This window comes from Pedobacter steynii, from assembly GCF_900103665.1.
Lineage (GTDB): Bacteria > Bacteroidota > Bacteroidia > Sphingobacteriales > Sphingobacteriaceae > Pedobacter > Pedobacter steynii.
Map to the genome: position 1 here is coordinate 173014 of NZ_FNGY01000008.1, position 57671 is coordinate 230684.

Annotated in this window: 45 protein-coding genes and 1 pseudogene (2 of these 46 only partly in view); 20 read left to right on the plus strand and 26 right to left on the minus strand. The window is 42.1% G+C overall.

What is annotated here, in order from left to right; translation table 11 throughout:
• The 13 genes from BLQ87_RS22140 to BLQ87_RS22195 form a co-directional block, all read right to left on the minus strand.
• Nucleotides 1-124 carry the 5' portion of a hybrid sensor histidine kinase/response regulator transcription factor gene (locus BLQ87_RS22140; protein WP_172664941.1) on the minus strand. It extends 3842 nt beyond the left edge of the window, so the window shows 124 of its 3966 coding nt (coding positions 1-124); its start codon is at nucleotides 122-124; its stop codon lies beyond the left edge, outside the window.
• Between the two features lie 242 nt (nucleotides 125-366).
• Complete coding sequence (locus BLQ87_RS22145; RefSeq protein ID WP_074611105.1) at nucleotides 367-1578, minus strand: purple acid phosphatase family protein; 1212 nt, start codon at nucleotides 1576-1578, stop codon at nucleotides 367-369.
• A 507-nt stretch (nucleotides 1579-2085) separates the two neighbouring features.
• Nucleotides 2086-3516 (minus strand): Gfo/Idh/MocA family oxidoreductase, encoded by a 1431-nt coding sequence (locus BLQ87_RS22150; protein ID WP_074611106.1) that lies wholly within the window; start codon nucleotides 3514-3516, stop codon nucleotides 2086-2088.
• A gap of 193 nt (nucleotides 3517-3709) precedes the next feature.
• Entirely contained in the window at nucleotides 3710-5725 is a 2016-nt protein-coding gene (locus BLQ87_RS33240) for a glycoside hydrolase family 2 TIM barrel-domain containing protein (RefSeq protein ID WP_317048290.1), read from the minus strand.
• A gap of 14 nt (nucleotides 5726-5739) precedes the next feature.
• Nucleotides 5740-6657, minus strand: coding sequence for a glycoside hydrolase family 2 protein (locus tag BLQ87_RS33245; protein ID WP_083362002.1), 918 nt, complete (start codon nucleotides 6655-6657; stop codon nucleotides 5740-5742).
• Nucleotides 6658-6752: 95 nt separating this feature from the next.
• On the minus strand, nucleotides 6753-8330 hold the full coding sequence (locus BLQ87_RS22160; protein WP_074611242.1) for a RagB/SusD family nutrient uptake outer membrane protein: 1578 nt from the start codon (nucleotides 8328-8330) through the stop codon (nucleotides 6753-6755).
• A gap of 13 nt (nucleotides 8331-8343) precedes the next feature.
• Nucleotides 8344-11706, minus strand: coding sequence for a SusC/RagA family TonB-linked outer membrane protein (locus BLQ87_RS22165; RefSeq protein ID WP_083362003.1), 3363 nt, complete (start codon nucleotides 11704-11706; stop codon nucleotides 8344-8346).
• A 79-nt stretch (nucleotides 11707-11785) separates the two neighbouring features.
• Complete coding sequence (locus BLQ87_RS22170; RefSeq protein ID WP_074611108.1) at nucleotides 11786-12922, minus strand: FecR family protein; 1137 nt, start codon at nucleotides 12920-12922, stop codon at nucleotides 11786-11788.
• Nucleotides 12923-13036: 114 nt separating this feature from the next.
• Nucleotides 13037-13606 carry an RNA polymerase sigma-70 factor gene (locus BLQ87_RS22175; protein ID WP_074611109.1) on the minus strand — a complete coding sequence of 190 codons (570 nt, stop codon included), beginning with the start codon at nucleotides 13604-13606 and terminating at the stop codon, nucleotides 13037-13039.
• A 216-nt stretch (nucleotides 13607-13822) separates the two neighbouring features.
• On the minus strand, nucleotides 13823-15382 hold the full coding sequence (locus BLQ87_RS22180; RefSeq protein WP_074611110.1) for a glycoside hydrolase family 43 protein: 1560 nt from the start codon (nucleotides 15380-15382) through the stop codon (nucleotides 13823-13825).
• Between the two features lie 86 nt (nucleotides 15383-15468).
• Complete coding sequence (locus tag BLQ87_RS22185) at nucleotides 15469-17619, minus strand: glycosyl hydrolase family 95 catalytic domain-containing protein (protein ID WP_074611111.1); 2151 nt, start codon at nucleotides 17617-17619, stop codon at nucleotides 15469-15471.
• 338 nt (nucleotides 17620-17957) lie between these two features.
• Nucleotides 17958-20285: a glycosyl hydrolase family 95 catalytic domain-containing protein gene (locus BLQ87_RS22190; RefSeq protein WP_074611112.1), complete on the minus strand. Its 2328-nt coding sequence runs from the start codon at nucleotides 20283-20285 to the stop codon at nucleotides 17958-17960.
• 102 nt (nucleotides 20286-20387) lie between these two features.
• A complete protein-coding gene (locus tag BLQ87_RS22195; RefSeq protein ID WP_074611113.1) occupies nucleotides 20388-22292 on the minus strand; it encodes a glycoside hydrolase family 97 protein in 1905 nt (634 codons plus the stop codon).
• 284 nt (nucleotides 22293-22576) lie between these two features.
• On the opposite strand from BLQ87_RS22195, the gene BLQ87_RS22200 reads away from it, so the two are divergent.
• A complete protein-coding gene (locus tag BLQ87_RS22200; protein ID WP_074611114.1) occupies nucleotides 22577-23035 on the plus strand; it encodes a ferritin-like domain-containing protein in 459 nt (152 codons plus the stop codon).
• Between the two features lie 54 nt (nucleotides 23036-23089).
• Here the strand turns inward: BLQ87_RS22200 and BLQ87_RS22205 are convergent, their stop codons facing one another.
• Entirely contained in the window at nucleotides 23090-23383 is a 294-nt protein-coding gene (locus tag BLQ87_RS22205; RefSeq protein ID WP_074611115.1) for a hypothetical protein, read from the minus strand.
• 148 nt (nucleotides 23384-23531) lie between these two features.
• A complete protein-coding gene (locus tag BLQ87_RS22210; RefSeq protein WP_074611116.1) occupies nucleotides 23532-24092 on the minus strand; it encodes a YciE/YciF ferroxidase family protein in 561 nt (186 codons plus the stop codon).
• 271 nt (nucleotides 24093-24363) lie between these two features.
• On the opposite strand from BLQ87_RS22210, the gene BLQ87_RS22220 reads away from it, so the two are divergent.
• The 8 genes from BLQ87_RS22220 to BLQ87_RS22255 all read left to right on the plus strand — a co-directional run bounded on the left by BLQ87_RS22220 (nucleotide 24364) and on the right by BLQ87_RS22255 (nucleotide 36761).
• The gene (locus BLQ87_RS22220) at nucleotides 24364-24864 is read left to right on the plus strand and encodes a CinA family protein (protein WP_074611118.1); all 501 of its coding nucleotides are present in this window, start codon (nucleotides 24364-24366) and stop codon (nucleotides 24862-24864) included.
• Between the two features lie 119 nt (nucleotides 24865-24983).
• Entirely contained in the window at nucleotides 24984-25562 is a 579-nt protein-coding gene (locus BLQ87_RS22225; RefSeq protein ID WP_074611119.1) for an RNA polymerase sigma factor, read from the plus strand.
• A gap of 69 nt (nucleotides 25563-25631) precedes the next feature.
• Nucleotides 25632-26714: a FecR family protein gene (locus BLQ87_RS22230; RefSeq protein WP_143010523.1), complete on the plus strand. Its 1083-nt coding sequence runs from the start codon at nucleotides 25632-25634 to the stop codon at nucleotides 26712-26714.
• A gap of 384 nt (nucleotides 26715-27098) precedes the next feature.
• On the plus strand, nucleotides 27099-30215 hold the full coding sequence (locus tag BLQ87_RS22235) for a SusC/RagA family TonB-linked outer membrane protein (RefSeq protein WP_172664942.1): 3117 nt from the start codon (nucleotides 27099-27101) through the stop codon (nucleotides 30213-30215).
• A 19-nt stretch (nucleotides 30216-30234) separates the two neighbouring features.
• Nucleotides 30235-32124: a RagB/SusD family nutrient uptake outer membrane protein gene (locus BLQ87_RS22240; RefSeq protein ID WP_074611122.1), complete on the plus strand. Its 1890-nt coding sequence runs from the start codon at nucleotides 30235-30237 to the stop codon at nucleotides 32122-32124.
• Between the two features lie 18 nt (nucleotides 32125-32142).
• Nucleotides 32143-32622 (plus strand): DUF5018-related domain-containing protein, encoded by a 480-nt coding sequence (locus tag BLQ87_RS22245; protein ID WP_074611123.1) that lies wholly within the window; start codon nucleotides 32143-32145, stop codon nucleotides 32620-32622.
• 88 nt (nucleotides 32623-32710) lie between these two features.
• Nucleotides 32711-34966, plus strand: a complete 2256-nt coding sequence (locus tag BLQ87_RS22250; protein WP_074611124.1) for a beta-galactosidase — start codon at nucleotides 32711-32713, stop codon at nucleotides 34964-34966.
• A gap of 4 nt (nucleotides 34967-34970) precedes the next feature.
• Nucleotides 34971-36761 carry a right-handed parallel beta-helix repeat-containing protein gene (locus tag BLQ87_RS22255; RefSeq protein ID WP_074611125.1) on the plus strand — a complete coding sequence of 597 codons (1791 nt, stop codon included), beginning with the start codon at nucleotides 34971-34973 and terminating at the stop codon, nucleotides 36759-36761.
• A gap of 47 nt (nucleotides 36762-36808) precedes the next feature.
• Here BLQ87_RS22255 and BLQ87_RS22260 read toward each other — a convergent pair whose 3' ends face one another.
• Both BLQ87_RS22260 and BLQ87_RS22265 read right to left on the minus strand, forming a co-directional pair.
• On the minus strand, nucleotides 36809-37675 hold the full coding sequence (locus tag BLQ87_RS22260) for a DUF808 domain-containing protein (protein ID WP_074611126.1): 867 nt from the start codon (nucleotides 37673-37675) through the stop codon (nucleotides 36809-36811).
• Between the two features lie 85 nt (nucleotides 37676-37760).
• The gene (locus tag BLQ87_RS22265; protein WP_317048289.1) at nucleotides 37761-38129 is read right to left on the minus strand and encodes a DUF6596 domain-containing protein; all 369 of its coding nucleotides are present in this window, start codon (nucleotides 38127-38129) and stop codon (nucleotides 37761-37763) included.
• Between the two features lie 142 nt (nucleotides 38130-38271).
• Between BLQ87_RS22265 and BLQ87_RS22270 the strand changes: the two genes are divergently transcribed.
• Nucleotides 38272-39192, plus strand: coding sequence for a metallophosphoesterase family protein (locus BLQ87_RS22270; RefSeq protein WP_074611128.1), 921 nt, complete (start codon nucleotides 38272-38274; stop codon nucleotides 39190-39192).
• Nucleotides 39193-39346: 154 nt separating this feature from the next.
• Complete coding sequence (locus tag BLQ87_RS22275; protein ID WP_083362006.1) at nucleotides 39347-40255, plus strand: alpha/beta fold hydrolase; 909 nt, start codon at nucleotides 39347-39349, stop codon at nucleotides 40253-40255.
• Nucleotides 40256-40492: 237 nt separating this feature from the next.
• On the opposite strand, the gene BLQ87_RS22280 is transcribed toward BLQ87_RS22275, so the two are convergent.
• Nucleotides 40493-41362 carry a YegJ family protein gene (locus BLQ87_RS22280; protein ID WP_074611129.1) on the minus strand — a complete coding sequence of 290 codons (870 nt, stop codon included), beginning with the start codon at nucleotides 41360-41362 and terminating at the stop codon, nucleotides 40493-40495.
• Nucleotides 41363-41514: 152 nt separating this feature from the next.
• On the opposite strand from BLQ87_RS22280, the gene BLQ87_RS22285 reads away from it, so the two are divergent.
• Nucleotides 41515-43776 (plus strand): beta-N-acetylhexosaminidase, encoded by a 2262-nt coding sequence (locus BLQ87_RS22285; RefSeq protein ID WP_074611130.1) that lies wholly within the window; start codon nucleotides 41515-41517, stop codon nucleotides 43774-43776.
• Nucleotides 43777-43785: 9 nt separating this feature from the next.
• Here BLQ87_RS22285 and BLQ87_RS22290 read toward each other — a convergent pair whose 3' ends face one another.
• Entirely contained in the window at nucleotides 43786-44466 is a 681-nt protein-coding gene (locus tag BLQ87_RS22290; RefSeq protein ID WP_074611131.1) for a response regulator transcription factor, read from the minus strand.
• Nucleotides 44463-45749: a sensor histidine kinase gene (locus tag BLQ87_RS22295; protein WP_074611132.1), complete on the minus strand. Its 1287-nt coding sequence runs from the start codon at nucleotides 45747-45749 to the stop codon at nucleotides 44463-44465. Before BLQ87_RS22295 ends, BLQ87_RS22290 begins: the two co-directional genes overlap by 4 nt.
• Nucleotides 45750-45920: 171 nt before the next feature.
• Between BLQ87_RS22295 and BLQ87_RS22300 the strand changes: the two genes are divergently transcribed.
• A complete protein-coding gene (locus BLQ87_RS22300) occupies nucleotides 45921-47285 on the plus strand; it encodes a DUF4270 family protein (protein ID WP_074611133.1) in 1365 nt (454 codons plus the stop codon).
• Nucleotides 47286-47296: 11 nt separating this feature from the next.
• Entirely contained in the window at nucleotides 47297-48292 is a 996-nt protein-coding gene (locus BLQ87_RS22305; RefSeq protein ID WP_074611244.1) for a Kelch repeat-containing protein, read from the plus strand.
• Between the two features lie 19 nt (nucleotides 48293-48311).
• Here the strand turns inward: BLQ87_RS22305 and BLQ87_RS22310 are convergent, their stop codons facing one another.
• Complete coding sequence (locus BLQ87_RS22310) at nucleotides 48312-48680, minus strand: winged helix-turn-helix transcriptional regulator (RefSeq protein WP_074611134.1); 369 nt, start codon at nucleotides 48678-48680, stop codon at nucleotides 48312-48314.
• Between the two features lie 94 nt (nucleotides 48681-48774).
• Between BLQ87_RS22310 and BLQ87_RS22315 the strand changes: the two genes are divergently transcribed.
• Nucleotides 48775-49515, plus strand: coding sequence for a 3-oxoacyl-ACP reductase family protein (locus BLQ87_RS22315; RefSeq protein ID WP_074611135.1), 741 nt, complete (start codon nucleotides 48775-48777; stop codon nucleotides 49513-49515).
• A gap of 52 nt (nucleotides 49516-49567) precedes the next feature.
• Here BLQ87_RS22315 and bla read toward each other — a convergent pair whose 3' ends face one another.
• Nucleotides 49568-50461, minus strand: coding sequence for a class A beta-lactamase, subclass A2 (gene bla, locus BLQ87_RS22320; protein ID WP_074611136.1), 894 nt, complete (start codon nucleotides 50459-50461; stop codon nucleotides 49568-49570).
• Nucleotides 50462-50626: 165 nt separating this feature from the next.
• Between bla and BLQ87_RS22325 the strand changes: the two genes are divergently transcribed.
• A complete protein-coding gene (locus BLQ87_RS22325) occupies nucleotides 50627-51898 on the plus strand; it encodes a prephenate dehydrogenase (RefSeq protein WP_074611137.1) in 1272 nt (423 codons plus the stop codon).
• Here the strand turns inward: BLQ87_RS22325 and ribB are convergent.
• From ribB to yiaA, 4 genes and pseudogenes are all read right to left on the minus strand, one after another.
• Nucleotides 51898-52515, minus strand: a pseudogene (gene ribB, locus BLQ87_RS22330) (3,4-dihydroxy-2-butanone-4-phosphate synthase); the annotation flags it as partial. The gene BLQ87_RS22325 and the pseudogene ribB sit on opposite strands and share 1 nt — an antisense overlap.
• Nucleotides 52516-52616: 101 nt before the next feature.
• Complete coding sequence (locus tag BLQ87_RS22335; RefSeq protein ID WP_083362010.1) at nucleotides 52617-53483, minus strand: AraC family transcriptional regulator; 867 nt, start codon at nucleotides 53481-53483, stop codon at nucleotides 52617-52619.
• A gap of 20 nt (nucleotides 53484-53503) precedes the next feature.
• A complete protein-coding gene (locus tag BLQ87_RS22340; RefSeq protein WP_074611139.1) occupies nucleotides 53504-54001 on the minus strand; it encodes a hypothetical protein in 498 nt (165 codons plus the stop codon).
• Between the two features lie 23 nt (nucleotides 54002-54024).
• On the minus strand, nucleotides 54025-54447 hold the full coding sequence (gene yiaA, locus BLQ87_RS22345; RefSeq protein ID WP_074611140.1) for an inner membrane protein YiaA: 423 nt from the start codon (nucleotides 54445-54447) through the stop codon (nucleotides 54025-54027).
• A gap of 187 nt (nucleotides 54448-54634) precedes the next feature.
• Between yiaA and BLQ87_RS22350 the strand changes: the two genes are divergently transcribed.
• The 4 genes from BLQ87_RS22350 to BLQ87_RS22365 form a co-directional block, all read left to right on the plus strand.
• On the plus strand, nucleotides 54635-55216 hold the full coding sequence (locus BLQ87_RS22350) for a hypothetical protein (protein ID WP_074611141.1): 582 nt from the start codon (nucleotides 54635-54637) through the stop codon (nucleotides 55214-55216).
• 359 nt (nucleotides 55217-55575) lie between these two features.
• Nucleotides 55576-55887, plus strand: coding sequence for a hypothetical protein (locus BLQ87_RS22355; protein WP_074611142.1), 312 nt, complete (start codon nucleotides 55576-55578; stop codon nucleotides 55885-55887).
• 240 nt (nucleotides 55888-56127) lie between these two features.
• Nucleotides 56128-57249, plus strand: a complete 1122-nt coding sequence (locus BLQ87_RS22360) for an efflux RND transporter periplasmic adaptor subunit (RefSeq protein WP_074611143.1) — start codon at nucleotides 56128-56130, stop codon at nucleotides 57247-57249.
• Nucleotides 57250-57281: 32 nt separating this feature from the next.
• A protein-coding gene (locus BLQ87_RS22365; protein ID WP_074611144.1) for an efflux RND transporter permease subunit crosses the window boundary here: on the plus strand, nucleotides 57282-57671 show its start. 4074 nt of this gene lie beyond the right edge of the window; 390 of the gene's 4464 nt are visible here — the first part of the coding sequence; its start codon is at nucleotides 57282-57284; the stop codon falls past the right edge of the window.

Below are 57671 nucleotides of genomic sequence, written 5' to 3' on the forward strand. Positions count from 1 at the left end.
CAGAATTTTTTGAGAGTCCATCTTTTACGGTTAAATGTTCAAAGTTTAACTTTTGTCCATTTACAATTAAGGCGGAGCTCCATAGCGAGAGCATCAGAATAATCTGAGCGATTGTTCGTTTCAAATGTTCATACATTGGCTCAAAAGTCGGCAAAAAAGGTAGATTTTGTCTGACTTCTGTAAGTCTAATTTACAAAAAATAATCGTTTTAATTTAGATACCCTTAGCTCTTTCCTGAGGAGGAGATCAGGGGATCTGTGGGTGCCTATTGGCTGATAGAAATCGTCTTTAATGCGCTTTGCAGAAGATGCCTGCCCAAACAGGCAGGCATCAGATTTTGCGGTTAGATTAACCCGTAAGAGGGTTTTATTTTTTTGAAATTGAATAGGCACCTACTTCTTTTCCGGAGTCGTCTAACATACTCAGCAGGATTTGTTTATGGTTTGCCTTGATCTTAGTTAATGTCCTGGTCCCTTCCTGAGGTCCCCCTCCGATCACGATGGCATAATTGTTTAAATCTTTAGCCGGTTCATGTATTTTGTACTGGTGAGTATGACCACTTAAAACCAGATCAACCTTTCCACGGTTCATAATCGGTTCAAACAGACTGGTACAATGCGTTGGTCCATGCCAGTCACCTGAATAGCGAGGTGGGATGTGCATCATTACGATACGGAAAGCCGCATTTTTAAATTCCTTACGCTTGATTTCATCTTCAAGCCATTTTGCCTGTTCTTCACGGTATTTATCAAAGTCAACAATACCTGCATATACCGGGTGTGCATCTACTTTGTCTTCCCCCGAATCCAGGATGACAAAACGAACAGGTCCAAGACTGAATGCGGTATACCCTACATGGTCAAAATAGGCCGGGAATTCACGTGCAAATTGGCCTCTGGTTTCATGATTCCCGCGTACATACACAAAAGGTGTATTTTTGGCAAAATTATCTACACAGGGTTGTAACATGTGGTCTATGATCTGTTGTTCATCTGCCTGGTAGTCAAAAATATCCCCATTAAAAAACACGAAATCATGTTTGTTATCTTTATCCAGATTCAGGAGATGTGGAATAGATTTTGGCCGGTCATGAAGGTCGTTCAGCATCACAAAAGAGACTTCCTTTTTTGCAGCATCCGGATTTAAGAAACTTTCTGTTGAACCCGAAACCGTCTCTCCATAAGTAAGTTTGTAAGGCTGAAAATCTTTGATTTCTTTAGAGACTATTTTATAATAGTAAGTCGTTCCTGGCTTTAAGTTTTCAAGTTTGATACAATTTAAGCGGTCTGCAGGTTTGAATCCTAGACTACTTTTACCAAATGCTTTTTGATCAAGTTTATCAGGAGATATTCCATACTCCACCCAGCTGGAGCTATTTTTACTCGTGATCCATAACACAGACATGCTGTTTCCGAAATTCGTCTGCAGGTACGGCCCGGTGATGATCCTGAATTCCTTATCCTGGATTTTTAGTGAGCTGGAGAGTGCCTTTTCAGGGCTAAGTAAAGCCAGTCCGCCGAGGGCGAAACCTCCCTTGAGAAATGCTCTTCGTTTTTCTTTCAATAAACTTTCTTTCATTTGGTCTTTTTACATCAAATTATAATAAACACTATCTTATTTCTGATGACGGATTTTGCAAATTCATTTTGACAAAACCACATCCCCCCTATTTCTTAACAATGCTATCGATAAACAGCCGGCTTAGCAAATGGGCCAAAACACAAACGTTTGCGTAGATCAGTTGAAATCCTGCCTGAGATGCGATCTTATGCAGGAATTTTGGTTAGGATTCCAGCCGAAAATGACATCTTTCCGCAGGTCCGGTATCACTGTGCGTCGTTACTCAGATTTAGTAAACTTCACTTAATCTTTGTTTAATATACCTGTTAAGTTACTAAGACGTTTTAACGATTCATCAATGCTTATATCGTCACCGGAGTGGCTTGTTATGCGTATATGTACATACATTCGTATATACAAACGTTTGCGTAATGTTTGTATAGGCGTTTTGTTGCCGGCAATGGCTCCCGGAAGGACTGCTCATGTTAAAGTAAAAAGCAGTGCCTGTGATGGCACTGCTTTGCATTATACTTTATAATATTGTTCCCAACCTTTACGTGGTGGCGGGCCAATCAGTAAAGCATTGGCCGTTTTATTATTGGTAATTACTTTTCTTTTGCGGTCAAATTCCAGTTTTGTATTTAGTTTTTGAGCGAGCACCCCCAGGCAAAATACCTGGCTCAAAGGCCCCGCTATTGAAAACGGCGACCTTGTTTTTTCTTCTCCCTTACATGCCTGGATAAAATTCCTGAAATGATTTGAAGGACTTGCCGGTACCTCCGGCAGTGTGCCTGCCATGGCCTTTGCTTTTTCTTCCGGAATAATCGATAAGGTACTGCCATGTGAACCACCTTTAAAAGTCAGTTCCTTACTGTAAATGATCTTTCCAGGGTTTAATTTTGCAGCTGCAATTGCTCCTGTACTTGGTGCCGGAATATTCGGGTCTAAACCTGAAACCCCATATCCTTTTGGAATTGGTGGCAGGTTGTTAATGCCATCATACCAGTTGACATCCAGGGCCGGCATAGCTCCCCTCTTTGGGAATTTAAAGGCTATGGTGGAGGATGTTGGGAAAAAGAAATCGTTATGGCCGTCCAGAACCGGATTAATCTGATAAGGTAATCCCAGATCAAGGAATTGGTGAGCAGTATCGAGGATATGCGCGCCCCAATCTCCAAGTGCCCCCATTCCGAAGTCATACCAGCAACGCCATTGTCCGTTCACAAAGTCCTTATTGTAATGGTGTCCTGCGGTGGCCATTTGCCATAAGTCCCAATCCAGGCTATCCGGTAAGGTTTGGGCAGCCGGGAAAGATTTGATGTTGATGTCCCATCCATGCCAACGCCTTGGGGAATTCATATGTGCCGTTATGGAAGTTACATCTTTAATAATACCGGCTTCCGTCCATGCCTTAAATTGAAAATAATTAGCCTCAGAGTGGCCCTGATTACCCATTTGTGTAACCACTTTATTGTGTTTCTCAGCGGCCTTCATCATGAGCGCCACTTCATTAAAAGTACGGGCCATTGGTTTCTCTACATAGACATGTTTTCCTAAGCCCATGGACATCATCGTGATTGGGAAATGTGAAAAATCAGGTACTCCAACGGTAACGGCATCGATCTGGTTACTCATTTTATCAAACATCTTCCTGAAATCCTGGAAACGCGGCACATCAGGAAACTGTTTCAAAATAGCCAGTGTTTGTGGCGCTCCCATGTCCACATCGCATAAGGCGACAATATTAACGAGACCTGTTTTATACAGATCAAGGATAATTTCGCCACCTCTGTTTCCGATACCGATACAAGCCAGGTTCACACGTTCATTAGGACCAGCAAGTCTGATATCTCCTTTGTTCATCCCCATCAGTATTCCGGGGCTAAGTGCGGCTGCAGCAGACAACATCATGGTTTGCTTTAAAAAATGTCGCCTTGAAAATTCTTTTGTTCTCATTTTAATATGTGTTACACATTTATATTTGGTTATGGTCTAGGTTATACAGGGCTTGTTTATTTCGGGAATGCTGATATTGGCATCCGGACGAACCAGTATCTATTAAATCTACATCAGAACAAGCCTGCCATTCAACTGTTATTTATATAAAAAAATATGCTATCTGATCAGTTGTCAGATGAAATGGCGCAATTTAAGGGGTCTTCGTAAATAATAGAATTTCCCTTATAGCCATCCTGCTTTTTTCGGGCCTGATGGATGAAATGGTCAGTTTCAAATACCTGACTTTTGATGACTTCAGTTTTTTAGGTGCATAGTCCTGGCCCGAGATCTCGCTGTTTTGTACTTGGGAAGTCCAGTTCAGGTTGTCTTCAGAAACCATAATGGAATGCTGGTACCAATCGCTATCCTTGCCCCAGAAAATCTGGTAATCTGACAGCTGGTATTCCTGCTTTAAATCGATCAGCAAAACAATCGGTAACGGCATACTTTCCGCCTGCCATACGGTATTCAGATCATCATCTATAATTTGTTTTGTTTGCGCTGAGGGAGAATTTACAGCGGAAATAGTGGCATTTTTAAGGTCCAGTTTCTTTCGGGCGTCAGGCCCCTGAACATCAACATTTATTGGCGTATCAGCAGTATGTTCATGGATACTGTTCCAAACCGGATGGCTGCCGTCCGGCACAAAATTAGCAGGACTGGCTAAGCTGTTAAAACTCAATGTGGCAGGTTTCAGGTTTTTACTCTTTGCTTTGATGGTGATTTTACCTGCCTTTTTAGTGCTGCGAATCAGCGCATAAGCCAATCCTCCTTCCGTAGGCTGTAATTTAACTTCCGGAATTGTTTCTCCAATCAGGCTCCCTTCTCCGGTAACCTCCAGCTCAATATCAAAGGATTCCAAACCCATTTTATTGGCAATAATTGTCCCCTTATGGTCAACTACCTTAATGTAAACAGGAATCATTTCCGAACCATCTGCCAGTATTGGGGTCCCTTCAGCTGCCAGTACAATTTCTAAGTGATCTGGTTTTTCCGGTGTACAAATCTGATGCTGCGTAACCACCTTTCCGTTCATCAGACCCTCGGCTTTGAGTTCTCCTGCCTGATAACTTTCCAGATGAAAAATGTAATAAGGGCTTCCCCCCTTTGAAAAAATATGAGGGGCTGTCCCCGCATTTTCAGCCCTGGTCATTTGCCGGACAAACTGACCGTTACGATACAGCTTTACTGCATCACAATTTGAGAATACCATGATGGAAGAATCCAGGTCTGAGCGGTTGTTATAACTGGCAATAAACACGATGGCCGGATTGCTTTTATTGGGTCTTTCCATGGATTGCATCTGATAATAGCCGAATTTTGCTGAGCGATCAATATCTACTACCCCGCTAAAGGCCGTGATGGCATCAGAGCCACGGGTATAATCATTAAAACTCCATAGAAAATAACCGCCCATTCTGGGATTTGCATCCAGACCTGCATGATCCCAATAACCACCTTTGGCTTCACTCGTTTCCCCATTAAGCGCATTTTGTCTTAGTCTGGCCTGGTTTATCATGCCTTTTTCCGAGTATATCCGGGATGCCCTAAGGCTGTTTTCTTTACTTGCATCAGAAAACCAGGCATCTCCCCATTCCCGGGTAAGCGAAGGACTATCTGGCATAGGATCAGTTCCGTCAGGATTTACCACTTTGTATAAGACATCATAAATACCTTTACTGCGGCTATTCATATCATCTGCTGTGTAAAATTGGTTTCCCGGCATTTCCTGGTGAGCAATCGCCACTGCCTCTTTCATCCATGTTGCAGGAGTTGGAGATTCATTTAACGAGGTTTCCCAAAGAAAAACAGAAGGACGGTTGCGGTCTCTGCGTACCATTTCCCGAATATCCTGAAAAGAACGTTGTACAAAAACCGGGTCCGGATTGTAAAACTGCCATCCCGGCTGGCACTGGATCACCAGCAAACCTATTTCATCACAGGCATCCAGAAATGCAGGTGAAGCCGGATAATGTGCTGCTCTAACCGAGTTAAATCCGCCTGCCTTGATCAGCTTTGCATCTCTATATTGCATCCCGTCACTTGCTGCATCACCTACATATTGATAAGCCTGATGTCTGTTGGCACCTCTCAGATATAATTTCTCTCCGTTGAGATATAAGCCGTCTGCTTTTCCCGCGGCAGATTTAAAGGAAATAGAACGAATTCCGGTATTTGTAACTAACCGGTCCGGTCGGTTAACATTCCCTCCTGATAAACCAGCGTTTCTAAATGATAGAGGTAAGGATGCTCAGGATGCCAAAGCTTAGGGTTTGAAATTTTCAGTTGCTGATGAAAAGTATGCGCTCCATGTGCATTAATATTGTTTTGACCAGTTGCCCTCGCAACTTCTCTATTGTTTTTATCTTTTAATATGCTCAGTAACTTTACCCGGGCAAATTGATCCGATTGGTTCACAATATGGCTTTGAATAGTCAGCGTTGCCCGCCTTTGATCTACCTGAGGGTAACTGATCAGCAGACCACCTCCTGCAACTTTATTGGCCTCCAGTACATCTGATACGTAAATTTTTTCTGTAGCCAGTAAGAAGACATTCCGGTAAATGCCGCCATAGTAGTTGAAATCCAGTTTCTGCATCGGCTTACCCGGTGGCGTTAGCGGGTCGTCGGTGTTGACTACTCTTATCGCGAGTAAATTATCCTGTCCAAATTTTGCCGCTTTGGATATATCTACAGAAAAGCCCATATATCCACCGAAATGGCTGGCGATTTTCTTCCCATTTAAATAAACATCACAATTCATTTGCACCCCTTCGAAATGAATGCTGAGGCGTTTGTTTTTCAGTTCGACCGGGAGTTTGAAATATCTTCTGTACCATCCGGTTCCCTGATAAACAGTACCCCCACCGTTGTGTTTTTTCTCCAGACGCATCACATGGGGAATCGTTACCCCTTCCCAATCTCCATCATTAAATGCCAGTGTTTCCGCATGATTTATTTCTCCCCGGTGAAAGGCCCAGTTCGTGTTAAAATTCAGTTTTTGCCGGGGTTCCTGCAGGCCAAAGGCGAGTATTTTCGTTTGAACCAATAGCAATAAGCTGCAGCAGATTAAAAAAGAATTGCAATGGATTGTACGCATATGTTAACTTTTATAAAAGAAAGATGCTGTATGTTGATTGAGCATCAGCACACAGCATCTTTGTGATAAACCCTATTTTAACTCAAATTAAGGAACTAATAACCCTTATTTTGAGTTAAATTCTTATTAATATCCCGTTCTTTTTGAGGAACAGGCCATAGATAATGTTTGGCAGGATCGAAGTTTCTTTTCTCTACGAAAATCCGGTCTGTAGTCAAAGTCAATGCTCCTGTATTTTCATCTACGGTACCTAAGCGGGCTCCGAAAACATCACCTGATCTTACCTGCGGACCAATTTCCCAACGCTGAATATCGAACCAGCGTAAACCTTCCATTGCAAATTCCACACGGCGTTCACGACGAATCAAAGCTCTCAGTGTGGTTTGAGTGTTATAAACGGCTTGATCTACATCAGGCATTCCTGCACGGTGACGTACTTTATTAACCGCATCATAAACCGTCGCATCGATCTGATTGCTTTCAATTTTAGCTTCAGCATAAGAGAGCAACACCTCTGCATAACGCATTACGATCATATTTAACCCATTGTTCCAGATGTCCTGAAAATCAGATAAGTTGGAAGTGTATTTCTTTACAATATAACCTGTTTTTGAATTATTTTCTCCTAAATAATAATCCGATGCATTTTTATCAATGGAGTTGAAATAGCTTCCATCATACAGCTGACCTGGAAAAATGACGGTAGCTGCCAGACGCGGATCCCGGTTTACATAGGGATTGTTGGCGTCATAACCTGAAGCCGGATCGGAAGTGGTTTTACCATTTATCATTTCATACGCATCCACCAAAGCCTGTGTTGGAGCAATAGAAGAATATCCCCCCATGGATGAAGAAGGCATTACCCCTAAATTGCCATTGGGAAGGTCATTTTCTTTATACTGCACATCAAGAATAACCTCAGTATTGTTTTCGTTCTGGATGCGGAATAAATCCTGATAACTGGGAAACAATTGATAACCAAAATTCATAATTGTCTGGTAATCGGCTATTGCAGTCGCATAATCTTTATTAAATAATTCAATTCTGGCCTTTAAAGTTAGCACAGCAGCACGTGTGATACGTCCGACATCACTCCCTGAATAATTAGTTGGCAGATCCGGAGCAATGGTCTTAAGCTCTTCCAATATGAATTTGGTGATGTCTGCTTTTGGTGTTCTGGCAATCTTATTAGCCTCATCAATGCTGATCATGGTGGTGACCAGAGGTACATCACCATATAACTGGGTTAGAATAAAATACTGATAAGCACGAAGGAAACGGGCTTCAGCTTTAATTCTGCGTTTTAACGTTTCATCCATTGGCGTAGGATCAACATTTGCTAAAAACCAATTGCAACGCTGTATGTTCACATATTTCCAGCGATTGTTGGCATCGGTATCTGTCGCAGAAAGGAAGCCATTTCCAATAGACGTAAATCCTTCCCATACAAACTGGCCATAAGCGTTATCACTGGCACAGTCCAGATACATGACATTATATCCATCTTCCCAATTGTTGTAACATCCATTTAAGACCGCTAAAGCATCAGCGGAAGACTTCCAGAGTGTAGTGGTTGAATATTTATCAAGCGGTTCCTTGTCCAGGAAAGATTTTTTGCAGGCCGACAAAGACATCAGCGCAGCCGCAAAGCATATGATTGTTGTTTTTTTCATTACAATTTGCATTTTAGAAGGTAATATTAAGACCAATTGAATTCACCAATACCTGAGGATAAGTATATCCATTATCACCTCTTGGAGCCTCTGGATCTACCCATTTATAAAAGTTGGTGATTGTAAATAAGTTCTGACCGCTATAGTAAATACGGGCACGGCTTAAGCCAATCCTTTTAACATATTTTTCCGGAAGTGTATAACCCAATTGAAGGTTTTTCATTCGCTGGTAAGAGGCATCTCTGATCCAGTAAGAAGAAGGCATGCCAGACGGATCATTTTGTCTGAAATTAGTCCATAGGCGTGGAAAAGTAGCATCGGTGTTTTCAGGAGTCCAGGAATCCAGCAAAGCTGATGTAGGTTTACCGGTGCTGCTGCTTACCTGGCCCAACATAATTCCCTGCACATAATTTTTCACATCAGCCGCACCTTGTAGAAATACGGTAAGGTCAAAACCTTTCCATGCCGCATTCAGGTTGATACCGAAGGTTGCTTTTGGGAATCTTGAACCTAAATAGGTCCGGTCACTTCCATTGATCACACCATCACCATTGAGGTCACGGTATTTTAAATCTCCAGGAGCAATAGTGCCTCCAGATTGAGTAGCATGTGCATCCACTTCCGCCTTGGTCTGGAAAATGCCATCAGAAATATAACCGTAAAATCCATCAATAGGATAACCAACCTGTCTGAAAGTAGCACCACTAATGATTGGTCCGATGCCATGCAGATCTGTAATTTCATTTTTGATAAATGAAGCATTCAAATTCGCACCATAACTAAAATCTCCTTTTACATCATGGTAAGTTAACATGAATTCCCATCCACTGTTTTTTACTGATCCTGCATTTTGTACTGGCGGAACCAGGCCGTAGACTTCCCCTATAGGTAGCGATAACAGAATATCACCCGTTTTTTTATTAAAATAATCTACGCTAAGGGTAAGTTTGTTATTATAAATCCCGGCATCTAAACCAATTCCGGTTGTAGTGGCACTTTCCCATTTAATCTTCTCATTCGCACCATTTACCACTGCAACGCCTGGTGCAATAGCAGGAGCCGTACCACCGAAAACATAATCCAGCCCTGTATTAATGGTCGAAATGTAAGGATAGTTGGCAATATCAGACTGATTCCCCAATTTACCCCAGGAGCCTCTTAGCTTTAATTCATTTACCCAGCTTTTGACAGGTGCAAAAAACGCTTCCTGTGAAATCCGCCATCCCGCAGAGAAAGAAGGAAATGCTCCCCAACGCTGCAGAGGTGCAAAGCGTGAAGTGGCATCATATCGCAAATTTGCTTCCAGTAAATACCTGCTATCGAAACTATAATTGATGCGGCCAAATCCTGAACGAAGCGCCAGCTCATTGGCATAACCAGCAGTTGTTTGCCCATCAATCGGACCAGCATTTATTTCACTTAAAGAGTTGTTCAGGAATCTTTTGCGATATCCTTCCAGGACATTAACCGAGTTTGATTCCTCTGAATAACCAGCCAAAGCACCAATGGTATGCTTACCAAATGTTTTATCGTATTGCAAAAGTGCCTGTAAAGTAACCACATTTAAAAACTCATTGTAATCTTTCAGAGAGTTTGGTCCCTGATAGAAACTAGGTGCCCCGGTTATCTTGTCGTAATACTGCTGATCCTTAATGAACTTTTTATTCTGATCTATATTGAGCTGGTAACCAACAGTTGGCTTGAAATGCAACCCCTCAATAATGGTCAGGTCTGCACCAACATTACCCAATAGGTTATAGTATTTTTCTCTGTTAAAAGAACCGCCTTCCAGCCAGGCCATTGGATTCCCGTCACTGATGTAACCATAGTTGCCATTTGCATATTTATAAGGTACCATTGGTGAAATGCGGTTGATCTGGCGAATCACCTGAGCAAAATCACCTGTGAAAGGATTTGCCGGCTCCTGCATGGTAGAATTGATAAATCCTAAATTCGCATTGATCTTAATTCCTTTGGTTGCCTGAGTAGTTAAATTGATACGGCTGGTGTATTTATTCGTATTGGTACCTTTTACCAGTCCGTTTTCATCAAAATAACCGAGGGAAACCATATATTGAGTTTTTTCCGTTCCGCCGCTCACATCAAGATAGTGATTTTGCTGAATCCCATTTCCTTTGTAGAAAAGCCCCAGCCAATCCGTGTTCGGATAATTAAACGGATCTGAACCATCTCTGAATTTTTGTATTTCCGCATCGGTATATCTCAAGGGTTTTCCTTCGTTCTTTAAGGCCAGATTATATAAAGCGGCTGCATCCCATGAAGGTAAATAATCCGGTAGATTTGTTGGCTTTTGCTTGCCTAAATAAGCATTGTAATGAATCACAGAAGTACCTGCTTTACCCTTTTTAGTCGTAATCAGGATTACCCCATTGGAGGCTCTCGAACCATAAATGGAAGCGGAAGCTGCATCTTTTAAAACGCTGATGTTGTCGATATCATTTGGATTTACATTGTCCATTGATGAAATTATCCCATCGACGATAACCATTGGATTGGTACCTCCCAATGTCCCGATGCCCCTGATGTTAATTTTTCCAGCGTCTTTACCTGGCTGCCCGTTGCTTTGTGTTACTGTAACTCCGGCCATCGTACCCTGTAAAGCATTACTCACGTTGGTAACTGGTCTGTTTTCAAGTTCTTTTGCCCCTACTGAAGCTACAGAACCTGTTACGTTTACCTTTTTCTGTACACCATAGCCAACCACGATCACGTTCTCTAATCCAATGGACGAAGGGACTAAGGTGATGGTTAATTTTGAAGTTTTATCTGTAACTACAATGGTTTGGCTGATATATCCCAGGCTGGAAAACAGCAATTCATCATTAGGGCTGGCGGCGATTTTAAAAACACCATTTGCGTCAGAGGTGACTACCTTACCTGTTTTTTTGTTCATTACATTTACCCCAGGCAGGGTTTCTTCTTTTTCTCCGAATATGGTCCCCGTAATTTCCATCCTGGAGAAAGCCGATTTTAGATCTGCCGATACAGCAGCTTCTTTCTTCGTCAGGATCACCGTTTTATCCTTAATTGTGAAAACCAGATCCTGTCCGGCAATACACTGGGTCAATACTTCCTCCAGTGGTGCGTTGAGAAACTGTGCGTTAATTTTGACTTTATCATTGAGCACATTCGATTGCCAGAAGACATCAACCCCCGCTTGCTTTCTGATTTCTTTGAATACCCGGCTTATCGTAGCCCCTTTTTGACTATAGGTAATTTGTGCCCTGCTTTTTGCACTAACCTGAATTAAAAACAAGGAGAATACAAGTGCTAAGGAGGCCATACGTCGGATGTTTGTACGCAAATCTGACTGATTACCCGGTTTACTAATTTTTGTAGAATTGTATAACTTCATACTTATTTGGTTTGGTTTAATTGATTGGATTTAGATATCTCCAGGCTTTATCCCGAAGAAAAACATCTGGTGGTATTTTTTATTTTTGTACTGAAATTGTCCTCCCTTCTATTTGAAAATGAACTGCTTTAGTTAGTTCTAACTTTTCCAGGACTTTCGAGACATGATCAAATCTGGAAATGGTACCGGAAAAGGTTTCGTTCTTATTTACCCCTTTTTTATATTCGATCTCGACATCATACCACCTTGCGATTTTTCGCATGATGCTACCTATTTGTTCATCTTTAAATTGGAAATATCCATTCTTCCAGGCGACAGATTCTTCCGCATCTACCGTTTTTACATACAACTGACTGCTGTTTTGTATCGCCTGATCACCGGGGTTCAGGATTTTTGATGCACTGTGTTTCGTTGAGGAGACTTTGACGCGGCCCTTGAGTAAGGTTGTTTTGGTTTGAGGGTCATCGTCATAACTGTTAATGTTAAAATGAGTTCCCAAAACTTCCACATTTTGAAGGCGCGTATGAACAATAAAAGGCCTGTCTTTATTTTCTTTAACTTCGAAATAAGCTTCACCATCCAGGCTAACCGTTCTTTCTGCCTGGAGAAAGGAAACCGGGTATTTTAAGCTGGAAGCTGCATTTAACCAGACTTTCGTTCCATCAGGGAGTATCAGCCGGTATTGTCCGCCTTTTGGGGTTTCCAGGGTATTGTAGATTGGCCTGTGGTCAAGGCTTATCGCATTCATCCCATACCTCAGTTCCCCTTGATTCGTTTTAGTGATGATAATTCCATTCTGCTCTGCGATGGTCCCTTCAGTGGCTTTAACCAAGACGATCTTTTTCCCGCTGCTTAAAGTAAGTATGGCTTTATCCTGTCCCGGCGGCAGGTCATTGTGATAAGCATATGCGCGGGATGATTTATCAGGTAGCTTTACCTCTTTATTTGTGTAAAATACCAGACCGGCAGCTGCTACAAGAATGATTGTTGCCGCAATACCAATTGTTTTCCAGCGTTTGAAAGGTGTTTTCTCTACAAGTTGTAATTGTAAAAGGGACCAGCTTTCCAACTCATCTGCTTTGATTTGCTCCGGATCAATGTCCTGAATTTTATCTTCAAATTTAAGGTACCAGCTTTCTACCCAGGCGATTTCTTCTTCGCTTGCAGTTCCGTTATTATATTTAAAAAGTAGCGCTTCGGCTGATTTATTTTTCATTTTAATACTCAATTTGTTCAGTTCAGTGCATCAATTTTTGACAGACCTATGCTAAACCTGATAACCTAAGGACAGCTCTAAAAGCAGGTGGGAGTATTGAGAAGGAAATTATTTTTAAAAAAACAGGAAAAATACATTTGCGCCTAACTTCTCTCTGAGAATTTTAAGGGTATTGTGTATTTGTTTTTTAACGGTAAGTGGACTGGTATTCAACATTTCACCAATCTCCTGATAAGTCATGTGGGCGTTCCTGCTGAGTTCAAAAACCTTCCTCATTTGCGGCGGCAAAGAAGCGACTTCCTTTTCTACCAAAATGGTCAGTTCTTTTACCCGGATGGCCCAATCCGTAATGTTTTCTCCCTGATCGAGAAATCCCTGCAAAGAATCCGCATATTCATCTCTGATTTTTTGCCGGTTAAATACATTGATCACACGATTTCTGGTCGCCACATACAGATAGGACGCCAGGCCGGAACTGAGAACCAAGGTGTTTCTATTGTTCCAAATGAAGGCAAACAATTCCTGCAAAATATCCTTTACCTCTTCCCGATGAGGTAAACGTTTGTAGGCATGACGGTAAAGAAGACTATAGTAACGTTTATGAATTTCGTTAAATGCGGCGTGATTACCTTCTGTTAAAAGACGACAAAGTTCCACATCACTAAATTCCCTATAATCATTCATAAACTAGCAATCGCCTTTAAAAGGGCATAAAGATAAGCCTATTGTCTCCGTTCACACAGAAATAATGTCAAAAATATCCGTTATACAATCCCGACTCTTATGATCCCCCACCATAAAGAGACTTTATAAATAAAGAGCTTTTCCTTTACTCCGGACGATAATATCGTTTTGGAACAGAAAAAACTCTTTATACTTTTTTTAGTTCAGACACTGAACTTATTTATCATCAAAGCGAAACCAATTAAAATCCGCATATCCACCTATACCAGAATCCCCGGTGCTATAATTAAATAAGGCGAAACGGTTGGCAGTCCAATCCAATCCCAGCGCCATATTTAAGGTATTGCCAATGGTCTGATATTTTTTTCCATCTGTACTGTAGGCAAAAGAAGCCGTGTATCCGATATGGGTAACATTTGCCTTAACCCAGAGCTTATTACCCGTAAAGGGAACGGTTGTAACCAGACTGTCGGCATTCATCATGACTATGGATTTTTGCCCGGCTTTTTGTTGAACTGCTACAAAAGCATAGGGAAACTGAAAAATACCAAAACCTGCTACATTTCCATCCTTTAAAGCGGTAACGTCTATTTCGACAGTACCACTTGATTGTGGTCCCTGCACTCTTTGTGTTAGGGTATTTCTGGCCTCAGAAAGTTTTGTTGCCTTGCCGGCTTTCAAACGTAAATAACCCTTACGCTCGTTAAGAGACCATTTTTGATCATCCGGATTGTGGTTCCATTGCCATTGTAAGCCAAGTTTTGCCGCACTAAATTCGTCGGATGTTGCCGGAACTGTGATTGGGTATGTTTTTCCTACATCAGGTTTTTTAAACGTTTCTACCCCTTTTCCTTTATCTCCCAACATAGGCCAGCCATCTACCCAGGTAACCGGTTCCAGATTAGGCACGCGGCCTATAGGACCACGATCCTGCATAATGATAAACCACCAGCTCCCATCTTTCAACTGGACCATCCCACCCTGATGCAAACCATTGCCGGGATAAGTATGGTCATCATTGATGATCTCTTTTGCCTCATAAGGCCCGTAGATATCGTCTGCCCTCAAGCAAATTTGCCGGCCTGTTGTACCTCCGGTAGAGCCCAGAAGATAATACTTGCCATTAATCTTATAAGTATGAGAACCTTCCAGGTAAGGAAATTTGCGGTTATTATAAATTTCTTTCTGAGGGGTTTTCACTGATAAGGCATCTGCATTTAATTCAGTGATAAACAGTTTTTCCTGTCCGTGGGCAACATATACCTTCCCGTCATCATCAAAAAACAATCCCGGATCGTATAAATATTCTTTAAAAATAGTTCTCGTCCAGGGGCCTTTCGGGTCTTTGGCAGTACATATTGAAAAATTTCCCGGGTCGGTAGCTGAACTGCGAGGGGTACAAAAGCCGACATAAAAGGTGCCATTATGGTAACGGATTGTGTTTGCCCATGAGCCTTTCAGATAAGCATTTCCGCCTTTCATGTCATAGCGCGGGTCTTCCTCATATTTTGGCACTGCATAACCGGCCATTTCCCAGTTTACCAAATCCCTGGACCTCGCTACCGGGCTCCCCGGAACATAATGCATGCTGGTGGATACAAAGTAAAAATAATCGTCCACCCGAATGATATCCGGATCAGGCCAATCTCCCCACATCAGCGGGTTGGTAAATGTCCCGTTTCCATTATCAGGGGTATAAACTGATGGGGTCTTTTTTTGGGCAACCAATACCTGGGAACCGATCAGTAATAAAAAAAGTAAAAAGTGTTTCTTCATTTAAATTTAGTTGTAAAATTGAACTGCTATAGCTAAGGACAGTTCAAAAGGCCGTTGGGAGTATTGAACTATTTTTTGATCAGCATTTACAATGCCTGTAATTCAATTGTTTCCTGTTTTGCTGTGTTAAAAGAAAGTCTGTTTCCGGATAAGGTCTCCGCTTTTTTTCCATTCCTAAGGAGGAGTACCCGCTGATTTTGCCATGGATTGATCAAGCTGCAAGGCCTTCCCTTCTCGCTTTTGATTTTTACGCCGGAAATTACGCCGTTATCCAGGCTCGCGGAAACCAGAAAAGCACCCCAGGTACGAATATTTTTGAAGCTTGCATTTTCGTTTTTTGGGATATTGAAGAGTCTGATGACATTGCCGGCACTCATGCACAACATTTCAGTCAGCGCATTTTGTACAGTACAGCTGTTTTCTATGCCATGTGGATTGTTCAATTGAAAACCATTTGGATAGGTTCTTAAGGCATATTTATGTAGTTCATTGCTGATCATTACCGGATCATATCCAACCCGGATTGCCGCCATAAAAAAGCTGTTACTTGTGTTTGAATCGTGCCATCTTTGCATCGCAGAAATGGTGTTTCGCGAAACCGACAACAATTCCTCCTTACTATCCAGGGTAATTACACTGGCAGGATAGATGTGCTGGATTCCCAGACCATTATCAGGCCACCAATCCACTCCTTCTTCTGTATAGCGAAAGACCTGTTGTCCATTTCTGGTTTGGGTTGAATAACCACTAAGGTGATCCAAAATATGCTTCCATTTCTCTTGTCTGCCGGCATCCCGTTTTAGAGATGAACTTAAATCCATGATCAGGTCAAAGGCATTTCGGATCAGTCCAATAGATAAGATCGGATTTTTGTCCTTACCCGAGCCCTCGTGAATGGCATCCCCGTAAATGACATATCTGCCATTTTCAAATTTCAAATAATCCTCCCAAAAGTTCGCAACTGCAAGTGCATAGGGATAGATTTTCTTCCCGTATTCCTCATCATAAGTACAGCGCCAGTATTGGGCCATATTCAGTAAGCCATAAGCAGCGTTCGACCGCTGTCCAAAGAATAAGCCACCCTGCTCAAAATTCTGACTGTTCTTATACTGCGCAAAATCCTTTGTCACCTCGATCCCCAGTGGACCAATCCCTACCGGGTATAATATCCCTCTGGTATGGGTTATATTTTTTGCATACCATTCTCCTCTGGAGATAAAATCAAGAAGTGGGGCATCATGAGGCGCTGCCTGGAGCAAACGGTTGGCCGAAACCAGCCCGTAAAAAGGAGCCTGGAAATTATAATTCAGGTGATAGTCGCCATTCCAGTTTGGCGAGTCTGTGGTGGTCCAGCCAAATATTCCCGGCGGAAATTTCGGGTCTCTGCTGCAAGCCGCCATGGTGTATAACCCCTGATAATAAGCTTTCATTAGTACACTGTCCTGAACAGTCAGAGAAGATTTATCCCAATATGCCCTCCACCAGTTGTTGTGTTGTTTTTCAAATTTAGCAACCGAACTTCCATTGAGCTGTTTGATTTGATTCAGCACCGATTTCAGTGGGGCCTCCTGCTTGAAATTACTTTGTATCGCCATTGCAATGGTTATCGGTTTCCCTGGATGAACCAGTAGTGTTGTATTGCTGGTGTTCAACACCTTTAATGCCACTGCAACGGTTGTTGGAATGTCTACACTGTCCACAAAGGCACGTTCCAGCCAATCAATTTTTCCGGATTTTCCAGTTTTTAACCTGGCCATGCTATGGTTTGGCGCACGCAGTCCAATGGAGATCTTCAATGCTTCCTGTACCGCTTTCAGTTCTATAAAAATCAGGTTATTTGCAGCGGAGACCCATGATTTTAGTGCGAGTTGCTGATTCCCTTTCTTTAGGAAAGTTCTGGTTATCCCGTTACTCAGCAATTGTTCCGCAGTAAAATCAGCATCTTTCAAACCTTCGATATTTATATCTAATACCGCTGCAACACGTGGTCCTGATAAACCATCGGCTTTTGAACGCAACCGCCAAAAGTCATTTTTAGCCACGTAAAAAGAAAGGCTGTTTCCTTTGTAGCCGATACTCATCGTCAAGTCACCATTTCCCATTAACGGGGCGTCTATAGCCACATTGGCAGGAGTTTTAACAGGAGCTTTAGTCCAGCTGTTTTTATAAGCCGGCGATTGGGCAAAGGCTGCGAAAGACAGCAATTGCGCAAAAATAATTGCGAAAAAAATCTTCATATCTTACTTATTTAAGGCGTTAAGCCTCATTGTTGGTGATTACTTTTCTTTTACGGTCAGATTCTAGTTTTGTATTTAATCCTTTGTTCATCCCCATAAGTATTCCGGGGCAAAGCACTGCGGAGCCAACCTACCTAATTCCATCCCAACGGTTCAACTGTTATTGATTGAAAAAAATACGCTATCTGATCAAATCGCCTTTTTTTGCGTCAAAATAACAGTTGAAGAGCATCATCAGGGTCGGATCAATCTGCCCGCATTAGCGGGTTGGTAAATGTCCCGTTTCTATTATCGGGGATATCAGCTGATGTTTTTTTTTTTGCAACCAATCGTCAGTGTTAGTTGAAAGAAGCTACCAGCTTTTGCCCTTTATTCAGGGTCACTTCATAAACATCACCTGCTTTTGTGATCCCCTTCAGGTTCCATTTTGGTGCCCTTCCATCAAAGTTATCCTTGATGCGCAACTTTCCGGATTTAGCGGCGCTAATGCTGAAGCTTGTTGTTTTATTGTTTTTTCTTACTGCTGAAACCATAAAACCACCTTCGGCTCTCAAATTAGTAAATGACGCATCAGCCCATTTTTTAGGCATCGCAGGGAAAACACGGATTACTCCCGTATGAACGTCTCCAGGTGTAGCGCTCCAGCTTTGCAATAACATTTCATGTACTGCCTGTGAGGCAAGGAAGTTTCCTTCTAATGTAAAGGGCCTATAGGTAAAACCCGAGTAACCGCTTTTCGTCTGATCGCCGTTTACATGAAAGCCATTGCGCAAAACAAAGGCTTTGACGAAGATGTCCAGGTTTTTAACAGCAGCTTCCCCATCTCCTACTCTCGCCCTCAGGCAACTCATCCAGGAAAAGGTGTAACCTACCCAACTGCGGGTGCCTAATTTATCCCAGCTTTTAGTGCTGGCTTCTATCATTTGCTGATCTTTTTTATTTCCTTCGCTGGTAATCAGGTTAAAGGGATAGATTCCGATTATGTTAGATAAGTGACGGTGACTGCTGGTCAGTTCGTACTTCGCATCCAAAAGCAGTGTGCCATCCGCTTTGGTGTGAAAATCACCCAGGGCCAATGCAGCAGCTGCCCATTTCTTTGCATCTGCAGGCTTACCCATTTCCTCAGCCATTTCCTTTAAAGAGAGGAACAACATTTTTATACTCATCAAATCATAATTGCTATTGGGCTGCAGCCAGGCTTTCGGACTATCGTCGAAAATTTCCGGAGAAGAAGAAAGTGGGAGTTTAAGCAGGCCATTGCTGTCTTTTTTGAGTAAACCCAACATGCATTCTCCAACATCGGAACTCCATGGGTAAGCTTTTTCCTTCAGGAAAGCATCATCAGCGGTATACAACCAATGCAGGTAGAATAAATGCGCACTCCAGGCACTCATGGATGGCGACATGCTGTATTGCCCCCAGCCTCCTAAAGGCTGACCAGAATAAGACATCACACCGGGACAAGCCAGGCCGGAAGTACCATAAAAATCCCTGGCGAAATCCTGGAAGAAAGTACGGCGCTCCCAAAGGAAATTCAGGTAAGATGCACCTTCATCGTATCTGCCGGATTGCTGATAAGCGATATAGGTCATTTGTGTATTCAGGTCGTTGTGGTAATCTCCTTTCCAGGGAGGTAAAGTACCGTTATCAGCAGTCCAGACCCCTTGAAGTGGCATCGGCGGTGCTTTTAAACGGGAGGCGGCACCATAAAAATATTGTACCAGGTTGTATTGTTTCTGAACTGCTGTATCAGGGACGCTTACACTTGATTTTTCCCAGAATTCCTTCCACCATTTTACATGTGGTTTACGCATGGCCTGATATCCTTTATTCAATGCTGCAGTACATCGCTGACGGGCAAGGGCCAAAGGATCTTTACTGTCTGTTGTAGAAGTTATCGTCAGCGCAATCAGTGTTTCATTACCATTTTTCTTTGTATCAATATACACGCAATATTTAAGTCCGTCTGCGGCTTCCTGGATGTACCATTCTGCATTGGCCGACTTCCCTTTTATCGCCTCAGGATAACCGAGTTTGCTAACCGATCCTCCGCTGCTTGGTCCGCCATCTCCTTTTGTGTTTTTACGAAACACATCCATTGGGCTAAACAACTGCACGGCATCCGGGACTGTTCCTTTAATCGATAGTAAGGCCACCGGATCAGTGGCGCTGTAAAAAGTATTCAAGACCGCTCCGGAGTTGAATCTTGCAATTCCTTCGGCAGTTGCCTCCATCAATTCAAAATCCTTTACCAGTTCCTTAACAGGGAATTTTAGCTCGATCCGCCCGCCTGGCAGTTTAGTCGGACTTACGCCATGATAAGCCTCATCCCACCAGGAGCCTACAGTTTTAAATTCCCCTTTGGCAATCATGTCTGCTCCTTTTTGATAGGTATATTTTTTCCACCATTCTTTTTCTCCATGGGTACGCTCATCCCATAAATCTCCTCTGTCTAAAGATAGTCTGATGGTATTTTGTTCGCCCCATAACAGACCGCCCATTAAGCCATTGCCTAAAGGAAGTGCTTCGTCCCAGGTGCTGACAGGCGCCTTAAGGATGAGATTATAGGCGGATTCGGGTAGTTTAGGTTGTTGGGCATTGACAGATAAGCTTCCACAGATATTTAAAATAAGGAAGCTGGTTTTTAAAACAGTAGTTCTGTACATTGTAGTTTGGTCTCAGGTTGGTTGGTCGTGTGTGTTGCAGTTGTGGTTAACAAACAAAGCTAACCGGGTCTATTCAATCCATAAATAGACTAATGCATTATTTTACTGGATTATCCGACGGACAAGGGGCTTAATAATAATTGCCTGCCCATTTTTGGTCAATAATTTTATATTTAGAATAGTAGAAGCATCGACTTCTATTCTTCTAATGGCAACTTTTGTAGCCGTCTGTAACGAAGCATCGTCGGCATAAACAGTTGCTTCATATTTCTTGTTTTTATTTAGAAATCCGAGTGGCAGGTTAAAGCTTCGTTCTTTATCCGTTATCGATCCGATATACCAATTGTTGCCATTTCTTCTGGCTATTGTTCCATATTCTCCGATTTTTCCTGCTATCACTTTGGTGTCATCCCAGACGGTGGGCAGCTCATCGTAAAAGCTAAGGTCCGGTATTTCGGCTATAACGGAGGCCGCAGACCCCGCTCCTCCTTTATTTATTGGCGAACCAGGAGGGCGGTCATACCAGTATACAAATTGCCATGGGCTATAGATACAAATTGCTTTTGCCATCTGAGTGGCATGCGAACCCATTTTGTCGACCCTGGGAGCAAAATAGCAATTGGTCATATCAGCTGCGCCAGCCAGCATTCTGGTAAACATGGTCGTTAATATTTGTTTGCTATCCGGACTTTCTTCATCACCCCGTACCCCTTCCTGCGTCATTAAATTGGGATAAGTTCTGGAATAACCTGTCGGACGGTATTCATCATGAATATCCAGCATCATTTGATGATCGGCTGCTTTTCTAACCGCCTGATGCAGCCATGAAATATGCGGTTGTGAACCTACATTTACAAAGCCATATTTTATTCCTTTTACGCCCCATGACTGGTACAAAGGAAGGAGCATGTCAAGTTCTTTCGATAATGCCTTTTGATTCACATAGAGGATGACTCCAATACCTTTTTGCTTTCCATAAGCTATAATTTCCTGCATATCCAATGGCCCCGGAGATCTGGATGGGTCTACGTTTACAGCCAATGCGCTGGATGCATCATCATATTCATGACCATACCAACCTGCATCGAGTTCTATATATTGCAAATGATGTCTGGCTGCAAAATCTATACACGCTTTACTACCCGTTGTGGTCAGCGTTACTTCACGAATTACCTTGCCTGGTTTGATCCAGGATACCTCATTGAGCGCAGAGGGATGGTTTAGGTTTAAAATGAAATGGTTATTTTCCAGTAATTTACCCGCTGATGCTGCAACCATAATATACCTCCATGGAGTTGAGAAATCGTGATTAAATACTGCTTTGCTTCCCAAAGCTGCAAGGAGCAATAAACTGTCTTTTGGGGAGCGGCTAAATTTCATTTGTGGGTAGTCTGTCAAGGCCGCTTCGCCCAGGGCGATAAAACGACTTTGATCCATTTCAATCACATAGGGACGTTCAGTCCCATTGGCTGTTTTACTGATGCTGCCCCTCGTATAATTTGACTGTGCCAGTCCTGCGATCCAGGAGGTATGATCTTTGGTAAACTTAAAACCGGTAAGTTCAGCCGTAATGGTCAGCTGTTTCTTTGTGTTAATCGTATACTTAAATGCGACACCTTCATTGTAAACCCTGGCCGTAATGGAAAAGGAACGGAAAGGTGTTTTCAATTCTTTGAGTTGAATGATGGCTTCTTTATAATGATTAAGATATCGATTCTTTTCGCCATAAACAGGTTTCCAGGTTTCATTGACTAGCTTTTGTTTCACAGAAATGAAGTCGAGATTATCCGACAAAGCGTTTTCATTTTCAAACTCAAGTCCCAGTGCTGAAGCCGCGATGATTAGGTTGTCCTGATACAGGACGGAATAGTTTAAAGCAGGTTCGTTCTTTAAACCGGTGCTGACCTTGAGTACTATTTTTTTATCTGGACTTAGTATTTTGATCTCTTTTGCCTGTACCCATAAGCTGAGGCAGCTGAAGAATAAGATTGATGTTAATTTAGTCATGTGTTTGGTTTGATACGCTATCGTGTTGCATGGAAACAATTTTTGAATCCCTGCGCACAAAATAGACAACCCATAAAATTGGTTTTATTTTTTTAACATAAAAATAGAATTAACAATGAAAATGATGGATAATATTACGGTTATAAGAGGGCGCTCTGTGTTCGACCTGGCCGCCCAACAAGGAAATGAGCAGGCAATCGAAATACTGGAGCAGTATTAATTAAAAAAAACTTAAACCTTTCTTTTGAGCATCGTGTTAATTAAATACATCAACACTTATTACCATGGAAAATAACAGAATAAACATCGAAATCCTTAACGACCTCATTGAAATTAATAACGACAGGATAGTTGGTTATCAGAAGGCATCCGAAGAATTGCAGCCGGAAGACAATGATCTTAAGCCCTTGTTTGCAGAAATGATCGTACTCAGTCAGAACAATAAATCGGCCTTAACTAAAGAAGTTCAGGTTTTGGGTGCGGAACCCGAAGCAGGAACCACCAATTCCGGTAAAATTTACCGTGCCTGGATGGATATTAAAGCTGTTTTTGCCGGTCATGATCGTGAAACAGTATTGGCAAATTGTGAATTTGGAGAGGACGCCGCTAAACGTGCTTACAAAATGGCGCTTGAAACCGAGGGCTTATCCAGTCATCTGGTATCACTGATCTCCAGTCAGCAAGCAGCTCAAAAAGCAGCCCATGATCAAATTAAAGCAATTAGAGATCAGGTAGTCAGATAATGAATTTTATCCATACAAAAATCCGGATCACAAGTTGTGATCCGGATTTTTTATTTAAGCTTCTGATTCGTCATTACTGCCGCTGGCGCGTTCAGTGATTTCCCAGGCCTTATAACTGTCAATTTGCTCCCCTATCTGATCTATCAGTTCCCTTGCAATTGCACCCTCAGCACACCAGATTGTATTGGTGTCTTTTTGTTCAGTCCATACCGTTCCGACGGAAGTATGATCATCAAAAACCTCATACTTTGGTTCCTCCCGATCGGGAACAACCAGGAATTTCTCTTTATTTCCCTCAATGGTAATCCATATTTCAAATGGTTCCCATGGTTCTGCTATTTTTCCCATAACATCAGATTAATGGTTGTTTTATACCCTCAATTTAAGCGGGAATCTTATCCCATTTCCCGCGTTCCCAAAACTAAGGTTGAGATCAAATAGGTGTACGTGGGAAAAAAAGCCCGGACAAATCATCCGGGCCCCTGGTTACTAGAAATTATTCTGTTGCTGCTGCTTCATTAATGGAAGCTACCGCAACTTCTGTCAGAGCGACATCGGTCGCTTTCTCATTATCCAGCGTTTGCTGAAGCAAGTCCATTACCTCTGTATGTCCCATACATTCGGCAAATGTCCGTAGTGTTCCATAAGTGCCAATTTCGTAATGTTCTACTTTTTGGGCAGCAAGAATCAACCCGGCATCTCTCACCATGGTTCCGTCTTCGGTATCTTCGATCACACCGTTGGCCTCTTCCAATAAGCCAACCATTGCATCACATTTCTTTGCGGCAGGCTTTTCGTCCAGTAAAGCAAAGACTTTTTCCAGTGTTTCAATATGAGTCTGAGTTTCTCCGGTATGTTTTTCAAATGCAGCCGCGAGCTCAGGACTGGTGGAGGCTTTCTGCATTTTAGGGAGTGCTTTTACAAGGTGTTTTTCTGCCCAATAAATGTCTTTCAATTCGTCAACAAAAAATTCATGAAAATCAGAATCTTTCATTTTTCCAGTCATTCCTGAAGCGTTTGATTTCTTCCTGTTTTGTGTTTTTGCTGTGGTTTCCATAGTTCTGTTTTTTATAGAGAATTGTGAGCAATAAGAACCCTTTAAAAACAGGTTTGTTTAAAAAATAAAATCTTTTATTTTTTCAAACCAATTCTGTATATACTTGTTCTGCAGTATTTTGTTAAACAAAAAAATATGATTATGTGTTTTTTGTTTAAGTCGTCTCCACAAAATGATTTTTAAAAACCATTTCGCTTCTTGCCTGTTTTTCCTACACTTATAGGCGGTAATTTTTAAAGAAAACAGCATCTTTTAATTACGATGTAATCCTATGAAAGCACTCTTAACCATACTTGGAAAGCTACTCGTTGAAAAGAAACTGACCATTGCTTTCGCAGAAAGTGCCACTGGTGGCCGTCTGGCCTCAGAATTCTCAATGATTGACAATGCTGGAAAATTTTTTAAAGGAGGCCTGGTTTGCTATGATGCGAAGTTAAAAGAAACATTACTTGAGGTTCCACATCAGATGATTGAAGCTTGTACTCCGGAATCTATGGAGGTGACCTCTGCGATTACTGCAGGTTTGTCCCGGTTAATTCCTGCTGACCTGTATGCCGGTATAACCGGACTTCCTGCTCCCGGAGGAAGCGAAACTGAAGAAAAGCCAGTCGGAACGATGTTCATTCACTGCAAATACCTGGGTAAACCCTTATTTTCAAACAGAGTTGTCTTTAAAGGAAGTCCCGAAGAGGTGATCACACAAACCGTAGCGGAATTTGCCAGACTTCTTCATATGGAACTCAGCCGGCTGTTTGAAAAGGAATGCAGATAATATCCTTATTTTACTGGATTATCCGATGGATGATATCCGATTGTTGGGGGAAAGCATATTTCTTGTGCAAATTTTTATATTATTGCATAACCAACCACCATAAACCAAACTTAACGAAGATGAGCAAAAAGCAACTTTTGGAAGAGAAGATCATTTCTCTTCATAGCTTGTGGTGGGAAGCAATGCGTTTGGGGGATAAAGAAGCTTTTCTGGACATCTATAAAAGCCTGTATCGAAGTTTGGGTGGTTTTGGTCTGAGGATATATAGTGATCCTGATGTCGTAACCGATTCCTTAAATCAGGTATTTCTGGACATTTGGGAGAAGCATGAATTTCTGCCAAGAGTAGAAAATGTCGAGGCCTATCTGCGCCGGACTCTAAAAAATAAAATTCTGAAAAACATCGCGCGCCAGCAAAAAATGGACAATGCTATTGCCATGATCAGTCAGGACGACGAACTGCTGGATATGCCTTATGAAGAGTTAGTGGTTAAAATTGAATCCGATGAACTCGTTAAAAGACAGCTGGATATTGCGCTAAAAAAATTAACTCCTCAACAGCGCAAACTCATACAGCTGCGTTTTTATGAGGGCCTGAGTTATGAAAATGTGGCTGAAAATAGTGGACTTACGGTTCGTACGGCATACAACACCATTTATTCGGCTTTAAAATCTCTTAGAGAGCATCTTCGGTTTTAGCTACAATTTTTTGATGTTTTCTATTGGTTTTGAAAAAAAATAAAAAAAAACCGGTAAAAGTTCAAGGTTTTGGGATCAGGTAATAAAGGAGCTTATTTAATGATCGACCAATATACCGAACCCGAAGACTTTTTAATGGATGATACCTTTAAGCAATACTGTGAAGGCAGCAATCAAAAATGTATCCTGTTCTGGGAAGGATGGCTGGCAAAAAATCCTGAAAAACAGAAAACGGCGGCCACAGCAAAAAGATTGCATCAGATTTTAAGCGGCAATTTAAAACCGGTCCTTGAGCAGCTGGAATTCCTTAAAAACGAGATTTCAACAGAAACGGTCATCAGAAAAACCAATTTCCAGGCCTATGGAATTGCAGCCTCCTTCTTTATCATTCTGCTGGCAGGGCTGTTTTACTATTATTTTCAAAATCCTGCTAAACCGATTGTTTATACAGAAACTTATATCGCTCAGAAAGGAGAAAAAAAGAAAATCATTCTTGCGGATGGAACATTGGTTCACCTGAATTCCGACAGTAAAATCGAACTTGGAGAGGGTTTCAATAAGAAATCAAGGAATGTAAGGCTTACAGGTGAAGCGTTTTTCGATGTGACCCAGGATGCAAACAGACCGTTTAAAGTACTCACCAAATGGTTTAAAATTACCGTATTGGGGACTTCCTTTAATGTGAAAAGTTATGCTGCCGAGAAAAAATCTGAAGCGACATTGGTCAAAGGGGTAATTCAGCTGGAAGACAACCAGGTGAAAGGTAACTCTCTGATCATCAAACGCGGTCAGAAAATCATTTATACTCCCCCATTTGTGCTACATGAAAGCAGTCGTGATCCCCATGCTGCTGCAGTTCCGGCACTGCCAAAACTGGAAGTAATGAACCTCACCACCTTCGATAATACAGTGGTAGAATCCGCATGGGTAGACAACGAGATGATTTTTTCCAACAACACATTTTTAGAGATCAAACCCTTGATTGAAAGGTGGTTTGACATCGAAATTGTATTCAATGATAAAGATGTTGAAAAATACACCTATACCGCAAGGTTTAAAAATGAAGACTTAACTACGGTATTGCTCAAACTTCAACAGGTAAAACATTTCAATTATAAGAAGAAAGGAGGCCGGATCATTATTTACAAATAAATTTTTAGGATTGGAAAATAAAAAAGGGAAAGTGCGCTAACACTTTCCCGGATAATTTTTTGATTCTCATTTGAATAAGGGTTTTACACTTCGAAATCTAAGACCCAAATATCAGCTAACCAAAAAACCAAAAGTATGAATAAAATTTACTTCACCCAAGGGTGGCCCGGCATAAGGTCGCTCTCAAAACTCATTGTCATAATGAAGATTGCATTTTTCATAGTACTAGTTACATGTTTAAATGTCTCTGCCAAGGTTTTTTCGCAAGAAAAACTCTCAATTGATGTTAAAAATATACAACTACAAAGGGCACTTCAAATCATTGAAAGAAAAAGCTCATATCGATTTGTTTACAGCCCAACCGAAGGACCATTTGATAAACTGGTGAGCATACAAACCAGTCGCGCGCCAATTGCAGAAGTGCTTAATGCGCTGTTTAGCGGAACCTCTCTGGACTTTTCCCTGGAGAATAACCTGATCACGATTGTCAAAAGAGGAAACAGGTTGCCGGATTTTATTGTTACAGGAACGGTAACCGACAGCCTTGGTGTCGCTTTGCCTGGTGTTACGGTAACGGTGAAAGGCATCAAAGGCATTGGTACTTCGACGGATGTGAGTGGTAAATTCAGCCTGAAAGTTCCCGAGAATTCCATCCTGTCTTTTTCTCTGTTAGGTTTCGGGCAACTGGAAATGCAGGCCGTTCCCGGATCTCCAATGAAGGTGGTGCTTAGAACTGCCAACAATAACCTGGACGAAGTAGTGATTCAGGCCTACGGCACGACGACCAAGCGTAAAACCACTTCGGCGATCAGCACACTCGATATGAAAAATGTGGCATCTTTGCCGGTGCAATCGATTAACGATGCTGTTGCAGGAAGGTTGCCAGGGGTAATCGTAACCGCCAGTAGCGGAGCTCCCGGTTCTAAAAGCAGCATCTCCATACGTGGTGGTGGTACCCCTTTATTTGTGATTGACGATGTGATCCGCTCTGCAAATGATTTTGCCAATATCAATCCAAATGACATTCAGGAATACTCCATCCTAAAAGATGCAGCGGCAACGGCACTTTATGGTGTTTCTGCGGCCAATGGCGTCGTAATCGTAACGACCAAACGTGGTAAAGAAGGTCAGACGAGCATCAACTATTCCTACAATCAGGTATTTTCAAGGCCAGCGATTTTCCCTGAGAAAATCAGTGCTTATGAACAGGCGGTAGCGCTCAACAGACTCTATGCGGATGAGGGTAAAAGTCCCTTCAGATCGCCGGCAGATTTGGAAAAAGTGCGTACAGGATCAGATCCTTTGAATTTCCCGAATACCGATTGGCAGAAATTAACGATGAAAAATTTCGCACCCGAAATGCGCCATGATTTATCACTCACCTCGGGCACAAAACAGCTCACCTATTATGCCTCTCTTTCGCATTTTGATCAGGGCACGATCTTAAAAACCGATAACAACTATAATAAACGAACCACTTTCCGTTTAAATGCGACCAGTGAGCTGGATCAACTGCACCTCAAGGTGACCGCTGGTATTGATGGTTTTATAGAAAAGAATTCTGTTCCTATTGCGGGTTACAGTGGTGTGTATAGTCATATTCAGAACCGGGCCGCTTCTCAACTGGCTGTAAATGAATTTGGTCTTCCCTCGCCTCAACCGGACAATCCGGTAAGAGAGTTGGACCCACTTTCAGGATACAACAGGGTCACCGCCAAAGTTTTCAACTCCAACCTGGGCCTGGAATACAGCGCCCCGTTTTTGGAAGGTTTAAAGATCAAAGCAAACGGTGCCTATACCACCTATAATAATTTCAGAAAAATCTGGAACTACCTGGCCCCGGCTTATGGAATCGGAAGTAAAACACCGATAAACTCGGCGCCCCCATCTTTAACAAATGAACAGGGACAAGGTGCAACACTAACTTTACAGGGTTATCTAACCTATAATAAGACATTTGGCGACCATTCGATTGATTTTACCAGTGTTTTTGAACGCCAGATCGACGACTACTCGATCGTTTCGGGAACGCGGAAAAACTATCAGATCATCTATGATCAGATTATAGCCGGTCCAACCGTGGATGCCAGTACAGGTGGCGGCGAGGGAGAGAAAAGACGTGCGGCAGTTCTGGCCCGTTTAAAATACAGTTACAAATCAAAATACACGGTAGAAGGTTCCATCAGAAGAGATGGTGATTACCTTTTCCCTCCGGGAAATCAATGGGGAACTTTTTATGCGGCCTCGGCAAACTACCTCATTTCTGAAGAAAGTTTTATGCAATCTTTAAAGGAAAGACATATCATTGACTTCCTTAAGCTGAGGGGGTCTTATGGACAGTTGGGGGACAAAAAAGACATTGCCAATAACAATGATGAAATTGCGCCTTTTCAATATGTGCCCGCTTACGGATTAAATGCCAATGCCTGGGTAATTAACGGAAATCTTGTTCAGGGAAGTTCAGAACCAGGTACTTTACCAAGAAACCAATACTCCTGGCAAACCATTGGCAGCCGGAACTTAGGTCTGGAGTTGGGTACGCTGAACGACAGGTTAACCGCAGGCTTTGATTATTTCTATACCCGAAGAAAAGGTTTTGTGGCCAGTGATCCCCGCTTTTCTTCTACTTTAGGGATCGGATTGCCATTGGTAAACGTTGCCGGAGCAGCCTACCGCACAGAAGGTTATGACTTTAGTGTAAGCTGGGCAAGCACCTTAAGGCGTTTAACCTACAAAATCGGCTTTAATTTTACACGCTCGAACACCCTTTGGGAAAGACATCCTCTTGATAGCGATGCAGCTATAAAAAACCCTTATACCAGAAGGACAAATACCGCTGGCGACTTCTTTGATAACGGTTTGCACAGCCTGGGTTATTATACCGATAACAGTCAGCTGTTGACTGGTGCCCGTTTTGATGCGTCCAATGTAGCAGCGGGAGATCTGCGGTATTTTGATGCCAATGGCGATGGCCGGATTACTGCCGATGATTACCGGCAGATTGGCGATAGCTCATTCCCACGCACCAATTACGGCGTTACATTTGATTTGGGCTATAAAGGATTTTCGTTTAACATGGTGGTTCAGGGTTCAGGTAACAGAGACCGGTATATCGGTAATGCGGTACAGGGGTCCGATTTACAAAACCAGTTTTTCTATGATTTTCAAACCGATTACTGGCGACCGGACAATACCGATGCCCGTTTTCCAAGAGCAGTTTCGGGCACAAGTGTGAATGGAAATAACAATTTTCAGCGGACAGATGCCTGGCTGATCAAGTCGAAATATATCCGCTTAAAATATGTACAGCTGGGTTACGATTTTAAGCAAAGCCTGCTTAAAAATGGACCTTTCCAGCAACTGCGTTTATTTGTGTCGGGTACTAACCTGCTCACTTCTTCGAAGAGCCAGGATTATTTCCTCGATCCGGAATCGAACACTAATAATTATGATTATCCTATTCAGCGCACTTTCGCGATAGGTTTAACTGCAGGTTTTTAATCATTTTATTTAAAGAATCATGAAAAGAATTACAACCACTATAGGAATATTAACTTGTTTACTGACATTAAATTCCTGCAAGAAAGTACTCGATACCTTACCTTCCGACCGGATCAGTCCGGATATTATATGGAGCAGTAAAGCCAATGCCGAAACCTTTATATTCAGCACTTATGGCATTATGAACAATTACCAAAGTGGCCCTGGCACGGATACGTATACCACCAATATACTCGCTCAGGAAGGCATCGCCAATGGCGCAAATCCGGTTTTCGGGGAAACCTTAACCAACAGAAGTGATTTTGGGACATTTAACAACTGGGCTGCCGTGCGCCGTTGCAATGTGATCATTAAAAACGTAGGCGAGTCAACGGGGATCAGCGATGCGGATAAAAAACCATTAATTGCTGAAGCTAAGTTTTTAAGGGCGATGTCTTATTACAGCGTTGCCCGCAGTGTTGGCCGGATCGTATGGATTGACCAGGTCTTAAACGAGAATGACGAGTTTAAACTGCCTACAACCGCCAATCCTACCGAAAGTTACAACTACATCATTAAAGATCTTGAAGATGCAGTGGCGGATTTACCCACAACCAAAGTATCGGGCAGAACCAACAAATATGTGGCAGCAGCTTTCTTAACTGAGGTTTGTTTGCAGGCCCTGGCTTATAAAAATTATCCTGCAGCTCCGAATGTTGTGGCCAATGATCCACTGCTGGATAAAATTATAACGAACGCACAACTGGTCATCAGTGGTGGTTATACATTGGAAACGGATTATGAAGGAATGTTCAATGAGGTTAAAAGTACTTCGCCGGAAATCATTTACGCCATTTACAGGAAAGCGATAAATACGACCGTGCAGAATACCCCGATGCAAAATGCAATGCCAAACATTACGGCAGATAAAATCAATAAATTTCAAGGCTCCCCATTGTTCAGCAAATCGGTTCCTTTTGAATGCTGGCCGGAAAATTTCCCTGCGCAAAATTTAACGGATGAGTACCTGACCGTGGATAAGAACGATCCTGGGAAAGCCCTTCCATGGAACCAGACTTCACAGTATATCAATGCCGTAGACGAAACCGTGAACGTGATTGCCCCTTTTACCAGATTGGGCTTTCCACATGATAAAGTGGCCAAACTGAACGATGAAAACCTATTGAAAATGGGACGCATCAAGGCGGGAAGTACAGAAACGTTCTGGACCTTAACCAATGAAAACCGGGATGCCAGATGGAAAGCATCGATCATCAGCGACTCGACCCGCTTTTACGGTGAATTATTTACGACTGGTTTAAGAGGAAACGCGGGACGGTTCCTGGGGGTCATCAATGGTGGAGATTATGCCTTTACTTTAAGCAACATGTACTGGCGCAAAGGGATCTACACCAATGTTTCGCCTTCCTATTTAAACAGCGTAAGTACCGACTATCATTTTGTATGCATGCGTTTAGGCAGGGTCTACTTAAACCTGGCCGAAGCCTATCTGTTAAAAGGTGATTTGGGTAATGCCCTGACCAATTTCAACAAGACGCGTACGCTGCATGGTCAGCTGCCAGCTTCTAACGCAGGTAATTTGGCAGATGCCTGGACAGATTATAAAAGAGAACGCCGCGTAGAACTGACCGAAGAAAATGACCACTACTACAGTCTGTTGCGCTGGGGCAGATTTGGAGGTGATGCAAACGGAGGAACTGCAGCCGGAGGAACAATCAAGGAGTTAACCGAGCCAATCAGGGTGATGGACGTCTCTAAAGACCGCAAATCTTTTTCTATAGTTACCGGGCCTTTCAGAAACATCTATAATGACCGTAAGTTTCAACCCGGAAGAAGGTACCTCTTCCCTATCCCGCAAGGCTTTATAGACAACAACTCAAAATTTGCGCCTCAAAACCCCAACTGGTAAAACCTAAAACACCTGATCATGAAAAGAAAAATTAGATACATATCAACGCTGCTGATGTTACTGGTGGTCACTTTAACCTCCTCCTGTTTAAAAAAGAACCTGGATGATTATCCTTTGTTCGATGCGGCAGAAATTACCCTGGTCAATGCAGAATACCGCTTTAATGGTAGTCAGATGATGAATGGTCAGCCGGTAGTGGCTTACCAAAAGTTAAACCTTAGCCAGACTGTCGACAATAATACCTCAACAATTAATGTGACCATAACTGTTCCGGCAGCAAACGGACAGTTCACTACGACGGAAAAAGCGAAGGTTAGTCAGAATAAATTATGGTTCTATATGAACATTTCTACTGCAGCAACTATTGCCCCAATTGGCGACACACCTAAATTGGGCGATCCAACAGATGCAACGAAACCTTTAAAGTATACCGTTACAGCAGCAAATGGGACTACCAGGACATGGACCATTAATGTGAGTTCATTTACAAATAATTAATACCCCTGGGTCGCTTATATGGACCTTGGAGGAATGGTGGGGATACTCAAACCCACCATTCTTCAAACTATGTTTAAATATCTGAAATATGTTCAAAAGAAATCTGATTATGCTGATTTACAGTCTCCTTTCTGTAACTCAGCTCAATGCCCAGGTCTATAAAATAGACCTTAAGGATAAGACAGAAAAGCCATTGGAAAAGATCCCAACGATGGCAGGTACTGTAAATGGAACCACATTTTCCGTCAACAACCGGTATTTTGAAAAGGATGGAAAACCCTGGTTTCCAATTATGGGCGAGATGCATTATAACCGCGTAGCTCCGCAAAATTGGGAACAGGAAATCATTAAGATGAAAAATGCAGGCATTTCAATTGTTGCGACTTATGTATTCTGGAATGAGCATGAAACCGCAAAAGGCGTATGGGATTGGAAAAACAACCGTGATTTAAGGCAGTTCATCCAACTTTGTGCCCGGCAAAAAATGATGGTTTGGTTGCGCATTGGCCCCTGGAGTCATGGCGAACAGCTTCATGGAGGATTTCCAGATTGGATCCAGCAAATAAAAGCGCACAGGAGCAATGACCCTGATTATCTTGCAGCGTCGAAGCAATTGTTTCATCAGATTGCCGGGCAGACTAAGGGTTTATACTTTAAAGATTCCGGGCCGATCATAGGAATACAGCTGGAAAATGAATACGCCTCCGGACAGGCCGAACACATTTCTGAACTCAAAAAAATGGCCTTGTCGGCCAATATCAGTCCCGTTTATTGGAGCGTAACTGCAAACACCGTTTTCGACGACCGCAAAATGGAGGTCATCCCGTTGCAAGGCTCCTACCCTTACCGCGGATGGGAAAAAGCAGGTGGTGGCGCCACCAAAGATTTTTTATATGGGAACGATCAATGGATCATGACCGATGCTTTAGGAAAAGTGTTTTACGACGTCCACAAATTTCCAAAAGGCTTATGCGAACAAGGTTGTGGAAGTCAAATGACTTATAACAATCGCTTTGTGGTAGAACCTCATGTGGTTGAAGCCCATTTACAAAACCAGATTGGCCGTGGGATGAACCTGGTTGGTTACTATATGTTTCATGGCGGTACGCAAACACCTGGATTGAAAGAACCTGGTCTTCCGGAAAGTTATGATTTTCAATCTCCTCTTAGTGAGTTTGGCTTATTGAGACCTTCCTATAGAAGCCTTAAAACTCTTCATTCTTTCGTCAATGATTTCGGATCAGATTTAGCGAAAATGAAGATCTTTGAGCCAGAAAATCCGGTTAGAGATGAAATGGATACTAAAAACCTGAGGTATATTGCCCGTGCAAATGGTAACAGTGGGTTTCTGTTTCTGGGAAATACTCAGGTAAGGGTAAATATGCCCGACAAAACGGTAAGCATGCAGGTCAACTTGCCGACTGAGCAGATCAGTTTTCCTTCATTAACGCTTAAAGGCCAAACAACGGCTATACTCCCATTTAATTTAAAAGCGGGTACTGCACTGATCAAATATGTAACGGCGCAACCTTTTGCCCGATTGGTTAACGGTAAACACATCAGTTTGTTCTTTCAGGAATTGCCGGGTGTAAAACCTCAGCTGGCCATCGACGCAAAAACGATCCTCGTTAAAAAATTCAAAGGTTGGCAGACGATAGCATTGAAAAATCAGCTCCTGCTAAAGTCTGAAGGCCGAAAAGACCTGAGTTTTTCCGATAAGGAAGGAAATAGGGTTACCCTGATTTTTTTAAGCAGGACACAGACAGAAAACGCCTGGCGGGTCAAGCTAAAAAAACAGGATGCATTGCTGATTACTTCAGCAGATGTTTTAGCGGAAGACCACAAAATAACATTGCAGGAAATCAACAACAAAGAATTCAAATGGCAGGTCTATCCGAAGTCGTTAAATGCATTCAGTCAACACACAGCGATACCTGAAAAAGAAACCTTTTTGTTTGACACTTACCTGCTTAAAACCGATCCTTATATCCCCGAAGTTGCGGTTAACTATCCAAAAGAACAAAATGCACTGATCACCTTGCCTTTATCTTTTCCGAAAAATGTGTCAAATGTGATCTTAAAAATAGATTATCTTGGGGGGCTTGCGCAGTTGCTTCAAAAAGGAAAATTGATCACAGATAATTTGTTTAATGGGACCAGCTGGCAGGTCGGATTAAATGACTTTTTGAAAAATGGGGAGCTTCAGGTTGATATTCAGGACCTGGATGATCAGGTGACCGGCCTTCCGGCAGATTTGCTCAATGAAATCAAAACAAAAGGAACGAGATTTAAAGAAATAAAGGCATTGCCTCAATATCAGGAGATATTATCACTAAACAATTAAGGAAATGAAGTACTATTTTTTATGCCTGGTATTATTTGGCAGCATCAGTTTAAAAGCCCAGACCATTGACGTGACTAAATTTGGGGCCCGGCCAAATAGTTTTGCTGATGCGACAGAAAGTGTAAGAAAAGCCATTGAAGCGAGCAAAGCGCAAGAACAGACGGTTTTGAATTTCCCTAAGGGAAGGTATGATTTCTGGCCGGATCAGGCTACAGAAACACATTATTACATTTCCAATAGTTCTTCAGAAGCGGAATTCCCGGTTAAAAAGCAAAAGGTAGGTTTATACCTGAAGGGATTGAAAAACGTCACTATTGAAGGCAACGGATCGGTATTTATTTTCCATGGAAAAATGATCACCTGGGTATTGGACGATTGTGCGCAAATCAGCATAAAAAATTTAGCGGTCAATTACGAACGTCCCGGCATGTCTGAAATGACTTTAAAGGAAGTCTCTGATACTGCAGTGGTTGCCGATATTCATCCAGATTCCAGGTTTTCCATTGTCGATGGTCATCTGGAATGGTACGGAGAGCAATGGATCGCCAAAAACCACCATGCCGTACTGGTACGCCCGGAAAAAGGCATGCTGTTGTACAGCAGCTGGGATCCTTTTTTTAAAAGCAAGGCTGAAAAGATGGAAGGTCTTAGGGTGAAATTCAAGGGCGATTTCTCTAAGTTTAAGGGAAAACCTTCTGAAGTGCTTAGCGTCAGGGACCGCTACCGGGATTATGTGGGTGCTTTCATCAACCGTTCAAAAAATATCCGCCTGAGAAACCTGTACATGAACTCAATGCATGGCCTGGGTATTGTTGCTCAGTTTTCTGAAAATCTGGACTACGATAGTGTCTTTGTAGAACCCGAAAAAGGAAGTGGAAGAGTGATTGCCTCCTCTGCAGATGGCATGCATTTTTCTGGCTGTAAAGGGCAAATTACGATCAATAACTGCAGGTTTAATGGTTTGCACGATGATCCTGTAAATGTTCATGGAACGCATTTGAAAATAGCGGAAATCGTGTCGCCAACAACCCTGAAGTTGAGATTTATGCACCATCAATCCTATGGTTTCGAGGCTTTTATTCCAGGAGATACCGTGGCTTATCTGCACAGTGCTTCACTACAGATTTTTGAGCAAGGCATTGTTAAAACGGCGAAACTAATTTCCGAAAGGGAAATGCTGGTAGAGCTACAAAAGCCATTTTCCGCAGGGCTTAAAGTTGGGGATGCACTGGAAAATATGACCTGGACACCTTCTGTGACCATTAAAAATTCCAGATTTGAAGGCACGATATCCAGAGGAACGCTAATTACTACAAGGAGAAAAGTGATCATCGAAAACAATGTCTATTACCGGACGGGGATGCATGCCATTTTAATTGAAAATGATGCCTCCGGATGGTATGAATCAGGCGCTGTAACCGACTTGACCATTCGTAATAACCATTTTATAGAATGTGGCTTTAATTCGGCTCCGGATAATTATGTCATTAACATCAACCCGCAAAATCATGAGGTTGTACCCGGATATTATGTACACAGGAACATCAATATTACCAATAATACATTTAAGGTTTATGATGCCCCTCTGTTAACGGCAAGGAGCACCAGGGGTTTGGTTTTCGCGGATAACAAAATAGAAAAATCAGATTTTCTACCCGCAAATAAGACTAAGCCTGCTTTCACTTTTACAGGCTGTACGCAGGTGAAAGTAAGCGGCAATCATTTTTATAATGATGCACCGAGGGAAATTAAAATAAGCGGAATGAGCAGTAGTGATATTAAGCAATTGAAGTGATGATATAGTAGCGGAGGTTTATCGCCTCCGCTATCTGAAAAAGCACGTTATCGCTTAAATAAGGAAATGATCTTTTTAGTCCCTATTGTCAATGCGACGATAATTAAACCAGCCACAAATCCAATCAGCGATTCTTTAATTATCGATGGCAGTTCCGGAAACAAATGGTGTAAAAAGTCAATGTTGTGAACAAAGATTCCGCCGGAAACCAAGATTAAAGCAATCGTTCCAACAACGCTAAGAATCCTAATGATGACAGGTAGTGATTTAACCAGCAGACGCCCCAGGATTGCCAAAACACCTTTATCATTGGAAGTTTTGATTAATTTGTGGCCAGCATCATCCATTCTTACAATAATTGCGACGATGCCATAAACCCCAATTGTAGCCAATAGTGCAACAACAGAAACAGTTAGAATCTGTATCGTTAAACTTTTTTCTAAAACAGTCCCCAATGCAATAATTACGATCTCTACAGATAGAATGAAATCGGTCGTTACCGCAGATTTAATCTTCGCTTTTTCTGCATCATTGCCATCCTCTTTAATCTCTGCAATTACTTCATGACCTTCCTTTGGACGGTGAAACAAGTATTCGACGATCTTTTCTACTCCCTCGTAAGCGAGATAAAATCCTCCTAAAACCAGGATGACTTTAATTGCGATTGGGAAAAATGCACTTAGCAGTAAGGCGATCGGAACAATAATAACCTTGTTAATTAAAGAGCCCTTGGTAATTGCCCAAAGCACCGGTAGTTCGCGTGAAGAGAGAAAACCTGTGGCTTTTTCTGCATTCACCGCTAAATCATCACCCAAAATACCAGCAGTTTTTGAGGTTGCTACTTTTGTAGTAACCGCAACATCATCCATTAAAGCAGCAATATCATCTAAAATCGCAAAAAAACCTGAAGCCATATTTATTTTTTTAATAAGGCCGCAAAATATAAATACGATTTCGAATTACAACAAAAACAGTTGTATATATTATTAAAGACTGATTTTATATGTGTGCGATGATCCCTGTCAACTTTCCGATATTTTTAGTGATGGCGACTTTATCGGCGGCCGAGTTTGCGAGCATCAATGCTTTTTGAAAATGTTTGAGCGCCTTTTCATTGTAGAGCTGCAAAATAGCTACCCACTTATGGCCTGTCTCCACTATTTGTGTATGATGAAACGCAATTTGTGCTTCCAGATGATATTTTGTCAAATTGCCTTTGGCGTATGCCCTGTCTAAAAAATATGCTCCTTTCTTAATCAGTTCCTGGTCCCAAAGGTTGGTATCCTGGTCATCGTATAAAATAATTGCTCCGGTTTGATCCGTTCTCGCTTCAAACCTGGAGGCATGGAAACACATTAGCGACAACAAAGCATTGGCATTTTTTTAATTATTATTTGTCTTTCCTGGCTTTAATGCTTTTAATTGAATGAATGTTCAATCTATTTATTAATTTCAGCCTAACCTATTCCTAACATAGGCAACCGAACTTAGCAATCACACAAATTAAACAATGAAACTAAACAGAAGATCTTTATTAAAAGCGGGGGGGCTTGCCACAGGCGTCGTGGTAAGCGGAGGACTCCCTGCGCTGGCTTCCGTAAATGAACCGGAAAACAGAAAAGGAAAAAAATTAGCACTGAAGGTCGCACACATTACCGATGTGCACATCAGAGAAGGAGAAAATGCACCCGAAAGGTTTAAGCAATGCTTAAAGCAGATCATTGCTAAACACAAACCTGATTTCTTTTTAAACGGTGGGGATTCCATTAATGATGCTTCGTATGACAATGTAACTTACGAACAGATGATCAAACAATGGAGCATCTGGGATGAATGCACCGCATTGCTGAATAAATATGAGTTACACAGTTGTATCGGTAACCATGATCCATGGTGGAAAGCCCCTTCAAAAGAGGATGCGATGTACGGAAAAAACTATGTGGTTAAGCGACTAAAAATTCCGCACCGCTATTATAGCTTCCGTAAAAAGAACTGGCATTTTATAGTGCTGGATGGCAATAATAAAAATATCTCTTTGGATCAGGAGCAGTTTGACTGGTTAAAAAAAGAGCTGGAACAGCTTCCGGCATCAACACCTACCCTGCTCATGTCGCATTATCCAATCCTGGGCACGACACAAGTGTTGGTAGGCGGCGGCCATTCTGATTGTAAGCAGTTAAAAGATTTATTCTACAAACACCGCGATAAGGTCAGAGTTTGTTTAAGCGGGCATAACCATTTATCCGATCAAACCCGTTACAACGATGTGTTATACTGCTGTAATGGTGCAATGAGTGGTTTTTGGTGGGGCAAGGGCGATGCGGAATCAGCCGGGCCCGGTTATTATCTGGAAACCCCTCCGGGTTATGCAATGCTCAATTTATACGAGGATGGAACGGTTGAAAATGAATATTTTCCCCATACTTATTAGTCAGCTATTTTAATCTAGTATCCGTTGCTGTTGATCCATAACAGCAGCGGATCTGTCTTCAGTTTTAATGACGTATTCGCCCCCTTATATTGTCGTTTTTGCTACGTCTTGAACTGCATTTTGCAGCGTAGGTTTGTGTATAAATATAAATCATATGAAAAAAAACGTAAAAAAGAACCGGCTTTATACATTTTGTAAGCTGGTTACCATCACTGGCATTTTGGGCATCGTAACAATTAGTGTCTGCCTGGCTCAGGCACCGTTAAAAAAGGGTTATGCACCCCTGAATGAGCTTCGGCTATACTATGAGATTCATGGTCAGGGAAAACCATTGGTACTGATACACGGCGGTCTCGGTTGTATAGAATTGTTTGATCCCATTCTGAAGAATCTTGCAGCAACAAGACAAGTAATTGCAGTAGATCTGCAGGCACATGGTCGTACCGCTGACATCAACCGCCCGTTGAGCTATGAAGCGATGGCTGATGACATCGCGGGATTGCTGGAATACCTCCGTATTCCAACAGCAGACCTGATGGGATTTTCGGTAGGTGGTGGCGTGGTACAACAGGTTGCCATCCGCCATCCACAGATGGTGAATAAGCTCGTGGTTCTTTCTGCACCATATAGACACGCGGGCTGGTATCCGGAAATTCGGCAAGGCCAGGCTCAAATGGCGCAAGCTGCTGAAGCATTAAAATCAACCCCACTCTATGGCCTTTATGCATCTCTCGCGCCGAGGAAGGAAGACTGGACAGTGCTCTGTACTAAATTGGCCGAGTTTTTAAAGAAAGATTACGATTGGAGTAAAGCGGTTGCAGCAATCAGGAAACCTGTACTATTGATTGCAGGTGATGCAGATGCAATCCCTCCTGCTCATCTGACAGAATTCTTTGGTTTACTTGGGGGTGGTAAGCAAGACGGAGGATGGGATGGTGCTGGTGTGCCTGTTTCCTCATTGGCTCTCCTTCCCGGGGCGACTCATTATAATGTCATCAGCTCCCCAACACTGGTGCCAATAGTAACCGCATTCCTGGATAAGCAAGCGGGACAAAGGAAATAGATACCCTATGAAATCTTTGTTAAGATGAAAAGAATGTCTACCTTCATCAGATATTTCAAAGTATAAACATTAAAAGCATATGTCAACATTATTTTCTTTACTTACTCTTGTCGTTATTATCATGGCTTCTGCCTTTTATCTTTCTTTCATTAAAAAGACAAAAGAGTCAAACGGTCATCATTAAAATATTCTTTTTCGCTTCTTTCTGATCAGTTTAAACAATTGGAAAGAAGCGTTTTAACTCGTTACCCCCAAGACCCTCCATCCCTGGGCAGTTTTATAGGTCTGTAATTTTTGTACAGATATTCCTCCATCCGGATACGTGCAGACTTCCGTAATGATCCAATAGTTTTCATCTACCTTATCGCGCTGTGTAAATGCCCTGTTGATATTTTTGAAGTCAGGCATCCCCTCTTTTTCAATATAACTGACGAAAGAAAGTGCTAAAGCTTCGGAAGTACTAACGATCATCTCCTCCTCTATTGGAAAGTCCATTGCGGAAAGCATCAGCTTTGCTTCCTGATAAAAATCTTTGCAGGAAAGTGCTTTGTCTATGTCGTTTTTCTGATAAGCTTCCTCCAACGACAGTATTGCTCCTTCGGGCGTATCAAAGTCTGGTTTAAAATAATCACTGCCGGCATCTACCAGCAGGCCGATAGACTCGTCAAACGCCTGTCTTTCGGCTTCGGGGAGACCTTCACGGATGGCTCTGATGGTATAACCGCCAACTAACCGGCCTTTTTCAACGATCATCCAATCGGAAATCAAAGACCTCATTACACCAATTTTCTGCCCCAGTTTAACCGTTTTTATCTGGACAGGTTCATTGCCCACCTCTCCAAACAAGTTTCCCTCTTCGTCAAAATCCGGTGAGGTTAGCCAGATGTGTTCCACCTTTCCTGAGTCTTCAATCATCACTTTAATGGAAAAATATTCCTGTCCGGAAACAGGACTTTTGAGGCTCTTTTCAAAATGCCATAAAGTAAGCCCTGCCTTTTCAATGGCCCACTTCATGCGCTCATCTTCATTGGGTATATAGACCAAATCAGGCTCAGACTCTCTTTCTACAACTTTGTTTTTTCCAAAAAAACGTGATAATAAACTCATGATTGCGTAATTTGTGATTTTTTAAATATAATAATTCTTCTATATTTAAAAAAGTCTCTCCTCCTACTTATTAATGTTCAAATGCCAATAATAGGTTTACTTTGTCAATAGAAAATGTAAATTTGGTTTACACAAATCAGAACCAAACCTTAATGAACACCATGAAACGGGCGATTGCCTCCTCCTTCAGTTTACTATTTTGTTTATTTTCAAACATTTCTTTTGCCCAGGATTCTTTAGCTATTATTCCAAAGCCGTTGCAGCAAATTTCAAGGCCCGGGTATTATAGCTATGCTCCGGAGACGGAAGTGTATTCCAGTACTTCTTTTCTGGAAGCAGCTGATCTTCTTCGGGAGCATCCTTACCTGAAATTCAATAAGATAAAAAAATTGCGTCCGGGAAAGAAAGCTCCGCTTAAAGGGATCATTCTTCTGGAAGCCGGAAAGGGCGATACCCTTGCCATAAATGCCTACCGTTTAGAAATCAGTACCGATCGGATTCTAATCACTGCACATCAGCCCGAAGCCATCCTGAATGGCATAGCAACGCTTCGTCAGCTGGCACTCACCAGAAAAGACAGCAGGTTACCTGCGGTATGGATTCAGGACCAGCCAGCTTTTGGCTACCGGGGCCTCATGCTGGACGTATCCCGTCATTTCTTTCCTATTCCTTTCCTGAAAAAATACATAGACCTGATGTCCTTGTATAAACTGAATACCTTCCACTGGCACCTCACAGATGGCGCCGGCTGGAGATTAGAAATCAAAAAATATCCCGAGCTGACCAGCAAAGCGGCATGGCGGACCAATGCCAACTGGAAATACTGGTGGAACAACGGGCGCCAATATTCAGAAATGGGCAGCCCGAATGCTTTTGGCGGGTATTATACTGCGGAGGAAGCAAAAGACCTGGTAAAATATGCGGCAAAACGCGGGATTACTGTGATCCCTGAAATTGAAATGCCGGCACATACGGAGGAGGTCCTGGCGGCGTATCCTAATTTGTCCTGTTATGGTTTACCTTATAAAAATTCAGAATTCTGTATCGGTAATGAAGATACTTTTCGCTTTCTTCAGGATGTGCTTGATGAGGTGATTGAAATCTTTCCTTCTAAATATATTCATATCGGTGGTGATGAAGCCGATAAATCGGCCTGGAAACAATGTCCGAAATGCCAGAAAGTGATTAAAGATTTTGATTTAAAAGACGAACATGGTTTGCAGAGTTATGCCGTTAAAAGAATGGAAACTTATTTGAAAAGTAAAGGAAGAAAGCTGATCGGATGGGATGAAATTCTGGAAGGCGGACTGGCCCCTGAAGCGACGGTAATGAGCTGGCGCGGGGAAAAAGGAGGTATTGAAGCCGCAAACTCCGGTCACGATGTGATCATGACACCTGGCTCCCATCTTTATCTGGATGCCTATCAGACCAATCCAATCGGACAGCCGGAAGCCATTGGTGGATATCTGCCTTTAAAGAAGGTATATGGTTATCAGCCAATCCCTGCGGAAATCAATGCCGACAAAAGAAAACATGTACTTGGAATTCAGGCCAATGTGTGGACAGAATATATGCCGACAACGAGTCAGGTAGAATATATGGTTTTTCCAAGAGCAATGGCTATGGCAGAGGCGGCATGGACGGCAGAGGGGCAAAAGAACTGGAGTGATTTTCAAACACGCCTGCAAAAACATTATCTGCTGTTACAGCGTCTGAATGTGAATTACTACCCGCCATCAAATGAACTGAGCATCCTCTCTAAATTCGATATTGCAGAAAAAAAAGCGGTGGTGACGATCAGCTCAGAGCAGTTTAAACCGGAAATAAGGTACACTACGGATGGCACTAACCCAATTGCAAGCTCGCCTTTGTACCAGGATGGCATTTCACTAAATGCGACGGCAAAGGTAAAGGCGGTCATCTTTAAAAATCAACAACCTTTAGGCAAAATTCAGGAACTGGAACTGGATGTCCATAAGGCCATTGGTAAAAAGGTCATCTACAATAATAAGTGGAGCAGCAGTTATCCCGCGCAAAAGGAACTGACCCTGGTAAACGGACAAACCGGGGACCTCACTTATGGCGACGGACAATGGCAGGGTTTTCTCGGCGATTTTGATGTCACTATTGATTTGGAGAACCCCATCCCCTTAACGCAGTTGAAAATTCGTTTTATGCAATTAACCGGCCCTGGTGTATACATGCCAGCAAATGTTACTGTGGCGGTTTCTGAAGATGGAGTTGTTTTCAAAAACATTCAGAAAGTAGAAAACGATGTTCCGTATACGGATGCATCACTGAGGTTTAAAACTTTTATGTTCGACCTCAAAGGAAACAATGCCCGTTACCTCAGGGTAACCGGTAAAAACGAGAAAAAAGGATTTATGTTCAGTGACGAAGTGGTGGTTTATTAAGACATCGCTTTAGCGTTTATCCCTGATTTCTAAGATATAGCCTATATTTCTTACGGTAAGAATCCTGATTCTGGGATCTTCCCGTAAGAATTTCCTTAACCTGCTAATGAAGACAGCCAGGCTTCTGCCAGTGAAGAAATTGTTTTGGTCCCACAATTCTTCCAGTAATTCCTTTTTTGTGACTACACCGTTTTTATGCTCAATCAACTTTTTTAACAGCTCCGACTCCCGGTAAGAAAGACTGCTGCTGACCCCGTTAATGCACAGTTCATGCATTCTTGAATCAAAAGCATAATTGCCAACACTATATTTCGGATAGTCTATTTTATTTGTCTTTTTTAAATGACTATGCATCCTCGCAATCAGCTCTTTAATGCTATAGGGTTTTTTCATGTAATCACTGGCCCCTATTTCGAAACCTTTTAATACATCTTTAATCTGTATTCTGGCAGTGGCAAATATAATTGGAACATGATCATCCATCTCGCGAATTTTCTCTGCCAGATGGAAGCCGTTTAACTCTGGAGTGATGATGTCAAGAATAATAATGTCAGGTCTGAATAACTTAAAGCTTTCAAATGCCTCGCGTCCATTGAGGTAATGACGAACCCAAAATCCTTCAAATTTAAGGCTCTCTACCACAATCTCAGCCATTCCCGCTTCATCTTCCAGAAATAATACATCTATCATAATTTAAAAGGGATTGAAATCAAAAAAGTACTTCCTATGCTTAATTTACTTTCAAGACCGATGCTGCCTTCATGAAGCTCTACCACCTTTTTGACATAAGAAAGGCCAAGTCCAAAGCTTCCTGTCGCATCGTGATCAGAAGAAACCCTAAAAAAGCGTTCAAAAATATCATCATGATATTTTTCAGGAATACCAATCCCGGTATCACTGATGGAAAGTCGCCAGATCCCGTTTTCAAAAGCACTGGTGATCCTGATGATGACCTCATCGCTGGCATATTTTATCGCATTATCTATAATGTTGCGAAGTGAATTACTCAGGTGAAGCGGATCGATCAACAGTGCCGGGATTTCATGACTGCAGTCCAGCCTGATGTCAACAGCTTTAGCGTTTTTGATGGAATAGTTTTCAAGAATCTGATGAATGAGTGCATTGACGTCCGTACTTTCTTTATGCAACACCATCTTATCGTTGTCAAAGATAGATTCCTGTAAAATTAACTCGATTAATTTGGACAGGTGATTGATCTCATTCGTGGAGATTTCCAGATAACGTTCTGTTTTGTTTTTATCCAGCAAGGTGCCATAACGTTTTATGGCTTCTACGGCCACGGAGATCGTTGCCAAAGGTGTTTTTAACTCATGCGCCATACTGTTGATGAAATCGTTTTTTACGAGTGACATTCTTTGTTGCCGGAATATGGTGACCAGCATATAAGCCAGGCTACAAGTCGTCAGTACGATCAATAGCACAGATACGCCGAACTGCCATTTCATCTTATTGAAGATATAAGATGCCGGTGCTTTGTAAGCAGTAGTTCTGGCGAATTCAACAGGCATAGCTCTGCCTTGTTGTATTCCAGACTGGATCCGATCTGTGTACCTGAGTGTGTCTCCGAACGGTACTTCCGTTTGGCCGGATTTAAAAGCAAGTGGGGAGGCAGGATATATCCGGCTGCTAAACATTGAGGTATCTTCGGATAGTGTTGCAGATTTTGAAAAATCAATAGCCATAGGCAATGCCGGTATCGTCTGTACGGGCACCGTCTGTAAAGGCATCATCGCAGAAACTGTACCCGACGGATAGGCAATAATTGTATTTGCTCCTATTTGATTTCCATCAATAACCATTGTTTTTGCACTGGCAACGCTTAGAACAGCATGGGTAGCAGGAAGAAAAAAATCATAGTCAGAGGAGAAAAAAGGCTGACTCTTATAATACCTGTAGTCTCTGTAAAGCCAGAATCCCTGCGCCAGGATAACACCTAAGATACATAAGGTCATTAAACATAAAATGTACTTTATCCGATGTAACATAGTTCGTTTGTTTTCATAGACCAAATGTAACCGCCCCTACTTCATTAAAAGTTTCTCTTAACGATTTTTAACAAATCGTAACATTCGTTAACATTCACTCAGTACATCTTTGTCAGCATCAATTATTTATAACGAACTATGAATTCCATTATTAAGATTTCGCCAAATCAATTGCTGCTCTGTTTCTCTTTTGCAGTCCTTTTTGTTTCAGGTTGTAGAAAAGGCGACAATATTGGTTTGCCTAAAGATCAAAATCCAATCTCTATGGAGATGACTGATACGGTTACCGTTATTGCCTCCACTTATCTGCTGGACTCCTTACCCACTTCCAACAGCGGTTCGATACTGCTGGGACAAGTCGATGATCCCCATTTCGGAAAAACAAGATTATCTTCCTATCTCCAGATTGGGATCCCGGTATGGAATAATGGAACTATACCCGATGATGCCCTCTTTGATTCATTGAACCTGGTATTGAAATACAATAAGTATGTGTATGGTGATACCAATGAAATACAACGGTTTTCTGCGCATCAGCTGACTAAAAGAATAAAGCTTATAAAAGTCGAGCAGGCAGCTGAACCGGAAGAACAACCCATCTTTGTTAAAGAAGAGGCCTTGTACAGTACCAGTAAATTTGAATATGATCCTGTGCCATTGGGCGAGATCAGCTTGTTACCAAAACCTTTTTCCAGTGATAGCATCACTATTCCCTTAAAAAAGTCTTTGGGACAGGAGCTGCTTAAAATGCTGATCGAAAAAGACAGCAGGTTAAACAATATTGAAGATTTTCTTAATTATTTCAAGGGGCTTGCCCTCAGTACCGGAAGCAGTGGTAAAAGCATTGTTGGCTTTGATGCTGAAAAGCTAAAGATCGTATTGTACTATAATTATAAAGGATCTGATGGTTTTCCGAGAAAGGGAACCGTTCAGTTCAATTTAAATGATAAACAGTATCAGTTTAACCATATCGATGCAGATCGGAATAAAACCAGGCTACAGGCTTTAAATTATCATTCCAGAGAATTAAATGCTGAAGCCACAAACAAGGAACTGTTCGTTCAGGCCGGAACAGGCATCGTCACCAAGCTCTCTCTGCCCGGTTTAACGAGCTTTCTTCAGCAACCAGGAATTGGTGTTAATACTGCAGAACTGGTGATAGAAACCGAATCATCGTCGTACAAAGTTTTTAAAGCACCTCAGGAGCTTAATTTATTTATCTCGAATTCTTCGAACACGCCTACTCAGGTGCTGACAAACGCTGATGGCAAGTCTATCCAGATGGCAAAGTTCCAGCCGGGAAATGATGCTGGTTCAAAAGCAAAATATGTTTTTCAGCTTGGAGGATATATCGATGCCATCAAAAAAGGTAAATATAAAAAGACTGCGCTGATGCTTAGCCTTCCTTTCGATCCTTTAACAAAAACAGTTAACAGGCTGCATATTGCCAATGGGGAGTCCATACGCTCCATAAAAGTCAAGATTTTTTATACTAAATTTTAAAATATATGATCATGTTGAAAAACCTGCTAAAAGTGTCCTTATTAGCAATTGTATTGATGGCCTCTGCCTGCAAAAAAAAAGAAAACGAAGACCCTAAGGAATGGGTTCGTGGATCTGACTTTGAAGGGATCCGCCGGAGTGGGGCAACCAGTTTTGTCATTAACGGAAAAGTATACATTACGGGAGGCTTTGATGGCGAGAAAAGATTAAATGACTTATGGACCTATAATGAAGAAAAATCAAATTGGATCAGGGTTAAAAACGACAAAGCCGAAGATGTGGTTTTCCCGGGGAAGGCAAGAAATTATGCCGTTGCTTTTACCGTTAATGGAAAGGCTTACGTTGGATCCGGTTTTGACGGTAAAGATGCGCTTTCCGATTTTTATGAGTATGACCCAGTCCCGAAAACATGGAAAAAGGTTGCGGCTGACTTTCCTGGGGAAGCCAGATATGGAGGTGTTGCTTTCGCGGCTAACGGTTTGGGAGTTGTGGGTACAGGAACAAATAAGGCCGGAGATCTCGTTGATTTTTATACCTATAATCCTCAGACCGATCAATGGAAGAAAGTAAGTAGCCTACCCAGTTCTAAAAGATCAAATGCATTTACTTTCACGATTGGAGAAACTGTTTATATTGGTGGCGGCCTTAATAATGGGAGTTATTTGTCTGATTTCTGGAGGTATTCTGTTAAAGAAGATGCCTGGGTACGGTTAAATGATTTGAATCGTCCTAAAAAGCCATATGAGTATAACCTGAGCCGACAGTTTGCTTCTACATTTGTGATAGGAAATAATGGATACCTTATTGGGGGAAGCTCCGGTCAGCTTTTAAGCTCCGTGTGGAAATACAGGGCTGATACCGATGATTGGAAACAATACGGAGATTTTAAAGGTGCTGCAAGAGAAGCTGCTATTGGCTTTTCTATAGGGAATCAGGGATTTATTACAACAGGAAGAAACGGATCAACACTGTTTGATGATACCTGGATATTTACACCCAGTAAATAATTAATGAGGGGCCTGTTTATTAAACAAGCTCCTCTTTTTGATATTTGGCCTTATGGTTATTTCCCCACTCCGACATCTTGCTGAGCATGGGTTGCATACACAATCCATCTTCAGTAAGCTCGTACTCTACTTTCGGCGGAACCTGAGGATGCACAATCCTGATCAGGATGCCATCTTTTTCCAGTTCCCGGAGTTGTTGCACGAGCATTCGCTCTGAAACCCCGATGATGGAGTCCCGAAGGTCACTATACCTGACTTTCCCATCCATTAACCTGCAAATGATGGTAGGCTTCCAGCGGCCACCAATGATGGACAGTGCGTAGGACGTTCCGCACAATTCCCTTAGCCTTTTTTCGTTGATATTGTTTGTGGAACTTTCTTTTCTCATTTCTTACTTTTTTGTAAGTACCTAACAATTTAATGTGTACCCTTAAATACAAATATCTATATATAATTTTGATAGAAATAAATATCCTTTCAATATGACAAATTTAAAAGACAAAGTTGCCCTGGTAACCGGCGGAAGCAGAGGTATCGGTGCGGCGATTGTAAAAAGACTAAGTGCTGAAGGTGCTAAAGTAGCCTTCACTTATGCCAGTTCTGCAGCAGCCTCGGAAGATCTGGTTAAAGAAATTGAAAATAACGGAGCCCAGGCAATTGCGATTAAAGCAGATAGTGGCAACTATGAAGAAGTGACAGCAGCAGTAGATAAAGCAGGAGCACATTTTGGTAAAATAGATATTCTGGTAAACAATGCCGGTGTTGCAGATGGTAAAGCTTTTGAAGCCTATACACAGGAAGATTTTGACAGAATGTTTGATGTGAACGTAAAAGGCGTGTTTTTTGCTACGCAGGCAGCCCTGAAGTTTGTCCCTGATGGTGGAAGAATCATCACCATAGGCAGCTGTCTGGCTGAAATTGTGACGGTTCCTAATCTTACTTTGTATTCCATGAGTAAATCAGCATTGGTTAGCTTTAACAAAGGACTTGCACGTGATCTTGGTGATCGAAGAATTACGGCTAACCTCGTAAATCCTGGACCAACAGAAACGGATATGAATCCGGCTACTGGTGCGTCTGCAGATGCAGCAAGGGAGAGAATGGCGATTAAAGAATATGGAACTGCCGAAGGAATTGCTTCACTGGTTGCATGGGTTGCCGGTGAGGAGTCGAAGTACATGACGGGTACTTCATTAACGATGGATAGCGGAACAAATATTTAAGTAAACAGCGCGTGTTACCGGGAACAATACTCCAGGTAACACGCGCCGTTTTTTATTTCAACCCTTCTTCAAAGGCAGCTTTGGCTAGTTCTGCGATGATCTTATCGTTTTCTTTATCATTTTCTTTTGACATCGATACAAAAGTAGAAATGAGCATTTTTTTTCCGTTAGGAAGCGTCACGATTCCGATATCATTAGATGCTGCAGTAATCCCTTCTTTATTTACTCCGGAATTTCCAGTTTTATGGGCAACAAGTGTTCCCTGAGGTAATAACCCCTTGATCTTTCCCGGGCCTGTTACGGTCTCTTCCATAATTTTCATTAAGAAATCTCCGGTTGTCTTTTTAAGTACTTTACCTTCCTGGAATTTTTTAAGCAGATCGTTGGCCGCTTTTGGCGTAGTCCAGTTGCGAAACTGAACCTGATCGTCTTTGTGCATTTCTTCTTCTGTTCCGACGATGGATATCTCTTTAATCCCTTGTTTTTTGATGAACTGGTGTGCTTTGCTGGTGCCTCCGATGAGTCTGAATAAAATATCACAACCGTTGTTGTCGCTTTCTGAAACGGTATATTTCAGAATCTCCGATAAGGGCACTTCTACATTTCCATTGGGATATTTTTCGCGTAAGGGGCTCCAGGTATCCGGAAGCAAGTCGCTTTTTTTAATAAGGACCTTTTGATCGAGCTTAAATTTTCCCTGATCTACCTGATTCAATACGGCCAGGGCCAGGTGAAATTTATAGACACTTTGCATGGGATAGTGCTTATCTCCGTTAACGGAAACGATGCGCTGATCTGATAGGTACAATACGGATACACCCACATCAGCTTTTTTGCTGTTGATGATGCTGTCCATTTTTATCTGGAGTGCGTTGGTTTGTGCAAATACTGCTGAGGAAAAAAAGGATGCCGTCAGCGTTAAAAAAATACGGGAATTTCGTTTCATGTTGTAAATTACGTTTTTCTGTTACGCTTCCTTTTAACGTATGCAGATTGAAAATATTCTGGGAAGACGAAAATTTAATTGTAACAATTTGAAGCCTGTTTTGTGACCCTGATCATTTCCTGTTCAGGGGAATTTTGCCTTATTTGCAGGTATTAACAGGTGATTATGAATGTAGGCATTATTGGTCTTGGTGATATGGGTAAAATGTATGCTGTAGGTTTTTCTAAAGCAGGTTATACCGTTTATGGCTCAGACCTTCCGGAACGAAGGGAAGAACTTAGCGAAGCATTAAATCCTTATGGGATTATCATTTTGCAAGATGGAAAGGAAGTTTCCCGGATTTGTGACGTGATTTTTTATGCCGTAGAATCGGAAAAGATTGAACAAGTGCTGGCAATGTATGGCAGCTCAACCAAATATGGGGCAATTGTAGCCGGGCAGACTTCGGTAAAACATCCGGAGATCGTTGCCTTTGAAAAATACCTGCCTAAGGACATTCATATCATCACCTGCCATTCTTTACACGGCCCGGGTTTTGATCCTGCAGGTCAGAAAATGATTGTGATTCCACACCGCACCAGCGATGAGGCTTATCAGCGTATGACTGACCTCCTCTCCTGCCTGGGCTCCGAACTGGTGGAGATGAAAGACTACCGGGATCATGACCGGATTGTTGCGGATACACAGGCTGCGACACATGTGGGTTTTGAAAGTATGGGCACTGCCTGGGCTTCAGCAGGCTTCTTTCCCTGGGAAAATGCCTCTTACCTGGGCGGTATCGACAATGTGAAGATCCTGACTACCCTTAGGATCTTTAGTTATAAAGCACATATTTATGCCGGCCTGGCCATTTTAAACCCTTTTGCCCGCCAACAGGTGAAACGTTATGCGCAGTCGGAATCAGAGCTTTTTAAGATGATGATCATGGAAGAAGAAAAATCCTTCCGGGAGCGTCTTTATAAGGTCAGGGATTTTGTGTTCCATGAAAGCAGGAAACCTTTACTTCTGGACGATCAGGTGATGCAGGAGTTCTCCCTTTCTTCAAATCCGGGAGTGCGAAAGGCCAACTCTCACCTGAGCCTGCTCAGCATGGCTGATGCCTGGTATCATTTACAGATCAATCCTTATGACAACCTGATTTGCCAGACTCCTCCCTTCCGACTAAGACTAGGGATTGTAGAATACCTTTTTCGAAATGAGGATCTACTGGAAGAATCCATCCATGCGGCGCTGTTCGACAAGAGTATCCGTGCCGACGATCTTGAGTTTCATTCGGCAGTCCGGGAATGGACTTCTATCATCGGATATGGAGATATGGAGGGGTATAAGCAGCATTTTGACCAGACTAAACTGTTTTTCAAAGACAGGCTGGAGCATGGCCGTGAACAGAGCTCAGCGATGATCAAAAGGCTGACAGATCAAACGTTTCTTTCTTAGTTTTCTTTTTTAAGATAGCTGATCAGGTCTTCAATCGAAATGATTTTCAACTGATGTCTGGCTGCGATTTCCATTAAATCAGGTAAGCGGGCCATTTCTCCATTGTCTTTAAGGATTTCTACAAGGACTCCTGCGGGTTCCATGCCTGCTAAGCGGGCAAGATCGATGGTCGCTTCGGTATGTCCGGGTCTGGTTAACACCCCGCCATCTTTAGCACGTAGCGGAAAGATATGACCGGGTCTGCCAAGGTCAAAGCCTTTTATTTTAGGATCAATCAGCGATTTAACGGTTTTGGAGCGGTCGGAGGCCGAAATCCCGGTGGTACAGCCGCTGCCGAGCAAATCAATAGAAACGGTAAAACTGGTTTCATAGGCGGCAGTGTTATCGCTCACCATTTGGTGGAGATTCAGCTCATCGCACCTTTCTGCAGTTAAGGGGGCGCAAACCAGGCCTTTTCCATGACTCACCATAAAGTTAATTACCTCCGGACTTGCATTTTGAGCAGCGGTAATAAAATCTCCCTCATTCTCCCGGTTTTCATCGTCTACTACAATAATTACTTTACCTGCCCTGATCTCTTCAATGGCTTCGGCAATGCTGTTCAATTTAATCTGCATGATGCGGTATTGGCTCTAATGTTTAAAACGCAAAGGTATCCAGGCTGGATTTTCGAATGTTAGGACTAAGAAGCGCTTTATTGGTACTTTTGATGAAATGATCAGGAAGGCGTACTTGTTTTACGGAATTCAGCGGGTGTTAATCCCTCCTGCTTTTTAAAATGCCTGGAGAAATAAGAGAAATCTTTAAATCCAAGTTCTGAAGCAATCTGTCCTACGGTCCAATGTCCATGGATCAACATTCTTTTTGCTTCGAGTAAAACCCTTTCCCTGATCAGTTCCCCGGCTGTTTTACCGGTGATCTTTTTAACGATCTCGTTTAAATGGGCATTGGTCATAAACAGTTGCGCAGAGAAAAAAGACAATTTCGTTTCTTTTTTATAATGTTCTTCAATCAGCTTTTTGAATTTTTTGAGGCTCAGGACCTGGATGTTATCCGGCCCGGAAATTGCATCACCTGCCATCATTCTCTGGATCTGGAAGAGCAGTGCCAGCAAGAGGTGTCTGATGATACTGGCCGAACGGTCCTCGCGTCCGGATTCTTTCAGCAGCAGGTTGATGATGCTGGCAAGCTCTTTACTTTGCTGAGGGATTAAACTCAGCGATGGCTGGGAATAGCTGTTTTCCAAAAATGACAAACCGGAAAGCATTTCAGGATTGGCATGACTGAGGGAAAGAAACTCTTCTGTAAACATAATGCTATACCCTTTTACGTTTTCCGAATGGCCGAGTTCATGAATCTGACCGGGGGCAATAAAGAATAAAGTATCGGAATCGAGATCGAAAATATGCTGATCGATCAGGTGTTGCGCATTTCCTTTTTCAATCCACAGCACTTCATAAAAGCTATGTTTATGAGGCCATACCATATCAGCAGGTTTTCCGATATCTTCAAAGCGATCCATCATGAACTGTCCGGGGAGAGAGAATGGAGCGCTAAAATCGTCGAGATGGTAGCTGATGATCATGACCTGTACTTGTTATCTGTTTAATACTTCATTGCCGTCCAATGGATGAGCTTGCCACTGAAATCGCCGCTAAAATAAGACAATAATTCTTCCGCAGAAGGAAAACCATCATTTATAGCGAGCTTATTGAGTTGCTCATCATCCAGCGGATTACCATCTACGCTAACGGTATAACTTTCCTCTGCAGACTGTCTGATTTCAATTTTCTGAATACCAATGCAATGAAGCATTGGGGCGAACTGAAATTCGTCGCTGGTGTCTTTATAGATCACCATAGCGATTTCTGTACCCGGATGCCAGAAACCATCAGGATCTTTTCTGATGGTATGGAATTTTGGTTCAAGAAATTCGGTATAGGTATCTCCGTCCCAGTTCCTGTCGAACTTCTGGATATGTCGTTCCTGATATCTGTAGTGCTCATTGTCCAGATGTGAAGAAAGGGCCATGAGGCCCTTCCAGATCTTTTCAATGAAGTAATTCGGCTGATCATTAATGACCGTTCCAAATGATAATTTCATTCTTTAATGTTGTTATTCGTAGCTTAATTGTCTTCGTTACGGCCGATGTGACTACCACCACCATCTGGTTTATTGTCCCTTGTGTTTTTCTGCACTGCGATAGCGCCAAACATAGCGAGGAGGAAAGCAAAGGCATAAAATCCTTTTTCACTTGGCAATAATGTCGCATTCCAAAGTCCAATGGTCAATAAGACAATAGACAAAAGTGTGGCAAACCAGCTTAATCCATAATAGATGTCTGTTACAGGAATTCCTTCCAATCTATCCCTTACACTTTTTTGAACGGATACTACGGCAAACAGACCAAACATCATGATGGTGAAATAATATCCTTTTTCATTGAGTTGCATTTCTGCTCTCGCTAAACCGACGAAATAGCCGATCATACCCGCGCCAAGGGCGATCCAGGATACAGCGACGAAAGCGTTAGATGTTTTTTGATTCATAGTTTGTGTTTTTGTAACTGTAATTATAATGAATAATCAGATATAATTATTCATTATGCAAAATATATTTACGGTAATAATTAAGGTACAATAGGCAAAATACTTGGATTGCAGCATCTGAGCAGAATAAATTTTCAAAAACAAAACTTATATAGGTTTGTTAAAGAAATACATTTAAACATATCTTATGAAAAAATTATTCTTAACAGCGAGTCTATGTGCCGGACTTTTATTTGGAGCAAAAGCACAAATACAAAAAGGCAATGTATTTGTAGGTGCCTCCCTTTCAGATATCAGTTTTGGTCTGGATAAACCCAATACATTCAGTTTCAATGTCAATCCTAAAGCAGCCTGGTTTGTACAGGACGGGCTTGCAATTGGTGGTGAAGTCGATTTTGGTTTGACTACTCAAAAGGGTGGCGGAACAGGTATCAACTATGGCATCGGTGCTTTGGGTAGATACTTTGGCGCAACAGGAGCAAATGAAGTGGTGAAAAACTCAAGATTCTTTGGTGAGGCGACTGTGGGTATTAATGGGATTAATCCTGCTGGTCCTGTTGGAAATACCAATGGACTAGGTTTTAGTTTTGGTCCGGGTTTTACGTATTTTGTAACCCCATCTATCGGATTGGAAGGATTGCTAAAGTACAACGGTGTTGTTGGATTTGGCAGCAGTGCTTATGCTCATAAATTAACACTTGGTGTTGGTTTTAGCATCTATCTTCCCGGAAAAGGTACCGCCAGAAAAGTACAAAAAGATATGAACTAACGTATACTATCTTTTTTATTGCCGTATACAAGGGGCAGGCGCTTTCAAAAGAAAGCTTTGCCCCTTTTGTTTTGAATCTCATTTTATGCTCTTTTTTGTGATGCTGCCACCCTCCTTTTTTATGAGCGTATGTATTTTGTCCGACTGCAGCACGTCAGGCCTTCCTTAAAGTATACCGGCTTCGCCGATAATCCGATTCCTAATCCCCCAAATTGTAGCATAATTCTACAATAAAAATATACCTCTTAATTATTAACTATCTAAAAATCAGCTATGTGCCAAAAATGGATTTTTGCGGCATCATTATTAAACCTAGCCTAAACGTAATTAACAAGAATATTAACTGAAATACAAAGAATATGAAAAAGATCATTTTATCAGCAGCATTTTTAGCTTTCGCAGGATTCACAGCAGCAAACGCAACAGAAGTAAAAGAACCGGTAGCAATTACCGCTAAACAAGACAGCACTACAAAAGTGCCGGTGGAACTGAAAGATTTACCTGAACCAGTTAAAGCCACATTACAAACAGAACCGGTTAAAGCATGGACGCCAACAGCTGCCTTCCTGGTAACGGCCGCAGATAAATCTACTTACTATCAGATCGACATCAAAAAAGGAGAAGAAACCGCGTCAGTAAGATTAGATAAAGACGGTAAACCTGTAAAATAATAACAAGTATCTCTATATATGCTATAAAAGAGCCGGATTTTCCGGCTCTTTTTGCGTTTGAGCTATTTTTTGGTCATAACGACCTCCTGCAGTCCGGTGTTTCCTACTCCTTCTTCCCTCCTTTTTAATTGATCCGCTGATTTCTTTAGTTCGGACACCTTTTTCTACAACTCAGTCAGTTTCTCCTCATAACCACCTTTTCGGGGAATAATTTTGAAGAAATTAAACAACCGAATAAAAATGAAAAAAGGAAAAAATATCATCATCTGGGGATGCTCAATAACCGGAATATTAGTATTTATTGCCTTCATACTGATGGGGAACAAAGAAGCCGCCGACAATGAGATCAGGAAAGAGCTTAGCCCTATCCCCTATACCGCCGTAGTCGCTTATGCTACAGAAATGAACATTCCCGGGGAGGCCGTATTCCGAGGCTATATCGCGGCAAAGAATATCGTTAATATCTTTAGCGAAGGAGAAGGTAAGCTGACCAGTTCGAGCGTGGAATTGGGCAGGACAGTGCGTAAGGGGCAGGTCATCGGACAGATAGATAAAACCATTCGGTCGGCAGCCAATCAGATCAATGTGTTGGGACTGGATAAAGCAAAAAACGATTACGAAACCGCCAAAAGAAATTCAGTACGTTTTGAAGCTTTGTTAAAAGAAGACAATGCTTCCTACGTAGAAGTAGAAAATGCCCGTTTGCAGCTCAGTTCAGCGGAAATGCAATTGAAAACCTATCAGCAACAGCTTCAGATTTCCAGGAAGCAAGTCGGACAAACCAATATCATCTCTCCGGCAAATGGAGTGATTGTTGAAAAAAAGTCAAATCCCGGCGACTATATCAGTCCGGGGACATTATTGGGTGTCATCGCAGAACTGGACCATGTACTGGTTAAAGTGGCTGTTCCTGAATACCTGATCACAAAGATTCAGCTGGGTGGAACGGTCAGCATCAAACCCGATGTCTATGCAACAACAACACTTAAAGGAAAGATCAAAACCATTATTCCATTGGCAAATGAAGCCAAAGCATTTCCGGTAGAGATCGAAATCCCTAACCATAAAACAACGCCACTCATGAGCGGAATGAATGTTTCCGTTCATTTCAATGAAAATTTGTTTGCTAAAGCCCTAAGCATCCCAAGGACCGCTTTATTAAGAGATGTTAAAGGCAATTACGTTTATGTGATTGATGCAGGAAAAAAGCCATTGCGAAAAATGGTGGTCCCGGGAAGAGATATCGGTACTGCGGTTGAAATTAAAGCCGGCCTTGCTAAGGGTGATATGGTCATCAGCTCTGGCCAGGGTAATGTTGAACCTGGAAAAGTATTGAAGTCCTATACCATCAGCACCCCTTAATCCATTTATTTCATTCATTAACATCAACCATCATGTCTATTACAGGTTTGGCGATCAAACGCCCTATCATATTTCTTGTCCTTTTTATCGTATTGGGAGGCCTTGGTTTCATTTCCTATAAAAAGCTAAAATACGAATTACTGCCTGATCTGGCGACTCCATACGTTACTATTTTGACCAGCTATCCGGGTGCTTCGCCTAAGGAAGTTGAAAATAGCGTCACCAAAAAGATCGAGGAAAGTTTAGCTTCCGTTACTAAGGTTAAAAAGATGAGTGCAACCTCATCGGAAAACCTGTCTGCAATTACCCTCGCGTTTATTGCAGATGCCAACGCGGACCAGGCTGTACAGGATGTTCAAAGGGCAATCAGCGGCGTACTTACAGAAATGCCTGCAGGGGTTAAAAGTCCGTACGTAGATAAG

What these genes read in the sequence shown, in the direction of transcription:
- BLQ87_RS22145 (WP_074611105.1), bottom strand. Translation starts at nt 1,578, where the DNA reads ATGAAAGAAAGTTTATTGAAAGAAAAACGAAGAGCATTTCTCAAGGGA.
- BLQ87_RS22150 (WP_074611106.1), bottom strand. Translation starts at nt 3,516, where the DNA reads ATGAGAACAAAAGAATTTTCAAGGCGACATTTTTTAAAGCAAACCATG.
- BLQ87_RS33245 (WP_083362002.1), bottom strand. Translation starts at nt 6,657, where the DNA reads ATGCGTACAATCCATTGCAATTCTTTTTTAATCTGCTGCAGCTTATTG.
- BLQ87_RS22160 (WP_074611242.1), bottom strand. Translation starts at nt 8,330, where the DNA reads ATGAAAAAAACAACAATCATATGCTTTGCGGCTGCGCTGATGTCTTTG.
- BLQ87_RS22165 (WP_083362003.1), bottom strand. Translation starts at nt 11,706, where the DNA reads ATGAAGTTATACAATTCTACAAAAATTAGTAAACCGGGTAATCAGTCA.
- BLQ87_RS22170 (WP_074611108.1), bottom strand. Translation starts at nt 12,922, where the DNA reads ATGAAAAATAAATCAGCCGAAGCGCTACTTTTTAAATATAATAACGGA.
- BLQ87_RS22175 (WP_074611109.1), bottom strand. Translation starts at nt 13,606, where the DNA reads ATGAATGATTATAGGGAATTTAGTGATGTGGAACTTTGTCGTCTTTTA.
- BLQ87_RS22180 (WP_074611110.1), bottom strand. Translation starts at nt 15,382, where the DNA reads ATGAAGAAACACTTTTTACTTTTTTTATTACTGATCGGTTCCCAGGTA.
- BLQ87_RS22185 (WP_074611111.1), bottom strand. Translation starts at nt 17,619, where the DNA reads ATGAAGATTTTTTTCGCAATTATTTTTGCGCAATTGCTGTCTTTCGCA.
- BLQ87_RS22190 (WP_074611112.1), bottom strand. Translation starts at nt 20,285, where the DNA reads ATGTACAGAACTACTGTTTTAAAAACCAGCTTCCTTATTTTAAATATC.
- BLQ87_RS22195 (WP_074611113.1), bottom strand. Translation starts at nt 22,292, where the DNA reads ATGACTAAATTAACATCAATCTTATTCTTCAGCTGCCTCAGCTTATGG.
- BLQ87_RS22200 (WP_074611114.1), top strand. Translation starts at nt 22,577, where the DNA reads ATGGAAAATAACAGAATAAACATCGAAATCCTTAACGACCTCATTGAA.
- BLQ87_RS22205 (WP_074611115.1), bottom strand. Translation starts at nt 23,383, where the DNA reads ATGGGAAAAATAGCAGAACCATGGGAACCATTTGAAATATGGATTACC.
- BLQ87_RS22210 (WP_074611116.1), bottom strand. Translation starts at nt 24,092, where the DNA reads ATGGAAACCACAGCAAAAACACAAAACAGGAAGAAATCAAACGCTTCA.
- BLQ87_RS22220 (WP_074611118.1), top strand. Translation starts at nt 24,364, where the DNA reads ATGAAAGCACTCTTAACCATACTTGGAAAGCTACTCGTTGAAAAGAAA.
- BLQ87_RS22225 (WP_074611119.1), top strand. Translation starts at nt 24,984, where the DNA reads ATGAGCAAAAAGCAACTTTTGGAAGAGAAGATCATTTCTCTTCATAGC.
- BLQ87_RS22240 (WP_074611122.1), top strand. Translation starts at nt 30,235, where the DNA reads ATGAAAAGAATTACAACCACTATAGGAATATTAACTTGTTTACTGACA.
- BLQ87_RS22245 (WP_074611123.1), top strand. Translation starts at nt 32,143, where the DNA reads ATGAAAAGAAAAATTAGATACATATCAACGCTGCTGATGTTACTGGTG.
- BLQ87_RS22250 (WP_074611124.1), top strand. Translation starts at nt 32,711, where the DNA reads ATGTTCAAAAGAAATCTGATTATGCTGATTTACAGTCTCCTTTCTGTA.
- BLQ87_RS22255 (WP_074611125.1), top strand. Translation starts at nt 34,971, where the DNA reads ATGAAGTACTATTTTTTATGCCTGGTATTATTTGGCAGCATCAGTTTA.
- BLQ87_RS22260 (WP_074611126.1), bottom strand. Translation starts at nt 37,675, where the DNA reads ATGGCTTCAGGTTTTTTTGCGATTTTAGATGATATTGCTGCTTTAATG.
- BLQ87_RS22270 (WP_074611128.1), top strand. Translation starts at nt 38,272, where the DNA reads ATGAAACTAAACAGAAGATCTTTATTAAAAGCGGGGGGGCTTGCCACA.
- BLQ87_RS22275 (WP_083362006.1), top strand. Translation starts at nt 39,347, where the DNA reads ATGAAAAAAAACGTAAAAAAGAACCGGCTTTATACATTTTGTAAGCTG.
- BLQ87_RS22280 (WP_074611129.1), bottom strand. Translation starts at nt 41,362, where the DNA reads ATGAGTTTATTATCACGTTTTTTTGGAAAAAACAAAGTTGTAGAAAGA.
- BLQ87_RS22285 (WP_074611130.1), top strand. Translation starts at nt 41,515, where the DNA reads ATGAACACCATGAAACGGGCGATTGCCTCCTCCTTCAGTTTACTATTT.
- BLQ87_RS22290 (WP_074611131.1), bottom strand. Translation starts at nt 44,466, where the DNA reads ATGATAGATGTATTATTTCTGGAAGATGAAGCGGGAATGGCTGAGATT.
- BLQ87_RS22295 (WP_074611132.1), bottom strand. Translation starts at nt 45,749, where the DNA reads ATGACCTTATGTATCTTAGGTGTTATCCTGGCGCAGGGATTCTGGCTT.
- BLQ87_RS22300 (WP_074611133.1), top strand. Translation starts at nt 45,921, where the DNA reads ATGAATTCCATTATTAAGATTTCGCCAAATCAATTGCTGCTCTGTTTC.
- BLQ87_RS22305 (WP_074611244.1), top strand. Translation starts at nt 47,297, where the DNA reads ATGTTGAAAAACCTGCTAAAAGTGTCCTTATTAGCAATTGTATTGATG.
- BLQ87_RS22310 (WP_074611134.1), bottom strand. Translation starts at nt 48,680, where the DNA reads ATGAGAAAAGAAAGTTCCACAAACAATATCAACGAAAAAAGGCTAAGG.
- BLQ87_RS22315 (WP_074611135.1), top strand. Translation starts at nt 48,775, where the DNA reads ATGACAAATTTAAAAGACAAAGTTGCCCTGGTAACCGGCGGAAGCAGA.
- bla (WP_074611136.1), bottom strand. Translation starts at nt 50,461, where the DNA reads ATGAAACGAAATTCCCGTATTTTTTTAACGCTGACGGCATCCTTTTTT.
- BLQ87_RS22325 (WP_074611137.1), top strand. Translation starts at nt 50,627, where the DNA reads ATGAATGTAGGCATTATTGGTCTTGGTGATATGGGTAAAATGTATGCT.
- BLQ87_RS22335 (WP_083362010.1), bottom strand. Translation starts at nt 53,483, where the DNA reads ATGATCATCAGCTACCATCTCGACGATTTTAGCGCTCCATTCTCTCTC.
- BLQ87_RS22340 (WP_074611139.1), bottom strand. Translation starts at nt 54,001, where the DNA reads ATGAAATTATCATTTGGAACGGTCATTAATGATCAGCCGAATTACTTC.
- yiaA (WP_074611140.1), bottom strand. Translation starts at nt 54,447, where the DNA reads ATGAATCAAAAAACATCTAACGCTTTCGTCGCTGTATCCTGGATCGCC.
- BLQ87_RS22350 (WP_074611141.1), top strand. Translation starts at nt 54,635, where the DNA reads ATGAAAAAATTATTCTTAACAGCGAGTCTATGTGCCGGACTTTTATTT.
- BLQ87_RS22355 (WP_074611142.1), top strand. Translation starts at nt 55,576, where the DNA reads ATGAAAAAGATCATTTTATCAGCAGCATTTTTAGCTTTCGCAGGATTC.
- BLQ87_RS22360 (WP_074611143.1), top strand. Translation starts at nt 56,128, where the DNA reads ATGAAAAAAGGAAAAAATATCATCATCTGGGGATGCTCAATAACCGGA.